The sequence below is a fragment of the Primorskyibacter aestuariivivens genome, assembly GCF_028023675.1.
Classification (GTDB): Bacteria; Pseudomonadota; Alphaproteobacteria; order Rhodobacterales; family Rhodobacteraceae; genus Marinovum; species Marinovum aestuariivivens.
Genome location: NZ_JAQIOZ010000020.1, coordinates 1 through 57138, shown reverse-complemented (window position 1 = coordinate 57138; position 57138 = coordinate 1). Strand labels below are relative to the sequence as shown.

At 62.2% G+C, this 57138-nt stretch carries 52 protein-coding genes and 3 pseudogenes (1 of these 55 only partly in view); 29 read left to right on the top strand and 26 right to left on the bottom strand.

The window, feature by feature from the left end; genetic code table 11:
- A protein-coding gene (locus PGB28_RS17905; protein ID WP_271422902.1) for a lytic transglycosylase domain-containing protein crosses the window boundary here: on the bottom strand, window positions 1–580 show its 5' portion. 371 nt of this gene lie to the left of the window's left edge; 580 of the gene's 951 nt are visible here — the first part of the coding sequence; its start codon is at window positions 578–580; the stop codon falls past the left edge of the window.
- Window positions 581–670: 90 nt separating this feature from the next.
- Between PGB28_RS17905 and ftsY the strand changes: the two genes are divergently transcribed.
- From ftsY to PGB28_RS17890, 3 genes are all read left to right on the top strand, one after another.
- Entirely contained in the window at window positions 671–1945 is a 1275-nt protein-coding gene (gene ftsY, locus PGB28_RS17900) for a signal recognition particle-docking protein FtsY (RefSeq protein WP_271422901.1), read from the top strand.
- A gap of 97 nt (window positions 1946–2042) precedes the next feature.
- Window positions 2043–2945, top strand: coding sequence for an EamA family transporter (locus PGB28_RS17895; protein WP_271422900.1), 903 nt, complete (start codon window positions 2043–2045; stop codon window positions 2943–2945).
- A 13-nt stretch (window positions 2946–2958) separates the two neighbouring features.
- Window positions 2959–3567, top strand: a complete 609-nt coding sequence (locus PGB28_RS17890) for an inner membrane-spanning protein YciB (RefSeq protein ID WP_271422899.1) — start codon at window positions 2959–2961, stop codon at window positions 3565–3567.
- Between the two features lie 53 nt (window positions 3568–3620).
- Here PGB28_RS17890 and PGB28_RS17885 read toward each other — a convergent pair whose 3' ends face one another.
- From PGB28_RS17885 to dctP, 3 genes and pseudogenes are all read right to left on the bottom strand, one after another.
- Window positions 3621–5018: a TRAP transporter large permease gene (locus PGB28_RS17885; RefSeq protein ID WP_271422898.1), complete on the bottom strand. Its 1398-nt coding sequence runs from the start codon at window positions 5016–5018 to the stop codon at window positions 3621–3623.
- Between the two features lie 5 nt (window positions 5019–5023).
- Entirely contained in the window at window positions 5024–5653 is a 630-nt protein-coding gene (locus PGB28_RS17880; RefSeq protein ID WP_271422897.1) for a TRAP transporter small permease subunit, read from the bottom strand.
- Between the two features lie 65 nt (window positions 5654–5718).
- Window positions 5719–6736 (bottom strand): annotated as a pseudogene (gene dctP / locus PGB28_RS17875) (TRAP transporter substrate-binding protein DctP).
- A 226-nt stretch (window positions 6737–6962) separates the two neighbouring features.
- Between dctP and PGB28_RS17870 the strand changes: the two are divergent.
- The 4 genes from PGB28_RS17870 to PGB28_RS17855 all read left to right on the top strand — a co-directional run bounded on the left by PGB28_RS17870 (window position 6963) and on the right by PGB28_RS17855 (window position 12321).
- A complete protein-coding gene (locus PGB28_RS17870; protein WP_271422896.1) occupies window positions 6963–7946 on the top strand; it encodes a type I glyceraldehyde-3-phosphate dehydrogenase in 984 nt (327 codons plus the stop codon).
- A gap of 191 nt (window positions 7947–8137) precedes the next feature.
- The gene (locus tag PGB28_RS17865) at window positions 8138–8836 is read left to right on the top strand and encodes a response regulator (RefSeq protein ID WP_271422895.1); all 699 of its coding nucleotides are present in this window, start codon (window positions 8138–8140) and stop codon (window positions 8834–8836) included.
- A gap of 91 nt (window positions 8837–8927) precedes the next feature.
- The gene (locus PGB28_RS17860; protein ID WP_408636277.1) at window positions 8928–10133 is read left to right on the top strand and encodes an FIST N-terminal domain-containing protein; all 1206 of its coding nucleotides are present in this window, start codon (window positions 8928–8930) and stop codon (window positions 10131–10133) included.
- Window positions 10120–12321: a hybrid sensor histidine kinase/response regulator gene (locus PGB28_RS17855; protein ID WP_271422893.1), complete on the top strand. Its 2202-nt coding sequence runs from the start codon at window positions 10120–10122 to the stop codon at window positions 12319–12321. Before PGB28_RS17860 ends, PGB28_RS17855 begins: the two co-directional genes overlap by 14 nt.
- 62 nt (window positions 12322–12383) lie before the next feature.
- On the opposite strand, the gene prfB is transcribed toward PGB28_RS17855, so the two are convergent.
- From prfB to PGB28_RS17820, 7 genes are all read right to left on the bottom strand, one after another.
- Window positions 12384–13511 (bottom strand): peptide chain release factor 2, encoded by a 1128-nt coding sequence (prfB, locus tag PGB28_RS17850; RefSeq protein ID WP_271422892.1) that lies wholly within the window; start codon window positions 13509–13511, stop codon window positions 12384–12386.
- Window positions 13512–13691: 180 nt separating this feature from the next.
- Window positions 13692–16208, bottom strand: coding sequence for a penicillin-binding protein 1A (locus tag PGB28_RS17845; RefSeq protein ID WP_271422891.1), 2517 nt, complete (start codon window positions 16206–16208; stop codon window positions 13692–13694).
- A 110-nt stretch (window positions 16209–16318) separates the two neighbouring features.
- Window positions 16319–17545 carry an N-acetylmuramoyl-L-alanine amidase gene (locus tag PGB28_RS17840; RefSeq protein ID WP_271422890.1) on the bottom strand — a complete coding sequence of 409 codons (1227 nt, stop codon included), beginning with the start codon at window positions 17543–17545 and terminating at the stop codon, window positions 16319–16321.
- Window positions 17546–17639: 94 nt separating this feature from the next.
- Entirely contained in the window at window positions 17640–18053 is a 414-nt protein-coding gene (locus PGB28_RS17835; protein ID WP_271422889.1) for a lysozyme inhibitor LprI family protein, read from the bottom strand.
- A 110-nt stretch (window positions 18054–18163) separates the two neighbouring features.
- Window positions 18164–18592, bottom strand: a complete 429-nt coding sequence (locus PGB28_RS17830; RefSeq protein WP_271422888.1) for a hypothetical protein — start codon at window positions 18590–18592, stop codon at window positions 18164–18166.
- Window positions 18593–18695: 103 nt separating this feature from the next.
- Entirely contained in the window at window positions 18696–20540 is a 1845-nt protein-coding gene (locus tag PGB28_RS17825) for an ABCB family ABC transporter ATP-binding protein/permease (RefSeq protein WP_271422887.1), read from the bottom strand.
- Window positions 20541–20679: 139 nt separating this feature from the next.
- A complete protein-coding gene (locus tag PGB28_RS17820) occupies window positions 20680–21969 on the bottom strand; it encodes a DEAD/DEAH box helicase (protein ID WP_271422886.1) in 1290 nt (429 codons plus the stop codon).
- A 338-nt stretch (window positions 21970–22307) separates the two neighbouring features.
- Here PGB28_RS17820 and PGB28_RS17815 point away from each other — a divergent pair, with 338 nt between their 5' ends.
- The 4 genes from PGB28_RS17815 to PGB28_RS17800 all read left to right on the top strand — a co-directional run bounded on the left by PGB28_RS17815 (window position 22308) and on the right by PGB28_RS17800 (window position 25693).
- Window positions 22308–22718 carry a Fur family transcriptional regulator gene (locus PGB28_RS17815; protein WP_271422885.1) on the top strand — a complete coding sequence of 137 codons (411 nt, stop codon included), beginning with the start codon at window positions 22308–22310 and terminating at the stop codon, window positions 22716–22718.
- Between the two features lie 104 nt (window positions 22719–22822).
- A complete protein-coding gene (locus PGB28_RS17810; RefSeq protein WP_271422884.1) occupies window positions 22823–23701 on the top strand; it encodes a DMT family transporter in 879 nt (292 codons plus the stop codon).
- A gap of 114 nt (window positions 23702–23815) precedes the next feature.
- Window positions 23816–25090 carry a phosphopyruvate hydratase gene (gene eno, locus PGB28_RS17805; RefSeq protein WP_271422883.1) on the top strand — a complete coding sequence of 425 codons (1275 nt, stop codon included), beginning with the start codon at window positions 23816–23818 and terminating at the stop codon, window positions 25088–25090.
- A 90-nt stretch (window positions 25091–25180) separates the two neighbouring features.
- Window positions 25181–25693 carry a GNAT family N-acetyltransferase gene (locus PGB28_RS17800; RefSeq protein WP_271422882.1) on the top strand — a complete coding sequence of 171 codons (513 nt, stop codon included), beginning with the start codon at window positions 25181–25183 and terminating at the stop codon, window positions 25691–25693.
- Here PGB28_RS17800 and PGB28_RS17795 read toward each other — a convergent pair.
- The gene (locus tag PGB28_RS17795; protein WP_271422881.1) at window positions 25690–25965 is read right to left on the bottom strand and encodes a glycine zipper 2TM domain-containing protein; all 276 of its coding nucleotides are present in this window, start codon (window positions 25963–25965) and stop codon (window positions 25690–25692) included. The genes PGB28_RS17800 and PGB28_RS17795 overlap by 4 nt on opposite strands.
- 209 nt (window positions 25966–26174) lie before the next feature.
- On the opposite strand from PGB28_RS17795, the gene PGB28_RS17790 reads away from it, so the two are divergent.
- A complete protein-coding gene (locus tag PGB28_RS17790) occupies window positions 26175–26591 on the top strand; it encodes a cupin domain-containing protein (protein ID WP_271422880.1) in 417 nt (138 codons plus the stop codon).
- A gap of 118 nt (window positions 26592–26709) precedes the next feature.
- Window positions 26710–27111 carry a DoxX family protein gene (locus PGB28_RS17785; RefSeq protein WP_271422879.1) on the top strand — a complete coding sequence of 134 codons (402 nt, stop codon included), beginning with the start codon at window positions 26710–26712 and terminating at the stop codon, window positions 27109–27111.
- Between the two features lie 54 nt (window positions 27112–27165).
- On the opposite strand, the gene pgi is transcribed toward PGB28_RS17785, so the two are convergent.
- The 3 genes from pgi to zwf are packed head-to-tail and all read right to left on the bottom strand — an operon-like array spanning window position 27166 to window position 30917.
- Complete coding sequence (pgi, locus tag PGB28_RS17780; RefSeq protein ID WP_271422878.1) at window positions 27166–28782, bottom strand: glucose-6-phosphate isomerase; 1617 nt, start codon at window positions 28780–28782, stop codon at window positions 27166–27168.
- 12 nt (window positions 28783–28794) lie between these two features.
- Complete coding sequence (gene pgl / locus PGB28_RS17775; protein WP_271422877.1) at window positions 28795–29466, bottom strand: 6-phosphogluconolactonase; 672 nt, start codon at window positions 29464–29466, stop codon at window positions 28795–28797.
- On the bottom strand, window positions 29466–30917 hold the full coding sequence (zwf, locus tag PGB28_RS17770) for a glucose-6-phosphate dehydrogenase (protein ID WP_271422876.1): 1452 nt from the start codon (window positions 30915–30917) through the stop codon (window positions 29466–29468). The genes pgl and zwf overlap by 1 nt, the downstream gene beginning before the upstream one ends.
- 249 nt (window positions 30918–31166) lie before the next feature.
- On the opposite strand from zwf, the gene PGB28_RS17765 reads away from it, so the two are divergent.
- Entirely contained in the window at window positions 31167–32120 is a 954-nt protein-coding gene (locus PGB28_RS17765) for a radical SAM protein (RefSeq protein WP_271422875.1), read from the top strand.
- Window positions 32121–32294: 174 nt separating this feature from the next.
- Here PGB28_RS17765 and PGB28_RS17760 read toward each other — a convergent pair whose 3' ends face one another.
- The 4 genes from PGB28_RS17760 to PGB28_RS17745 form a co-directional block, all read right to left on the bottom strand.
- Window positions 32295–33266 carry a DUF3179 domain-containing protein gene (locus PGB28_RS17760; protein ID WP_271422874.1) on the bottom strand — a complete coding sequence of 324 codons (972 nt, stop codon included), beginning with the start codon at window positions 33264–33266 and terminating at the stop codon, window positions 32295–32297.
- Window positions 33267–33490: 224 nt separating this feature from the next.
- On the bottom strand, window positions 33491–34144 hold the full coding sequence (locus PGB28_RS17755; RefSeq protein WP_271422873.1) for a pyridoxamine 5'-phosphate oxidase family protein: 654 nt from the start codon (window positions 34142–34144) through the stop codon (window positions 33491–33493).
- Between the two features lie 248 nt (window positions 34145–34392).
- Complete coding sequence (locus tag PGB28_RS17750) at window positions 34393–34947, bottom strand: peptidylprolyl isomerase (protein ID WP_271422872.1); 555 nt, start codon at window positions 34945–34947, stop codon at window positions 34393–34395.
- Window positions 34940–35446 carry a peptidylprolyl isomerase gene (locus PGB28_RS17745; protein WP_271422871.1) on the bottom strand — a complete coding sequence of 169 codons (507 nt, stop codon included), beginning with the start codon at window positions 35444–35446 and terminating at the stop codon, window positions 34940–34942. The genes PGB28_RS17750 and PGB28_RS17745 overlap by 8 nt, the downstream gene beginning before the upstream one ends.
- A gap of 131 nt (window positions 35447–35577) precedes the next feature.
- On the opposite strand from PGB28_RS17745, the gene PGB28_RS17740 reads away from it, so the two are divergent.
- The gene (locus PGB28_RS17740; protein ID WP_271422870.1) at window positions 35578–36753 is read left to right on the top strand and encodes a phosphoglycerate kinase; all 1176 of its coding nucleotides are present in this window, start codon (window positions 35578–35580) and stop codon (window positions 36751–36753) included.
- Window positions 36754–37170: 417 nt separating this feature from the next.
- Window positions 37171–38064 carry a fructose bisphosphate aldolase gene (locus PGB28_RS17735; RefSeq protein WP_271422869.1) on the top strand — a complete coding sequence of 298 codons (894 nt, stop codon included), beginning with the start codon at window positions 37171–37173 and terminating at the stop codon, window positions 38062–38064.
- 107 nt (window positions 38065–38171) lie between these two features.
- On the opposite strand, the gene PGB28_RS17730 is transcribed toward PGB28_RS17735, so the two are convergent.
- Window positions 38172–39116, bottom strand: a complete 945-nt coding sequence (locus tag PGB28_RS17730; RefSeq protein WP_271422868.1) for a hydrogen peroxide-inducible genes activator — start codon at window positions 39114–39116, stop codon at window positions 38172–38174.
- 107 nt (window positions 39117–39223) lie between these two features.
- Between PGB28_RS17730 and PGB28_RS17725 the strand changes: the two genes are divergently transcribed.
- Window positions 39224–39469: a YdcH family protein gene (locus tag PGB28_RS17725; RefSeq protein WP_271422867.1), complete on the top strand. Its 246-nt coding sequence runs from the start codon at window positions 39224–39226 to the stop codon at window positions 39467–39469.
- A 1-nt stretch (window position 39470) separates the two neighbouring features.
- Window positions 39471–39740 (top strand): hypothetical protein, encoded by a 270-nt coding sequence (locus PGB28_RS17720; protein ID WP_271422866.1) that lies wholly within the window; start codon window positions 39471–39473, stop codon window positions 39738–39740.
- A 105-nt stretch (window positions 39741–39845) separates the two neighbouring features.
- Here PGB28_RS17720 and PGB28_RS17715 read toward each other — a convergent pair whose 3' ends face one another.
- Window positions 39846–40715 carry a class I SAM-dependent methyltransferase gene (locus PGB28_RS17715; protein WP_271422865.1) on the bottom strand — a complete coding sequence of 290 codons (870 nt, stop codon included), beginning with the start codon at window positions 40713–40715 and terminating at the stop codon, window positions 39846–39848.
- 121 nt (window positions 40716–40836) lie between these two features.
- Window positions 40837–41832 carry an alpha/beta hydrolase gene (locus tag PGB28_RS17710; protein WP_271422864.1) on the bottom strand — a complete coding sequence of 332 codons (996 nt, stop codon included), beginning with the start codon at window positions 41830–41832 and terminating at the stop codon, window positions 40837–40839.
- Between the two features lie 194 nt (window positions 41833–42026).
- Here PGB28_RS17710 and PGB28_RS17705 point away from each other — a divergent pair, with 194 nt between their 5' ends.
- Complete coding sequence (locus tag PGB28_RS17705) at window positions 42027–42329, top strand: FtsB family cell division protein (RefSeq protein WP_271422863.1); 303 nt, start codon at window positions 42027–42029, stop codon at window positions 42327–42329.
- Here PGB28_RS17705 and PGB28_RS17700 read toward each other — a convergent pair.
- On the bottom strand, window positions 42326–43801 hold the full coding sequence (locus PGB28_RS17700) for a pyridoxal phosphate-dependent decarboxylase family protein (RefSeq protein WP_271422862.1): 1476 nt from the start codon (window positions 43799–43801) through the stop codon (window positions 42326–42328). The genes PGB28_RS17705 and PGB28_RS17700 overlap by 4 nt on opposite strands.
- 173 nt (window positions 43802–43974) lie before the next feature.
- On the opposite strand from PGB28_RS17700, the gene pdhA reads away from it, so the two are divergent.
- From pdhA to PGB28_RS17670, 6 genes are all read left to right on the top strand, one after another.
- Window positions 43975–44970, top strand: coding sequence for a pyruvate dehydrogenase (acetyl-transferring) E1 component subunit alpha (gene pdhA, locus PGB28_RS17695; protein ID WP_271422861.1), 996 nt, complete (start codon window positions 43975–43977; stop codon window positions 44968–44970).
- 31 nt (window positions 44971–45001) lie between these two features.
- Entirely contained in the window at window positions 45002–45466 is a 465-nt protein-coding gene (locus PGB28_RS17690) for a hypothetical protein (RefSeq protein WP_271422860.1), read from the top strand.
- An 18-nt stretch (window positions 45467–45484) separates the two neighbouring features.
- Window positions 45485–46867, top strand: a complete 1383-nt coding sequence (locus PGB28_RS17685; protein ID WP_271422859.1) for a pyruvate dehydrogenase complex E1 component subunit beta — start codon at window positions 45485–45487, stop codon at window positions 46865–46867.
- Window positions 46867–47118, top strand: coding sequence for a hypothetical protein (locus tag PGB28_RS17680; protein ID WP_271422858.1), 252 nt, complete (start codon window positions 46867–46869; stop codon window positions 47116–47118). The genes PGB28_RS17685 and PGB28_RS17680 overlap by 1 nt, the downstream gene beginning before the upstream one ends.
- Window positions 47119–47194: 76 nt before the next feature.
- A complete protein-coding gene (locus PGB28_RS17675; RefSeq protein ID WP_271422857.1) occupies window positions 47195–48508 on the top strand; it encodes a pyruvate dehydrogenase complex dihydrolipoamide acetyltransferase in 1314 nt (437 codons plus the stop codon).
- Window positions 48509–48787: 279 nt separating this feature from the next.
- Window positions 48788–50707, top strand: a complete 1920-nt coding sequence (locus tag PGB28_RS17670) for a GSCFA domain-containing protein (protein WP_271422856.1) — start codon at window positions 48788–48790, stop codon at window positions 50705–50707.
- Window positions 50708–50901: 194 nt separating this feature from the next.
- Here the strand turns inward: PGB28_RS17670 and PGB28_RS17665 are convergent, their stop codons facing one another.
- Window positions 50902–52311, bottom strand: a complete 1410-nt coding sequence (locus tag PGB28_RS17665) for a multicopper oxidase family protein (RefSeq protein ID WP_271422855.1) — start codon at window positions 52309–52311, stop codon at window positions 50902–50904.
- Window positions 52312–52462: 151 nt separating this feature from the next.
- The gene (locus tag PGB28_RS17660) at window positions 52463–52801 is read right to left on the bottom strand and encodes an SHOCT domain-containing protein (RefSeq protein WP_271422854.1); all 339 of its coding nucleotides are present in this window, start codon (window positions 52799–52801) and stop codon (window positions 52463–52465) included.
- Between the two features lie 276 nt (window positions 52802–53077).
- On the opposite strand from PGB28_RS17660, the gene PGB28_RS17655 reads away from it, so the two are divergent.
- The 4 genes and pseudogenes from PGB28_RS17655 (at window position 53078) to PGB28_RS17640 (ending at window position 56748) form a co-directional block, all read left to right on the top strand.
- On the top strand, window positions 53078–53449 hold the full coding sequence (locus PGB28_RS17655; protein ID WP_271422853.1) for a DUF302 domain-containing protein: 372 nt from the start codon (window positions 53078–53080) through the stop codon (window positions 53447–53449).
- Window positions 53446–54128, top strand: a pseudogene (locus PGB28_RS17650) (TVP38/TMEM64 family protein). The gene PGB28_RS17655 and the pseudogene PGB28_RS17650 overlap by 4 nt, the downstream one beginning before the upstream one ends.
- A 67-nt stretch (window positions 54129–54195) precedes the next feature.
- Window positions 54196–56529, top strand: coding sequence for a heavy metal translocating P-type ATPase (locus tag PGB28_RS17645; RefSeq protein ID WP_271422852.1), 2334 nt, complete (start codon window positions 54196–54198; stop codon window positions 56527–56529).
- Between the two features lie 21 nt (window positions 56530–56550).
- The gene (locus tag PGB28_RS17640) at window positions 56551–56748 is read left to right on the top strand and encodes a heavy-metal-associated domain-containing protein (RefSeq protein ID WP_271422851.1); all 198 of its coding nucleotides are present in this window, start codon (window positions 56551–56553) and stop codon (window positions 56746–56748) included.
- Between the two features lie 45 nt (window positions 56749–56793).
- Here PGB28_RS17640 and PGB28_RS17635 read toward each other — a convergent pair.
- Window positions 56794–57006 (bottom strand): annotated as a pseudogene (locus tag PGB28_RS17635) (DUF411 domain-containing protein); the annotation flags it as partial.
- Window positions 57007–57138 lie beyond the last annotated feature (132 nt).

Sequence of the window (57138 nt, the reverse complement as noted above, 5' to 3'; positions counted from 1 at the left end):
CGCGGAACGGCAGCACAGGATCGAGCCGGTAATCGCGAATCCCGGGCGGGTCGTCGCGCCAGTCCTCGGCGCGCAACCCGGTGATGATGATCACGTAATCCACCGTTTCCTGCGCCAGCCCCCTGCCCTTGAGGAACAAGTCGGCGCGCTCTTCGCCCCCGTTATAGGCCAGCGCGGCAAGCCCGGGATTGCCGTAGCGCCGGGTCAGCTCACCCAGATATTGTGCCGAATGTTCAATGGCCTGCGCCGGGTTGAACGGGTCCCGGAGCCCGCGTTTCTCCGCCGTTGCGGCGATGAACTGGGCAATCCCCATGGCATAGGCATGGCTCAGCGCATTCTGGTCAAACCGGCTTTCCTGCCACAAAAGCCGCGCAAAAAACGCCGGGTCCAGCCCGTGGCGCAGCGCCTGAACCTCGATGGACTGGCAGACATCATGCACGAAATGCGCGGCGCGGATACATTCCACCGGTCCGAACGCACCGCGCGAACAGAGCTTACCCGGCGCATCCTCACTCGGGCGCGCAAAAACAGGGCCGGACAAAAGGCCCAGAACCAGACAACAGGCCACCCAGATTTTCATGGCTTTACTGTGAAGAGCGCAGACCTCAAGTCAACCGGGCCTTTTCCTTGTGACAGGAAAGTTATACGTCACGGACAAAGGAGACCGCCCATGTCGTTTTTCGGGAAACTCAAGGACCGTTTGTTCAAGTCCTCGTCCAAGCTGGATCAGGGGCTGGAAGCGATTGTCGAGGATGGGGGCGAGGTAAGCGCCGCCGATCCCGAGGTCACGCCAGATCCTGCCCCGGCTCCCGAACCCGATCCTGCGCCAACGCCGGTCCCCGACCCCGCGCCGGAACCGGAACCGGAACCGCAACCAGAGCCGGAACCGACGCCTGTCCCGGTCCCTCAGCCTGAACCGGACCCGGCCCCTGAGGCTCCGGTGGAGATTCCAGCCCCCGCCGAGGTGCCGGAGGAGGCACCGCAACCGCCGCGGGAAACGCCCGCCCCGACCCCGATCGAAATTCCCGACACGACCCCGGCAGAGACGCCCGCGCCCAAACCCGGCCTTCTGGGCCGTCTTCTGGGGCGTGGCGCGCAGAAAGAAGTGCTGCGCCGCGAGCTGGACGACGACATGCTCGAACAGCTCGAAGAACTGCTCATCGCCTCGGATATGGGCGTGGACACCGCGCTGCGCGTCACCGGCAACATGGCCGAGGGGCGCTATGGCAAGAAACTCTCGGTGGATGAAATCAAGGGCGCATTGGCGCAGGAAATCACCCGCGTGATGGAGCCGGTGGCCAAACCCCTGCCGCTTTATGCGAAGAAGCCGCAGGTCGTACTGGTGGTCGGTGTGAACGGTTCGGGCAAGACCACAACCATCGGCAAACTGGCCAGCCAGTTCCGCGCCGCGGGCAAGAATGTGGTGATCGCCGCGGGCGACACGTTCCGCGCCGCCGCGGTGGAACAACTGCAGGTCTGGGGCGAACGCGCCGGCGTGCCAGTGCTGACCGCGCCCGAGGGCTCGGACCCCGCGAGCCTTGCCTTTGACGCCATGGAACAGGCCGCGCGCGACGGTGCGGACCTTTTGATGATCGACACGGCGGGGCGGCTGCAGAACCGCAAGGACCTGATGGAGGAACTGGCCAAGATCGTGCGCGTCATTCGCAAGAAAGACCCCGATGCGCCGCATAACACCCTGCTCGTTCTGGACGCCACGACAGGGCAAAACGCGCTGTCACAGGTCAAGACATTCCAGGAACTGGCCGATGTCTCGGGCCTCGTCATGACCAAGCTCGACGGCACCGCCAAGGGCGGCGTGCTGGTGGCGCTGGCCGACAAATTCGGCCTGCCGATCCATGCCATCGGCGTGGGCGAACAGATCGACGATCTGGCACCTTTTGATCCCGAAGAATTCGCCGCCGCGCTCACCGGGCTCGACCGCTGAGCATGATGCGGCACCTCCCTGCTTCTTCTGTTTCAAAATACCTCGGGGGAGTCGCGCGACCGCGCGACGGGGGCAGCGCCCCCAAATGCAATATACCATGAGCGCCTGGCTGATCTCTTTGGAAGGCACCGCAGACGGCCACCAACTGGCCCTGATCCTCGCGGTGTCCGCCGCCTTCCTGCACGCGGTCTTCGGCGCGCTGCAAAAGGGCCGTCACGACCCTTGGCTGTCGCGCGGCGCGATTGATGCCTCTTACGGGCTTATGGCCGCGCCCTTCGCGCTCTTTGTCGTGCCATGGCCCGAGCCGCATATGTGGGTGATCTTTGCAGGCGCTTTCGTGATCCACACCGCCTATAAACTCCTGCAGGCGCAGGCCTATACCAAGGGCGCTTATACGGTCGTCTACCCGGTGGTCCGTGGCACCGGGCCGCTCTTTGCGGTGATCGGTGCCTACCTGATCTTTGGCGAGACCTTTACCCCCATCCAATGGCTGGGCGTCGCGGTCCTGCTCGCGGGCATTTTCGGCCTCGCCGTCTATAACCTGATTTTCCTCGAAACCGCGCGTGACACGCTGCCCGCGGCGCTGATGCTGGCGCTGGCCACCGGGCTTTTCGTGGCGCTCTACACGACCTATGACGCCTATGGCATCCGCGCCACCGCCGATCCTTTCACCTTTCTGGCCTGGTTTTTCATGATCGACGGGATCGCCATGCCGGTCCTCGCGGCTTTGCGCTGGCGCAACATGACCCATCGCCCGGAATTGCCGCCGCTGCTCCTGCGCGGCGGGATCGGCGGGCTGATCGCCTTTGCCAGCTTTGGCTCGATCATGCTGGCCACGCGATTGGACAAGGTGGGAGAGGCGGCGGTGCTGCGCGAGACCTCCACCGTCTTTGCCGCGCTCATCGGCTGGCTGGTGCTGCGCGAAACCGTGGGGCCACGCAGGATCGCGCTTATGGCGTTGATTGCAGCGGGGGCTGTGATAGTTGAGATGGGCGGATAAACCGAGGATCCAGATGGCCGAGAAACAACAGATCAACCCGTTCCTGAAACAGGTGCTCGAACTGGGCCCGCCGCTGGCGTTTTTCGGCCTTTATCTGCTGTGGAAGGACAAGGTCTTCACCTTTGGCGGCACGGAATATTCCGGGTTTATCGTCGCCACGGTGGTCTTTGTGCCGATCATGCTGGCCGCCATGGGTGTGCTCTGGGCGCTGACCCGGGAACTCAGCCGCATGCAGGTCTTCACCGCGATCATGGTGATCTTTTTCGGCGCGCTCACCGCCTGGTTCAATGACGAGCGGTTCTTCAAGATGAAGACCACGCTGGTTTACGGCTTCTTCGCGCTGCTGCTCGGCATCGGGCTGGTGCGCGGCAAGAGCTACCTGGCCTATGTGCTCTCGGACGCGGTGCCCATGTCGGATGAGGGATGGATGATCCTGACCCGACGACTGGCCTTGATGTTCCTTGTGCTGGCCATCGGCAACGAGATCGTTTGGCGCACGCTCAGCACGGACCTTTGGGTCAAGATCGAAACCTTCGGCTTTCCCATCGCCATGTTCCTGTTCATCTGGGCGCAGTTCGCCGCCCTGCACAAGCATATGGAGTTTGAGGACGACGAAGCATAAATCACCGAAATCTTTAAAAGATTTCGGACCGATTTCTTCCAAAGAAATCGTTTTTACGCCAGTGACTGCAGCCACAGCACAATCGCCGGAAACGCCACCAGCAACGCGATGGTGATCCCGTCCGCGATAAAGAACGGCGTGACGCCTTTGAACACGTCCTGCACGCTCAGATCGTCGCGCACCCCCGCCACCACGAAGCAATTGAGCCCGATGGGCGGCGTGATCAGGCAGAACTCGGCCATTTTCACCACCAGAATCCCGAACCAGATCGCGCACATCGGCCCCGACATGCCAAAGGCGCTGTCCGCGGCGGACACATATTCACCGCCATTCAATGCCATGACCGCCGGGTAAACCACCGGCAGGGTCAAGAGCAGCATGCCGATCGCATCCATGAACATGCCCAGCACCGCATAGGCCAGAAGGATGCAGATCAGGATCAGCATCGGCGACACGGTGAGCGAGGTGATCCAGTCGGAAAACGCCCCCGGCAGGTCGGCAAAGCCCAGAAAGCGCACATAGATCAGCACGCCCCAGATGATGGTAAAGATCATCACGGTGAGCTTGGCGGTCTCCAGAAGCGCCGATTTCAGCTCTTTCCAGCGCATGCCCTTCCACAGCGCCATGCAGAACACGATGAACGCGCCCACTGCGCCGCCCTCGGTCGGCGTGCCCCAGGCGTCGCCAAAGGGGTTGTAAACAAAGAAAATGATGATCACGACGACCATCACGATGGGCAGCGCTTCGGGCAGGCTCGCGAAACGTTCGCGCCATGTGAAACCGCCCACTGGCGGGCCGACATTCGTGAAGATCACCGCAATCCCCACGATCAACATCGCATAAATGATGGCCGAAAACGCACCGGGGATGAATCCCGCAAGCAAGAGCTTGCCCACGTCCTGTTCGACGATGATAGCGTAGATCACGAGGATGGCAGAGGGTGGGATAAGCGAGGCCAACGTACCGCCCGCCGCCACCACACCGGCGGCGAATTGCTTGTTATACCCGATCTTGAGCATCTCGGGGATGGCGATGCGGGCGAACACCGCCGCCGTGGCCACCGACGCGCCCGACACGGCGGCAAATCCCGCCGTGGCAAACACGGTGGAGACCGCGAGCCCGCCCGGCAGCCATGCGATCCAGCGTTTCGCCGCCTCAAAGAGCGCCCGGGTCAGCCCGGCGTAATAGGCCAGATACCCGATCAGGATGAAGGTCGGGATCAGCGACAGCGCTTGTGACGCGACCTTGGAATGCGGCACCTGTCCGGCGGTTTTGACTGCGACAGTGATCGCCCAGCCGATCCGCTCGGGGTCAAAGTCGCGTTTGGCCCAGAACACAAGGAACAGCCCCACCAGCCCGGCCAATGCGGCGGCAAAGGCCACCCGCATGCCCAGCACCACCATGAGCAGCATGCCGCCCGTGACCCAGAGGCCAATCTCGATCGGATCCATGCGCCCTACTCCCGCTCGGCCAGTTGTTCGGCTTCGGCCCGTGCCTGCGCCGCCGCATCCATCACCAGCGGCACCGCCACCGGGGCCTCCAGCCCCTTGACCAGCGCGCGGCCATAGCCCCAGACCTGCAATGCCAGCCGCAGGCACAGCACGCTGAACGCCACTGGTGCCAAAAGCTTGGCGGGCCGGATCGGCAATCCGATGTCGATGGAGCTGTCGCGGCTCCAGAGCGGTGCGCCGAAATCAAAACTGCGCTGGAAATGCGCCCAGCTGCCCCAGACCAGCGCGATCATCAAGAGCAGCACCAGCACCATCGAGATCAGCTCAAACAGCCACAGCGCCCGCCCCCGGAGCTGGCTGACAAGGATGTCCATGCGGATATGGGTGCCGTCGCGCTGCACATAAGAGATGCCCATGAAGGCAATCAGAGGCATCGCCGCCTCGATCCAGTCCACGTAACCAGACAGGGGCGCATTGAAGAATGCCCACCCGCCCACAGACCGCACGGCCAGCACCATCAGCATGAAGATTGCAATGCCCGAGAGAAGCGCAAAGAACCGCTCCAGCACCAACAGACGTCTGTCCAGACGGCTGATCAGGCTGTCGTCTTCCAAGACCGGTGATGATCCTGCCATGCCTGCCCCTCCCTGTTCTGAAAACGGGCCACCCATTCGGGCAGCCCGTCATTCGGCAACTGTGATCAGTTGCTCATCTTGGCTTTTTCAAGCGTCGAGGTCACAAGGTCATAAAGCTCCTGCGCGGGCAGCCCCTGTGCGCTCATGTCCGCGATCCAGGCCTCGCGCGCCGGATCGGCGGCCTTGGCGCGGAACTCGGACAGCACCTCATCCGAGATCGTGACCTTCTGCACACCCTTTTCCTCCAGCACCGCATCCCAGCGGCCCAGAAGCTCGGCGTAGTTTGCGAGGTAATGATCAATCGCCTCGGGGATCGAGCTGTCCAGCGCCTCGCGCTCGGCGTCCGAGACGCGCCTCGTAAGCGTCGATATTCACCACCACGGGGCAATTCACCGTGCCGGGGTTGAGGTTTGCAGTCCACCAATCGGCCTGATTGATCGTGCCAAAGTACAGATGCGCGTGCTGGGCAAAGGCTACGGTGTCCACGACACCGGATTCCATCGCCTGATTCGCCTCGGTCGCGGTCACAGAGGTTGGCACCGCGCCCACGGCCTTGAACGCCTCGCCCAGACCAGCGGTGGCGCGCACCCGCATGCCTTCCATGGCGGCCAGCGTGTCGCGCGGCTCGCCGGTGCCGACAAGGTTATATTGCGGCATGGGCGAGGTCATGATGATCTCGGCATTCCATTGCGCCATCTCTTCCTTGACCGCCGGATGCTCATAGACCGCGTGGCTCACCGCCACTTCCTGATCAAGGTTCTCAACGCCGAGGAAGGGCAGTTCCAGCACGGTGATCGCGCGGTTCTTGTCCCGGTGATAGCCGGCACAGAACTGCGCCATTTCAAACGCGCCGATGGAGATGCCATCGAGGTTTTCGCGGTTCTTGGACAGCCCGCCATAGCTCACATTCATGGTAAACTCGCCACCGGTTTTCTCGGAGACCAGTTCGGCAAGCTTTTCAATATGTTCGGTAAACGCGCGCCGCTTGCCCCAGACCGAGACATTCCATTCCGTGGCCGCAGCTTCGGCACCGATCGACGCAATAATGGCGGTAGCGGCCAGTTTGGCCGTGACATGTTTCATGAATTTTCCTCCCTTGGGTGGCGGTTTGCCCGCCGTTGTATGCGTGATCGCATCACCCATGCCCGGTCTGGCAAGTGTTGTGCCCGCCCTATTGACGTAGGGTCAAAACCGAGCGACGCCCCGCGTGTAAATTTGATCAAATTTCATTTCAGAGGCAGATCAGGGGCTGGCGATGCCCCGTGACCTTCGGTTAAGTCACAGGTGCTGACCTGACCGGAGACACATCATGGCCCTGCGCATCTTTATCAACGGTTTTGGCCGGATCGGACGCACGATCACCCGCATGGTGTTGAACGGCGAGACCGATATCGAGATCACCGGCATCAATGATATCGCCCCGCTTGAGACCTGTGCCTACCTGTTCGGTTATGACAGCGTCTTCGGCCCCTTTCCCGGCGGCGTTGAGGGGCGTGACGGTCAGTTGCAGGCCGCGGGCCGTTCCATCCCGGTGTATCACGCCGCCGATCTGAGCGATCTGGATCTGTCAGGGGTGGATATCGTGATGGAATGCACCGGCAAGGCCAATACGCGCGCGGTGGCCGAGCGGGGCCTGCGCGCGGGCGCGGGCCGGGTGCTGATCTCGGGCCCCTCGCCCGCCGCCGATGACACGATCGTGCTGGGGGCCAATCAGGAATTGTTGCGCGATCAGCCGGTCATCTCCAACGCCTCCTGCACCACCAACGCGCTGGCGCCTCTTTTGCGACTGCTGGATGAGGCGGCGGGGGTTTTGTCCGGCCATATGACGACGGTGCATTGCTATACCGGGTCCCAGCCCACGGTGGATGCGCCGCGCGGATCGCTGTCGCGCTCGCGCGCGGCGGCCATGTCCATGGTGCCCACCACCACAAGCGCAGGACAGTTGATCGGCGTGGTGCTGCCGCATCTCAAAAACCGCATCGAGGCACGCGCCATCCGCGTGCCCACCGCAAGCGTCTCGGCCATCGACCTGACCGTGCAGACCCGCGATCCGGTCACCGTGGAGGCGCTCAATGCGCTGGTGCGATCCGCTGATCCTAGCCTGTTTGGATATACCGAGATGCCGCTTGTTTCGACCGACCTGCGCGCCCGGCCGGAGAGCCTGATCGTGTCGGGCCGCGAGACATCGGTTTCGCTGGGCGGCGTGCTGCGCATCTTTGGATGGTATGACAATGAATGGGGCTTTTCAGCGCGCATGCTGGATATGGCGCGACGCATGGGCGCGATGCGCTGATGAACGGTCCGACGGAGAAAATTCCGAAAATTTCACCGGAGAACAAAGGCCTGCGCCCCATTTCCCAGAAAAGGCAAGGTCACGCGATGTGACCGCAAAGCCCTTATTTCCCACAATTTATGCGACCTTTGGCCAAATGACCTTTGGATTTTCCCATCCTAGACTAAACTACGCAGAGGGAGAGAGGTAACATGGACAAGGAAACGCTGAGCGCCTCCGCTTGTCCGTCACAGGCGCTGGTCGTGGATGACCATCCGTTGTTTTGCGATGCATTGGTTCTGACGCTTCGGTCCCTGTGCGACAAGACCGATGTGCGCACCGCCGCCAGCCTGGGACAAGCAATCGAACAAATCGAAGCCGGCTTTCGGCCGAAACTGGTCCTGCTGGACCTGAACCTGCCTGACGTGAACGGGCTGGACGGGTTGATCCGGCTGAAAAGCGCGCTGGGGCAATGCCCCGTGGTGGTTGTTTCCTCCATGGCCGACAACAAGATGATCGCACAGGCCCTGTCCGCCGGAGCGTCGGGTTTCGTGCCGAAACACAGCCAGCGCCAGGAATTCCACCGCGCGCTGACCGCGATCAGCAATGGCGAAACCTTTACCCCTGACAGTTTTGTGCCCGGCAGTGCCGAGCAAGGCGGGCAGAATGACGCCTTTGACCGGCTGGCCTCGCTGACCAATCAGCAATCGCGCATCCTGCAACTGATCTGCGAGGGCAAGCTGAACAAGCAGATCGCCTTTGACCTGTCGATTGCCGAAACCACGGTCAAGGCCCATGTGACCGCGATCATGCGCAAGCTTGGCGTGCAAAGCCGGACACAGGCCGTACTGGTCGCCCAGGAAGCCCGGTTTTCCGAAATCCTGCCCACCGCCGAGGCGCGCCACGCCTGACGGGCGGGCCTCGCCTGACGGCAAAGCAGTGCATTGTCTTGTGCGCATCGGCGCATTAAGCTTTGGCAACTGATCCCAGAGGTCGGATGAATTGGACGGTCACACAAAACCAACGACCGCCAAGGGAGGAGACAAGGCCGACCTGTGCCGCACGCAGGTTGGGATAGATGTCGCGGACCCCGTTGGCGCACTTCGCTCAGGGCTCGGCCCCGGGCCCTTTGAACTTGTGTTGCTGTTCATCAACAACCGGGCGGATTTCCCTGCCCTTGCACGTGAGGCGAGTGCGCAATTGCGCGCCAAACACGTGGTGGCCTGCACCACCGCCGGTGAGATCGGCGAAACGGGATATGAAGAGGACCAGATCGTCGCGCTGGCCTTTGGCACGTCGCAGTTCAGGACCTGCTGCTATGCCATTGACCTGGGCAATTGGGACAACCCGCAATCCGAAACCGACCGGTTGATCCGGACCCGCGTTGCGCTGGAAGAAGAGGCGCCGGATTTCGCGTCTGAATTCGCCTTTGTCGTGGTGGATGGCCTGTCGCTGCGCGAGGACGAACTGACCGGGGCATTGGCACCGGGACTTGGCAGCATGCAGCTTTTTGGCGGCTCTGCCGGTGATGGGACGGAGTTCCGGCACACCTATATCGCGCTGGACGGCGAAGTGATGGAAAACGCGGCCATCATGTCGGTGGTGCGCAGCGCCTGCCCGATCAAGGTCTTCAGCCTCAATCACCTGTCGCCCACGGATGTGAAAATGGTGGTGACCGATGCCGACCCGCGCCACCGGATCGTGCGCGAGATCAACGCCGAACCTGCGGCGCGAGAATATGCCCGCATCGTCGGCAAGATGCCCGAGCAGCTTGACCAGTTCACCTTTGCCGCGCATCCGGTGGTCGTACAGGTCGGCGCGCGCCACCATGTCCGGGCCATTCAACGGGTCAACGAAGCCGGCGAGTTGGTGTTCTTTTCCGCCATCGATGACGGCATGGTGCTGACGCTGGCGGAGTCCGAGGATATGGCGAGCCATCTGGACCGGGAACTGTCGCGGCTGTCCGAGGATCAGGAACCGCAGGCCATTCTGGGCTGTGACTGCATCCTGAGACGGCTGGAAGCGGGCCAGCGCCAGCAATTGCACAAGGTCTCAGAGGTGCTCAGGGCGCATAATGTACGCGGCTTCAGCACCTATGGCGAGCAATCGGGTGGTTTGCACGTCAATCATACGATGACCGGCGTTGCCATCTATCCCCCGGCCCCGGATGATCCGGAACAGACGGACCACCCCGATGACCCTGATTAACAACAACGACAGCCTCGAGCGCCAGAACGAAAAGCTGATGCGCATCGCGCAGTCACTCATGCGGCGCGTGGAGCGGCAAAAGGACCCGTCCGGCCTTGCCTATGCGCAGTTCGAACGCGCGGCGCTTTTGGAAGACCAGGTACGCAGCCGCACCCGCGATCTGGAACAGGCGCTCAACCTTTTGCAGGAAAGCAACCTGCGGCTGGAACAGGCAAACGCCGAGACCGAGGCCGCGCGCGCCTATCTGACCGAGGCGATCGAGTCGGTGAACGAAGGCTTTGCGCTGTTCGACAACACCGACACGTTGGTGCTGTGCAACTCGCGCTTTTGCCAGGACATGCGCGATATCGCGGGCAAGCTGGTCCCCGGCATCGCCTTTGACCGCTATGTGGAACTTGTCAGCCAGAGCGCCTATCTCGCCCTGCCGGACGGGGAAACCTCTGCTGGCTGGGCCGCGATGCGCAAGAGCCGCCATCGCAACCGCAACGCCATGTTCAATGTCCGGCTGAAACAGGACATGTGGTTACAAGTGTCCGAGCGGCGCACGGAATCGCAGGGCACCGTCGTGCTGCAAACCGACGTGACCGACCTCATTCGGCTGGAGCGCGAGGAACGCGCGCGGTTGCAGGACAAACAGGCCCGGCTGATCGCAGCGACGCTGGAGCACCTGCATCAGGGAGTCTGCATCTTTGACGAAGAGGCGCAGCTTCTGGGCTGGAATGCGCGGGTGGCGGAACTGCTCAAGATCCCGATGAACCGCATCCAGCTGGGCGCGCGGTTTGCCACGCTGGTGGGGCATCTGCCGCAGGATTTCACCCTGTCTCAGGGCATGTCGCGCAAGCGCCTGCTGGACTGGGCCACGCGCCGGATAAATCGCGGCGCGCTGCGCTTTGAGGTCGCACAGGCCAATGCGCTGGTGCTCGACGCCTTTGCCCAAGGCCTGCCGGATGGCGGCTTTGTGATCAGCTTTACCGACGTCACCGCCGAACGCAACGCGGCGCGCGTGTTGCAGGAAATGAACGAGCGGCTGGAGGCGCGGGTGGCCGAGCGCACCACCGAGCTTGCCGCCGCACTGAGCGCTGCCGAGCGTGCCAATGCCTCCAAAAGCCGTTTTGTCGCCGCCGCCAGTCACGACCTGCTGCAACCGCTCTCGGCCGCTAAACTGTTCCTGGGATCGCTGGAGGGGACGCAAAGCAACGTCGCGAACGAAGTGACGCTGGACAAGGTGATGTCGGCGCTGGGCTCGGTCGAGAACATCATCGAAGCACTGCTCGACATCTCCAAGCTCGAAAGCGGACAAGCCGCGTTCGAGGTGCGTCCCGTTGCGTTGCAGACCCTGTTCGACGGGTTGCGTCACCAACTGGAACCGCTGGCGGCGCAAAAGGGGCTTGGCCTGCGCATTGTGGACACCCGAGCCACGGTCATGTCCGATGCCAGCTATCTGCGCCGCATCCTGCAGAACCTTTTGGGCAATGCGGTGCGCTATACCCAGACCGGCAAGATCCTGATGGGCGCGCGGCGCGACGGCGACGCGTTGCGCATCGAGGTCCGGGACACCGGCCCCGGCATTCCCGAAGAGTTCCAGGACGAGGTGTTCCGGGAATTCGCGCGGCTGGATGCACCGGCCTCTGCCTCCGAGGGGCTGGGGCTGGGGCTGGCCATCGTGGAGCGCGCCTGCGCCGGGCTGGGCCACCAGATTTCGCTAACTTCGCAACCCGGGCGCGGCACCTGTTTTGCCGTGACGGTGCCGATGGTCGGCACTGTCCTGGGCACCGTGTTCAAGCCACCGCAGCGCGCCGTGCGCAGCCCGGCCACGGTCAAGGGGCGGGTGGTGTTTCTTGTCGAGAATGATGAAAACCTGCGCCGCGCGCTGAGCATGACATTGGAAAACAGCGGTGCAGACGTGATCGAAGCGCCCAACGCCGAAACCGCACTGGAACTTCTTGAAGAGCTGGAAATCACGCCTGACGCACTGCTGTTCGATGAGCAGTTGGGCGGCAGGATGACCGGCACCGTACTGTTCCGCGAAATCACCGAACGCTACGGACGCTTGCCGGTGCGCATCATTTCAGCCCTGCGCTGCGAGGTGTTGCAGGAGACCTGCAGACGGATGGACGTGACCCTGCTGAACAAACCGATCAACATGGCCGATCTTGACCTGTTTCTCGAAGAGGTCGCCAACAGTTAGAACGCGGGCCTAGAGCATGTCCGAGGAGCGCAAAACCGGTTCCCACTTTTGCGCGACATGCTCTACTCCTCGCCCTGCGCCTCGGCGCGGCTCTTGCCCGAGACATCCATCGCCAGCGTGGCAGCCATGAACGCGTCCAGATCGCCATCGAGCACGCCCTTGGTATCCGAGGTCTCGTGCCCGGTGCGCAAGTCCTTGACCATCTGGTAGGGCTGCAACACGTAAGACCGGATCTGGTTGCCCCAGCCCGCATCGCCCTTGGCCTCATGCGCGGCATTGATATCGGCATTGCGCCGGTCCAGTTCCAACTGATAGAGCCGCGATTTCAGCGCCTTCATGGCAATGTCGCGGTTCTGGTGCTGGGATTTCTCGGAACTGGTCACCACGATGCCCGTCGGGTGGTGGGTGATCCGCACGGCCGAGTCGGTGGTGTTCACGTGCTGGCCGCCAGCGCCGGAGGACCGGTAGGTGTCGATGCGGATATCGGCCGGGTTCACCTCGATCTCGATATTGTCGTCCACCACCGGGTAGACCCAGACCGAACAGAAGGACGTATGCCGTTTGGCCGCCGAATCGTAGGGCGAGATGCGCACCAGCCGGTGCACGCCCGATTCCGATTTCAGCCAGCCATAGGCATTATGGCCCGAGATTTTGTAGGCGGCGGATTTGATCCCCGCCTCGTCACCCGATTGCTCGGATTGCAGCTCGACCTTGTAGCCCTTGGATTCGGCCCAGCGCACATACATCCGCGCCAGCATGGAGGCCCAGTCACAGGACTCAGTACCGCCGGCGCCCGCGTTGATCTCAAGAAAGGTATCGTTGCTGTCCGCCTCGCCATCGAGCAGCGCCTCAAGCTCTTTCGCGGCGGCGGTGACGGCCAGCGCCGAGATCGCCGCCTCGGCATCGGCGATGACCTCTTTGTCCTCTTCCATCTCGCCCAGTTCAATGAGCTCGATATTGTCGCTGAGATCCTGCTTGATCGTCTCGTAGGTCGACACCTTGTCCATCAGCGCCTGCCGGTCGCGCATGAGTTTCTGCGCCTTGTCCGGATCGTTCCACAGATCCGGATTCTCGGTCATGGCGTTGAATTCCTCAAGCCGATGCGGGGCGGTTTCGTAGTCCATCCGTTGGGCGAGCAGCTCAAGCGATTTTTCGATCTCGGCGACTTTGTTTTCGATTTCCGCGCGCATGGTGTATTCGGCTCCAAAGAGTAAGGATTGCCTGATATCAAGCCTGCCGGGTGGGAACAAGACGCGAGCATGGGGCGAAGCCCCCCATCTGCGTAACGCCGGGCGCGGCCCTGTGTTCTTCGCTTCAGTGTCGGCTCCATCCCTTAAAGCCGCCATACCCCTGCGCCCCGCTGGCCTGTCTCAGTACAGCCCGCCCGAGCTAAGCGTGCCAAAGCTGGCTTTGGGGCCAACGATGGCCTTTTTGCCGGTCGAGGTGGTGACCTGTTTGGGCCCCTGCCCGTCCGGCACGATCAGGTCAAAGTTGGACCCCATCGCAAAACCACCGTCGAACATGATGCCGAACACCGGCTCTTCGCCCTCGCGGAAACATTCGGTGACCACGTTGTCGCCACTTGCATCCGGAGACAGGCGCGCGCCCGAGAAACGGTCGATCTTGATGAATTCGCAATTCTCCGGCACGCGGAATTTGCCGCCGCCATAGCTCTTGATCGCCTCACTCATGAAGCGCTGGAACACCGGGCCACAGAACCCGCCACCCGACGCGCCGCGCCCCAAGGAGCGCGGGCGGTCATAGCCGATATAGCAGCCCGCGACGATATTCGAGGTGAAGCCCACGAACCACACATCCTTGGCGTCGTTGGTGGTGCCGGTCTTGCCAGCCGTAGGCACCGGAAGGTTCACATGGCGCGAAGCGGTGCCGCGGTCCACCACCCCTCTCATCATCGAGGTGAGCTGATAGGCGGTCACCGCATCCATCACCCGTTCGCGGTCGGACACGATACGGGGGCTGCGGGTCTCGGCAATGGTGGGATCGTCGCAATCGGTGCAGTCGCGCGGGTCATGACGGTAGACCGTCTTGCCGTAGCGGTCCTGCACACGGTCAACAAGCGTGGGTTCCACACGTTCGCCGCCATTGGCAAACATCGCATAGGCCGCAACCATCTTGAAAAGCGTGGTTTCCTGAGAACCCAGCGAATTGGCCAGCACAGGGTTGAGGTAATCATAGACCCCAAAGCGTTCCGCGTAGGAGCCGACCACCTCCATGCTGACCTCTTGTGCCAGACGCACGGTCATGAGGTTCCGCGACCGTTCAATCCCGGTGCGCAGCGGTGTCGGGCCATAGAACTGGTTCGACGCGTTCTTGGGCCGCCAGACGCCCTGGGGTGTGTCGATCTCAATGGGTGCGTCGATCACGATGGTCGCGGGGGTATAGCCGCTGTCCAACGCCGAGGCATAGACAAAGGGTTTGAAGGACGAGCCGGGCTGACGCTGGGCCTGTGTCGCGCGGTTGAAGACTGAGTTCTGATAGGAGAACCCGCCCTGCATCGCGATCACACGGCCGGTATTGACGTCCATCGCCATGAACCCGCCCTGCACCTCGGGCACCTGACGCAGGGTCCAGCGGATGAACGCGCCCTCGCCATTGTCGCCCTCGGTCATTTTGCGCACATGCACAACGTCGCCGGGTTCGAAATTGTCAAAGAAATCGCCCTTGATCCAGGCAATGTCCTTGCGCGGCACCACATGCGGGGCGTTCTCGTTGGGGTCCACATCTTCGATGCCCAGCCGCAGTGACTGATCCTGCACCTCCAGCACCACGGCGGGATACCACTGGCTATCCAGCGTGATGTCGCGGGCGACTTTCACATTGGCCAGCTCCTCTTGCCAGTTGTCCAGCTTGCCCGCATCGATCTTCTTGCCGGTGCCGCGCCATGCGCCCAGCCCCCGGTCATAATCCTCAAGCTGTTTTTGCAGCGCATGGGCCGCGATCACCTGCATCTCGGGGTCGATGGTGGCACGCACTGTCAGACCGCCGGAAAAGAACTCACCCTCGCCAAAATCCTCGGACAGCTGGCGGCGGATTTCATCGGTGAAATAGTCGCGCGGCGGCAGCGCGGTCTTGAAGCTCTCAAAATCGCCATTCTGCACCGAGCGCAGCGGCTGGGCCACTTCCTGTGCATAGACGGCGTTGGAGATATAGCCGTTCTCCATCATCTCCTTGAGAACGAAGTTGCGGCGCTGCAAGAGCCGCTCCTTGCGCCGCACCGGGTGATAATCGGACGGAGCTTTGGGCAGCGAGGCAAGGAACGCCGCTTCATGCGGTTCGAGCTGACCCAAAGTCTTGTTGAAATAGGTCTGGGCCGCAGCGGCCACGCCATAGGAGTTCTGACCGAGGAAAATCTCGTTCAGGTACAGCTCCAGAATGCGGTCCTTTGGCAGGCTCTCCTCAAGCCGCGTGGCGAGGATGATCTCCTTGATCTTGCGCTCGACCCGCCGGTCGCCGGAGAGCAAGAAGTTCTTCATGACCTGCTGCGTGATGGTCGAGGCGCCGCGCACATTGCGCCCGCGCGACTGCACGGCCTCCACTGCGGCGGCGATGATGCCGCGCGCGTCATACCCCGCATGGGAATAGAAATTCTTGTCCTCGGCCGAAATAAAGGCGTGCTTGACCAGATCGGGGATCTCATCGGCCGGGGTGAAAAGGCGCCGTTCCTTGGCAAATTCGTCGATGATGCGCCCTTCGGTGGAATAGATTCGGCTGATCGTCGGCGGTTTGTATTGCGACAGGGATTCGTGACTGGGCAGGTCCTGGCCATAGATCCAGAACACGGCCCCAATGGACAGCGCCACGACGCCAAGCCCCATGGTCACAAGCGTGAAGATACCGCCGAAGAAAGAAAGGATGAACCGTAGCACGCAGGGCTCCTCTGGTTAGGCGCTCTATATAAGACCGGGGGTCGCCCGCGTCAAAACACAAGACCTGTCATCTTGGGCTGTTTTCAGCCCATGGCGTCGCAGCTTGCCCATCATTTCCGCCTCAGCGGCGCGACGGCTGCATCAGCCAAGCTCCAGGCCAGGATGCCGTCGCGAATGCCACGTGCCATGGAGGCGCGCCAACCGGGGTCCTGAAGGTTCTTCAGGTCCTCATCGGTAGACAGGAACCCGGCCTCGACCAGCACGGACGGGATATCGGGCGCTTTCAGCACCGAAAATCCGGCGGAGCGCAGCGGGCGTTTGTGGACATGGCCGACCTCGGTCTCGATCCCGCCGATCAGCGCCTTGGCCAGCATGGTCGAGCGCGGCGCGTTGTCCTGCCGCGCCAGATCCATCAGCACCTGCGCCACCACATCGTCCGACCCGCTCAGGTCAATGCCCGCCAGCAGGTCGCTGCGCTCATGACGTTCGGCCAGCGCAGCGGTCGCTTCGTCGGTGGCGGTCTCGGACAGAGTGTAGACGCTGGCCCCATGCGCCACGCCCTCCTGAAGCGCATCGGCGTGCAGCGAGATGAACAGATGCGCGCCACTGTCGCGCGCCATGGCCACGCGGCCCTCAAGCGAGACAAAGACATCATCACGCCGGGTCATGACCACGTCGATCCCCCCCGCGCGCAGCAGCGCCTCTTCGATATCAAAGGCCAGTTGCAGGATCAGGTCGGCCTCGGACTGGCCGTGGCGGATGGCACCGGGATCAATACCGCCGTGACCCGGATCAAGCATGACAACCAGCCGGTCGCGCCCGGCTTGCGGCGCGGCGCGCATCCCCGGTTCGGGCAGGACCCAGCGCGCATCGGGCGCGGCCCCGGTCCGGGCGTTGAACGTCGCGCGGTCAAGCTCTTCCAAACGGATCTCAAGCCGCGCGGCAGCAGTTTCGGGGGACACGAAGAGCGCCGCGGTCTCCACGCCCAGCGGGCCGGACAGCTCGGCCACAAAGCGCGACCAGCCGGGGCGCAACACGCCAAACTGCACCGCTGCGATGGTCTCGGACGAGAAGTTGTCAGGTGAGAGGCCGGTCCAGTCAACCTCTTGAAAATCCAGCACAAGCCTGTCCGGATTGGCCAGCGTATAAGCGCGCCATGGCACCCCCTGGCTCAGCCCAAAGCTCAGCTCAACCGCGCCGCCGCGCCGGTCGCGCACCGATGTCTCATCGGGGATCACACGGGCCAGCGCGCCAAACTCCTGGGTCTGCGCCCGGGCCACCGGTGCCAGCAGAATGCAAAGCAAGAGCGCAAACGCTCTGAGGAAGGAACTGCTCATGTGCCTCTTTTCGGCTTATGGATTCTGCCGCCAGTATAGCAGCGCCAGCTTGGCTCTGCATCCGCTTTGGCGATCAAATCGCGGTCACCCGCGGTCACCCTTTGGGCGGCAACAACATATGCCTCCCGGTCAACCGCCCCGCCCCGCCACAGCCAAAGCCCGGCGGCAGCCGGTCGCGTGGCACGAGGTCGAGAATACGCTGTTCATAACGCCGCGCCAGACAGCCGACCCCGGCCCCACAGGTATCGCGCCAGCGCAGCCAGAGCTTCTGATCGCTTTGCAGCGCCTTGCGCGCGCGGTGACCGGACAGATCGCGTTTGATATAATAATGACGCGCCATGGTGCGATCCAGTTCGGACAGATAGGCATCATGGCAGATCGCGTGTTCGGACGGGGTCAGCCGCCCGCCACAGGGAAAGCTTGGCCCGTCGACATAGCGGTCGGTCGCCTGTGCCGCGGCGGCGGAGATGCCCAGAGCAATGAGCGCGATGGGAAAGAATTTCAACATGACAATCCTCGAATTGGCAGGCCCCTGCCAGGTCCGAGGATAACACATGGGCCGCGGGTCGGCGCAAGTGGGCCTCGCGCGGACGTGAGCCGCGCAAGGCGTTTGTCATGTCAGCGCAGCACCGCGCGCCCGGCTTTCTTGAGCAACCCGGTCACGGCCTCGGGGTCGAATTTCTCGGAATAATCCATCTTGACCGACACCGATCCCATGATCTCGGCATTGAATTTGCCGCCATTGTCGATGGCCATTTCGATGCCACCGGCCTGATCCTTGACCAGCGCCTTGAGCAGCCCGCCCTGCGCCCGGTCGCCGGTGGCCCCGCTGCGGGCGAGAACGCCCAGCATCTCGCACAGATGCGGGCAACCACAATCGAGGATCGGAATACGTTCGTTGAGATCGACGACGATGCGCTCCATCTCTTCGAGCATCACGTCATTGACGCTGTCTTCGATGCTGCCGAAATCGTCGATCATGTCGGCATGGGCTACGGACCCAATGGAAAACGCCGCCGCGCAGATGGCGAGGGAAAATCTGTTCATGGTAATCTCCTGTCAAAAAAACGGGCAAAAAATATCAGGTGCCCGCGCGCAGGATACCACGATTCGCGCTAAAATTGTTTAATGACGCGCATTACACGCGGAATTACGCCGCTTCCTCGGCCTGCTGCCGCCGCCACAGGCTGGCATAGCGTCCGTCGCGGGCCAGCAGGTCGGAATGCGTGCCGCGCTCGACAATCTCGCCGTCCTGCAACACCACGATCAGGTCCGCATCCGCCACGGTAGACAGCCGGTGCGCGATCATCAGCACCGTGCGCCCCTCGGCCGCGCGGGCCAGCGCGCCCTGAATTTCCTGTTCGGTTTCGGTGTCGAGCGCCGATGTCGCCTCGTCCAGAAGCAGGATCGGCGGGTTCTTGAGCAGGGTCCGCGCGATGCCCACGCGCTGTTTTTCACCGCCAGAGAGTTTCAGCCCGCGCTCGCCCACCATCGTGTCATAACCTTCGGGCAGCGAGGTGATGAAGTCATGGATCTGCGCCGATTTGGAGGCCTCAATGATCTCTTCCTCGCTCGCGCCTTCGCGACCATATTCGATATTGTAGCGGATCGTATCGTTGAACAGCACCGTGTCCTGCGGCACCACGCCCACCGCCTTGTGCAGGCTGTCCTGGGTGATGTCACGCACATCCTGCCCGTCAATGCTCAGCGACCCACCCGACACATCGTAGAACCGGAACAAGAGCCGCCCGATGGTGCTTTTGCCCGAACCCGAGGGGCCGACAATGGCCACGTTCTGCCCCGCACCTGCGGTCAGGCTGACGCCCTTGAGGATGGGCCGCGCCGGATCATAGCCAAAGGCCACATTGTCCAGCCGGACCTCGCCGCCGCGAATGTCGATGTCTTTTGCACCGGGCTTGTCCGTGACTTCTGCGGGTTGTTCCAAAAGGTCGAACATCTCGCCCATATCCACCAGCGCCTGGCGGATCTCGCGATAGACGGTGCCAAGGAAATTCAGCGGCATGGTGATCTGGATCATGTAGGCGTTGACCATGACGAAATCGCCCACGGTCAGTTCCCCGCGCTGCACGCCCATCGCCGCCATGACCATCACCGCGACCAGCCCGCCATTGATCAGAAGCGCCTGCCCGAAATTCAGGAAGGCCAAGGAATAAGAGGTCTTGAGCGCGGCTTGCTCATATCCCGCCATGGAGATGTCATAGCGCCGCGCCTCGCGCGCCTCGGCCCCGAAATACTTGACCGTTTCGAAATTGAGCAGGCTGTCGATGGCCTTTTGATTGGCATCGGTGTCCTGCTTGTTCATCTCGCGGCGCAGCTTCACCCGCCATTCGGTGACCTTGAAGGTGAACTGCACATAGGCCGCGATGGTCAGCACGATGACCGCCAGATACCAGACATCGAACCACAAAAAGAGCACCAGCGACGTCAGCATGAGTTCCAGCGCCAAAGGCCCCACCGAAAACAGCAGGAAGCGCAGAAGGAATTCCACGCCCTTGACGCCCCGTTCAATGATCCGGGACAGCCCGCCGGTCTTGCGCGTGATGTGGTAGCGCAGCGACAGGCGGTGAATATGGGTAAAGGTCTCGAGCGCCAGACGGCGCAGCGCCTGTTGCGCCACGGCGGCAAAAAGCGCGTCGCGCAACTGGTTGAAGCCGTTCATGAAAAGCCGCGCCATGCCATAGGCGACGGTCAGCCCGACCGCGCCCAAAAGCAGGTCGGACGCCTCGCCCGAGAGCGTGTCCACCGCGTATTTATACAGAAACGGCGTGAGCATCGTCACGACCTTGGCCAGCACCAGCGTCAGCATGGCCAGCACCACGCGCACACGCAGGTCGCGGCGCGTTTCGGGCCAGAGATAGGGGGCCACCCGACGAATGGTGCGCCATCCCGACCGGCGTTCTTCAGCCGCGATCTGCGCCGCATCGGGGGCCTGATTTGTTTGAGACGGATCGGGATTGGTCTGGGAACTGGTCATCTGACGGGCCTTGCTATGCGAGGCTCACATCTAGGCGCTTGGACCCGGAATGACCAGAGTGGCCGGGTCAGCCAGTTTGGCGCGCCGCGCAGCCAGTTTTATGTCTGGCTGCGCGGCGATTTCGGCCACTCGGTTCGGATCAGGCCGCTTGCGGTTTGCCGCGCCCTTGACCGGGTTTGCGGCGACGATTGGCAGGTTTGCCGCTACCGCCGGGTTTGCCAGCGAAACCGCCGCCCGGACGGCCGCGACCACGACCACGACCCTTGGGCTTGTTGCCGCCTTCGGGCGGGGTGATGTCCTCCCACGGGCGACCGGAGGCCACCGGGATGGAAAGCTTCATCACTTTCTGGATGGCTTTCAGCTCGCCCATTTCCTCGGGCGCGCAGAACGCAATCGCCGCGCCGTCACGGCCCGCGCGGGCGGTCCGACCAATGCGGTGCACGTAGTTGTCGGCCACATTGGGCAGGTCGAAATTGTAGACATGACGCACATCAGGGATGTCGATGCCACGCGCGGCCACATCGGTGGCCACCAGCACGCGCATGTCGCCCGCGCGGAACGCCGCCAGAGCACGGTCGCGCTGGCCCTGGCTTTTGTTGCCGTGGATCGAAGTTGCGGCAAAGCCCTGTCCCGCGAGCCCCTTCATCAGCTTTTCCGCGCCGTGTTTCGTGCGGCAGAACACCAGCGCCAGTTCATCGCGGTGCCCGTCGAGCAGTTCCGCCAGAAGCGTTGCCTTGTGCGATTTGGGGACGAAATGCACGGCCTGCGTGATCTTGTCGGCCACTTTGCCCGGAGGCGTGACCTCGATCCGCTGGGGATTGCGCAGGTAGGATTGCGCGATCTCGTTCATCTGTTTCGGCATGGTGGCCGAGAACAGCATGGTCTGGCGATCCGCCGGTACCATTTCCGAGATGCGGCGCAGCGCGTGGATAAAGCCAAGGTCCAGCATCTGGTCGGCCTCGTCCAGCACCAGAAAGGCGGTCTCCTCAAGCGTCAGCGCGCGGCGGTCCATCAGGTCGATGAGACGGCCGGGCGTGGCCACCAAAAGGTCGGTGCCGCGCGACAGGCGGTTGATCTGGGCGTTGATGGATTGGCCGCCGACGACCATGCCGGTCTTGATCGCTGTGCCTTCGGCCAGTGCGCGCATGGTCTCGGTGATCTGCTTGGCCAGCTCCCGTGTAGGGGCCAGAACAAGCGCGCGGATGGTCTTGGGCTCGGGCTTCTTGCCGTATTGCAGAAGCTGCGCCATGAGCGGCAGGCCAAAGGCCGCGGTCTTGCCGGTGCCGGTCTGGGCCAGGCCCATCACGTCGCGCCCGTCAAGCGCAACCGGGATGGCGCGGCTCTGGATCGGAGTGGGTTCAGTCAGGCCCATGGCGGCCAGGCGGGTCTGCAGATGTTTGGGCAGGCCCATCATGTCGAATTGAGTCAAAATATGTCCTTTCGCGCCGGGGCATTGGCCCAGACGCAGGTCGCCCCGTTTCTCGCGGAGCATCGTGGTGGGCCGCCGACCTTTCACGGAACCGAATGTCCCGCAATCGTCAGAAACCTTGGCCCCACGCGTGATTTTGGGAACAGTCGCGGTCCATATTGCGGGTGCGTCTGTGGCACCCTCTGCTCACGCGGCAGTGGACTTCGCTGTGGGGCATGTGCGCGCTTTGCGACATAAAGTCAAGTCCCGCTCCCCAGCTTGGTCTTTTCGTGGCCCGGCAAATCGCCTAGACCCGGAGCCGGAACGACCGGGGTCATGAAACGGGGCGAGTGGCGATCATGGGGCAGACCATTCTGGAGAGATGCGAGGCCAAGGGCCTGCGCATGACCGGCCAGCGCAAGGTGATTGCCGCCGTGATCGAGGACAGCGACGATCACCCGGATGTGGAAGAGCTTTATACCCGCGCCTCGGCGCGTGATGCGGATATTTCCATCGCCACGGTCTATCGCACGGTGAAGCTTTTTGAGGAGGCGGGCATTCTCGACAAGCTGGAGTTCGGCGACGGGCGCGCACGATACGAAGATGCCGAGCGCGACCATCACGACCACCTCATCGACATGCATTCCGGCGAGGTGATCGAATTCGTCGATCCTGAAATCGAAGCGTTACAGGAAAAGATCGCCGAAAAGCTGGGATACAAGCTTATCGGACATCGGCTGGAGCTTTACGGCGTGCCGATCCGCAAGTAAGGCCGCAAGGGAAGTTGGGGGCTCCGCCCCCGTCCCTTCGGGACTCCCCCGAGGTATTTTCAAACAGAAGAAGCACGGGATCCGTGCTGTGATCCGAGGTCGCGATGGAAAATCTGCGCGGTGCGCTTTTGATGGTGCTGGCCATGGCCGGGTTTGCGATCGAGGACATGTGCATCAAGTTGATGGCCGGGGCTCTGCCGGTGGGGCAGATCCTGATCCTTCTGGGGGCGGGTGGCGCGCTTGCCTTTGGCGGGGTCTGCATCGCGCAGCGGCGGCGGCTGTTTCCGCGCGCCATGCTGCGCGCGCCGCTTTTGCTGCGCAACGGGGCCGAGGTGATCGGCACGTTGGGATTTGTCACCGCCATCACCACCATCGATCTCTCGGTGGCCTCGGCCATCCTTCAGGCCACGCCGCTGGTGGTGACGCTGGGCGCGGCGCTGTTTCTGGGCGAGGTGGTGGGCTGGCGGCGCTGGTCGGCGATCCTTGTTGGATTTGCGGGCGTGCTTGTGATTATCCGGCCCGGGCTGGAGGGGTTTGTGCCTGCCTCGCTCTTTGCCGTGATCGGCATGCTGGGGCTGGCCCTGCGCGATCTGGCGACGCGCCGGGTCACCGCCGATATCACCTCGATGCAGGTGAGTTTTCAGGCTTTCCTGATGCTCATCCCGACGGGCGCCATCCTCATGGCGCTGGCAGGCGATGCCCCTGCCCCGGTGGATCTGCGGATCGGGATGATCCTTCTGGCCGCGATTTCGGTCGGGCTGGTGGCCTATTTCATGATCGTCACCGCGATGCGCATTGGCGAGGTGTCTTTTGTCACACCATTTCGCTATTCGCGGATGATCTTTGCGCTGGCCATTGGCATGGCAGTGTTTGGCGAGCGGCCCGACGCGGCAACATGGGCCGGGATGGGCATCATCATGGCCTCGGGGCTTTACACGCTTTGGCGTGAGCGCCACGTCCGACAGCGGCCATCCGCCGCATGAGTGTTTGCGCAACCATGTGGGCGGATAAACGTTAGCGCTAACAAAGACGGTTCCCTCCGTCAAAGCACTCTGCTATAGCGCGGCCAAATTCATCGTCTTGAGGGACAATACTCCATGACCACCATTATCGACATTTTCGCGCGCGAGATCCTCGACAGCCGTGGCAACCCGACCGTTGAGGTCGATGTGACGCTCGAAGACGGCACCGTGGGCCGCGCCGCCGTGCCTTCGGGAGCCTCGACCGGGGCCTATGAGGCCGTTGAACGCCGCGACGGCGACAAGAGCCGCTACATGGGCAAGGGCGTGCTGGAAGCCGTGGCCGCCGTGAATGGCGAGATTGCCGACGAGATCGTGGGCATGGACGCCACCGAACAGGTCGCCATCGACATGGCAATGTGTGAACTGGACGGCACCGACAACAAGGGCCGTCTGGGTGCAAACGCCATTCTTGGCGTGTCGCTGGCCGTGGCCAAGGCCGCCGCGGACGCCACCCAGCAGCCGCTGTTCCGCTATGTGGGCGGCACCTCGGCGCGCATCCTGCCGGTACCGATGATGAATATCATCAATGGTGGCGAACATGCCGACAACCCAATCGACATTCAGGAATTCATGATCATGCCGGTCAGCGCCACGAATATCCGTGAGGCGGTGCGCATGGGCGCGGAAGTGTTCCACACGCTGAAGAAAGAACTGTCGGCGGCGGGCCTGTCCACCGGAATCGGCGATGAGGGTGGCTTTGCGCCGAACATCGCCTCGACTCGGGAAGCGCTTGATTTCATTCTGAAATCCATCGAGAAGGCGGGTTACAAACCGGGTGAGGACATCTACCTGGCGCTCGATTGCGCGGCGACCGAGTACTACAAGGACGGCAAATATGAGCTGAAGGGCGAAGGCAAATCGCTGTCGTCGGAAGAAAACGCCGATTACCTTGCCGCGCTCTGTGACGATTACCCGATCATCTCGATCGAAGACGGCATGAGCGAGGATGACTGGGACGGCTGGGCGATCCTGACCGAGAAGCTGGGCGATAAGGTCCAGCTTGTCGGCGACGACCTGTTCGTGACCAACCCGGCGCGTCTGGCCGACGGGATTGCCAAGGGCGTGGCGAACTCCATGCTGGTAAAAGTCAACCAGATCGGCAGCTTGACGGAAACTCTTAAAGCGGTCGATATGGCCCATCGCGCGCGTTACACCAACGTCATGAGCCACCGCTCGGGCGAGACCGAGGATGCCACCATTGCCGATCTGGCCGTGGCCACCAATTGCGGACAGATCAAGACCGGGTCGCTGGCGCGTTCGGACCGGTTGGCCAAATACAACCAGCTGATCCGAATCGAAGAAATGCTGGGCGAGACGGCAGAATATGCCGGGCGCTCGATTCTGAAATAAGCGGTCGTGATCAAAGGGGGCACGAAACATAATTCGTGCCGCCCGGAAAAATCGATAAAGTCCTCCTGAACCGTTCAGGGGGACTTTTTCATGGGCGATCTGCGCATCATCACACCCGACACCGAGGCCGATATCGCGGCCGTGCGCACGCTGTGCTGGGAGTATCACGGCTTCCTCCGGGCGCTCTCGCCCTTTGATGCGGAGATCGTGGACATGTTTTACCCTGCGAAAAAATACGCCGCCCTCATGGAGCGGCTGGCCGAGGAACATGCGCCCCCCGACGGGTTCATGAGTCTCGCGCTCCGTGATGGGGAGCCTGTGGGCTGCGGTATGGTGCATCGCCTGTCCCCGGAAGATGCCGAGATCAAGCGGGTCTATGTCAATGAGGACGCGCGCGGCACCGGTGCAGGTTTTGCGCTCATGTCCGCGCTGATCGAGGGCTGCCGGGATCTGGGTTTTGCCCGCATCCTGATGGACACGTCCAAACCGCTGACCGCTGCGCAGCGGCTTTATACCACCATGGGATTTCGCCCGCGCGGCCCCTATCAGGAAGTGCCCCCCATTGCAGAGGGGCACTTGTTGTTCTTTGAGATGCGGCTTTAGCGGCAGGGTGCGGTGTAATAGGTGCCGTCACCATTGGAATAGGCGCAACGCCCGGTGGCCGTGTTCTGGGCCACGACCGTGCCTGCGGCGGCCCCGGCCAGAGCCGCGATGATGCGCCAGTTGTTGTCGGCTTTCAGTACCGAGGCTGCGATCAGACCGGCGGCGGCCCCGCCCGCCACACCGGCCACGGTGCGCTGTTCCGTGGTCAGCGTATCGCAGGCCGACAGCGTAAAACCGGCAAGCACGGCCGGGATCAAAAATCGAAATGTCATGTCTTCCTCCTGTGGTCGCATACGCGCCCAATGTGGGGCACTCGTTTCAACAGATAGGCACGGATCAGGGCGCAACATCCCCTTTGAGCAGGACGCCGGGATTCCAGCGCCTTCTTGCCGGGTCCCGGCGAAGTCTTGCTTATATACCAAAGAAATTGGCGCGCACCTATGGTCTTTCACGGGTTTGTGACCGGGGTTAAGGTGCCCCCATGACCGCAGACGAGATCATCGCCCACCTGAACCTCGCCCCGCATCCCGAGGGCGGGTATTTCCGCCAGACCTGGGTGGCGGATGGCAATGGGCGGCCTTGCGGCACCTGTATTTATTTCCTTCTGCCCGCGGGCGAGCGCAGCCATTGGCACCGGGTGGACGCCACGGAGATCTGGCATTTCTATGCCGGTGCGCCGTTGATCCTGTCCATGGCGGACACCGATGCCGGGCCGAAAACCGATCATATGCTGGGGCCGGACCTTGCCGCCGGCCAGTTGCCACAACGGATCGTGCCCGCGCATCACTGGCAAAGCGCGGTGAGCACCGGAGACTGGACTTTGGTGGGCTGCACGGTCAGCCCGGGGTTTCAATTCGAAGGGTTCGAACTGGCTTCGCCGGGGTTTGATATTCCCTGATCCCACACCCAACCATTCAGTGCAAAATTGCACAAGGCCTGTTTCAAATATTGGAATTACCGACACCACCGCACATCGGCATAAGCGGGTCAATGATCAAACTACAAGGATACGCATCATGACCCAAACGATTGCACCGCTCGTGGCCCGCGTTCTGCTGGCCGTTCTGTTCATCATGGCCGGGATCGGCAAGCTTGGAAATGTCGAAGGCTTTGCCGGTTTCATGGAATCGGGCGGCGTGCCCGGCTTTCTGGCCTGGCCGGTAATCGCGTTTGAAATCCTGGGCGGCGTCGCGCTGCTTGTGGGCTTTCAGACCCGGCTTGTGGCGCTGGCGCTTGGCGCGTTCTGTCTGGCCTCGGGCGTGCTCTATCACTTCGTGCCGGCCGACCAGATGCAAATGACCATGTTCATGAAGAACCTTGCGCTGACAGGGGGTTACATCGCCCTTGCCCTGACTGGCGCAGGCGCATGGTCGGTGGATGCCTGGACCGGATCGTCGGCCCGCGCAGCCACCGCATGAAAACAGCCCGCCGAGCGTTTCGGCGGGCCAACACGTCTCTGGGAAACCGGGGCCTCAGCCCCGGTTTTTCAATACATACTCCACAAGCATTTGGGTCGAGCCGTCCTTGCCTTCGGCGCTTTCCTCACCGGCGACAATCGGACCCAGCGCGGTGGCCAGTTCCTTGCCTAGTTCCACGCCCCATTGGTCATAGGAGTTGATGCCTAGGATCACGCCTTCGACAAAGACGCGATGCTCATAGAGCGCCACGATCTGGCCCAGAACCTCGGGCGTCAGTTTCGGGTAGATCAACGTGGTCGACGGACGATTGCCGGGGAAGACACGGTGGCGGGCCTGACGCTCCAGCTCCTCGCCTTCGAACTGGCCGCGCACTTTTTCACGCGCCTCGTCCGGCGTGCGGCCGCGCATCAGCGCCTCGGATTGGGCAAGGCAATTGGCGACCAGAAGTTCGTGATGATGTGCCAGGTCCGGTTCATGACCCTCGGCAGCCACGAGAAACTCGCAAGGGATCACGCGGGTGCCCTGATGGATCAACTGGTAGAACGCGTGCTGGCCATTGGTGCCCGGCTCGCCCCAGACCACGGGACCCGAATCATACGGCAAGTCCGCGCCGTGCATGGAGACGGATTTGCCGTTACTCTCCATCTCAAGCTGTTGCAGATAGGCAGGCAACCGGATCAGCCGGTTGTCATAAGGCAGCACCGCGCGCGTGGCATGGCCCAGCACCTGATTGTGCCAGATGCCGACCAGCGCCAACAGCACCGGCATGTTTTCGTGGAACTCCGCCGAACGGAAATGGCGGTCCATGGCTTGCGCGCCGCGCAGGAAGGCGCGGAACGCATCCGCACCGATGGCAATCATGATGGATAGCCCAATCGGCCCCCACATTGAGTAGCGCCCGCCAACCCAATCCTCGAAGCCGAAAACGCGGGAGGGATCGATACCAAACGCAGCGGTTTTCTCATCCGACGTGCTGAGCGCGGCAAACTGTGCCGCCGGGTCGCTGACGCGCTCGGACATCCAGGCCTTGGCCGTGCGCGCATTGGTCATGGTCTCGATCGTGGTGAACGTCTTGGAGGCGACAATCACCAGCGTCGTTTCCGGGTTCAGCCCGCGCAACGTGTCGGCAATATCCGCGCCGTCCACGTTCGAGACGAAATGCGTGCGTGGCCCGTCGGCATAGGGCGACAACGCGGCGCAGGCCATCACGGGGCCAAGATCGGAGCCGCCGATGCCGATATTGACCACATCGGTGATGGCACCGCCCTGCCCCGTGAACCGCCCGCTGCGCACATCCCCGGCAAACGCCTCCATCCGCGCCAGCGTGTCCATAACACCGGGCATGACATCCTCGCCATCGACCATCACAGGGCCGCCATCGAGGTTGCGCAGGGCGGTATGCAGCACGGCGCGGGTTTCGGTCTCGTTGATCTTGTCGCCCGCGAACATGGCGTCGCGGCGGGCGGCGACATTGCGCTCTCTGGCCAGCTTCAGGAGCATGTCGCGCGCAGTGTCATCAATGTTTGTTTTGGAGTAATCGAACAATAATTGATCGAATTCTGTGGAAAATTCCGCAGCGCGCGCGGGTTTTTCGAACAACTCTGTGATTTTCCGGTCGGTCACGCCCTTGGCATGTTCCTGCAAATCAGCCCACATTGGTGAACTCCTCAATTCTGAATAGTATCACGGTGCCCAATGCACCCGGGTCTCGGCCAGGACCGCCGAGACCGGCGCATCAATCGGCTTGAGTGTGCGGGCCTGTTCCAGCGCCGCTTTCTTGTCTTCGCCAAAGATGACGATGTGCTTGGACAGCGCCCCATCAAGCACCCGCGCGGTCAGGGTAATGCGCGGCTCTGGCGCGCCGGGGGCCCGCATGGGCATCAACACCGGCGCGTCCGCATCCAGCGCCTCGGCGAGCTTGTCCGCGCCCGGAAACAGCGACGCGGTGTGCATATCCGCACCCATGCCCAGCAGCAGGACCGAGATCGGCAGGCGCGGCACGATATTTGTTTCCAGATCGGCCAGGCGCTCCTCGGGTGTCTCACCGGGCATGTAAAGCGGGATATAGCGGGCCGCCGCCGCGCGATCCACCAGCAAGCGTTCGCGGATCAGCCGTGTGTTCGAGCGCGCGTGATCCTCCGGGACCCAACGCTCATCTGTCAGCATCACATCCACCCGCGACCAGTCGAGATCCGCAGCACAAAGATCGTCAAAGATCGGGCCCGGCGTGGTGCCGCCCGGCACGGCCATCAGCACGCGGTCTTCATGCTCCAGCGCTGCGGTCAGCTCGCCTGCGATCTGGTTGGCCAGGTCGATGGCCAACATCTCCTGATCGGCATATGTCACGAAATCCATCACTTGATCTCCCGCCACTTGCGCCCGTCCCGATGCATCAGCATCAGCGCATCCTCCGGGCCGCTCGACCCGCTGTCGTAGAGTTTAGGCACTTCCTTGCGCGCTTCCCAGCCCTCGATGATCGGATCGGTCCAGGCCCAGGCGGCCTCGACCTCGTCACCGCGCATGAACAGGGTCTGGTTGCCACGGATCACATCCATGATCAGCCGCTCATAGGCGTCCGGCACATCCTCGACATCGGGGCCCAAAGCCTCCTGAAAGGTCATGTCCAGCGGCACATCAATAAGGCGCATACCCCCCGGCCCCGGTTCCTTGATCGTGACACCAAGCTCCATGCCCTCTTTCGGTTGCAGGTGAATGACCAGCGTGTTGCGGTGCCGCCCCGCATCCTCGTCAAAGATCGAATGCGGTGTGTCCTTGAACACGATGGCGATCTCGCTCGCGCGGGCGCGCAGGCGCTTGCCGGTGCGCATGTAAAACGGCGTGCCTGCCCAGCGCCAATTGGAGATATGGCACTTCATGGCAATGTAGCTTTCGGTATGAGAGCGGGGGTTTTCGGCATGCTCACGATAGCCCGGCTGGGTATCGGTCTTGTCATATTGACCCCGGACGATGTGGTGGTAATCCACCGGTTCCAGCGCCCGGATCACCTTGAGTTTCTCGTCACGCACCGAATCCGGTTCGAACCGCGAGGGAGGCTCCATCGCGATCAGGCACAAAAGCTGCATCAGGTGGTTCTGCACCATATCCCGCATGGCACCCGATTTGTCATAATAGGCGCCGCGGCCACCGACGCCGACGGTCTCGGCCACGGTGATCTGGATATGGTCGATATACTGGCTGTTCCACAGCGGCTCGAACAGCATGTTGCCGAACCGCACGGCCATCAGGTTCTGAACCGTTTCCTTGCCCAGGTAGTGATCGATTCGGTAGATCTGGTCTTCGTGGAAATGCAGCGCCAGCGTTTCGTTGAGCGCGCGGGCCGAGGCCAGATCGCGGCCAAAGGGTTTCTCCACCACGATCCGGCTGTCGCGCAGGGCAAGCCCACGGGTGTGCAACCGTTCGGCGATATCCCCGAAAAGCGACGGTGCCACGGACAGGTAGAATGCTCGCACCGTACCCTCGCGCATCAGCGCCGACAGCTCGTTCCAGCCGCCATCGCCCTTGGCGTCCACCGCGACATAGGCCAGGCACTCAAGGAAACCGTTCAGCTCCGGGCAATCATCGGGCCGCTTGCTGTCGAACTCGTGGATGGCGTCGCGGACCAGCTCGCGAAACCCGGCATCGTCCATCTCGGAGCGCGCCGCGCCGATGATGCGGGCCTCCTTGGGCATCTGCCCCGAGCAGAAACGGCGAAACAGGCCGGGCAAGATCTTGCGGCGCGCCAGATCCCCGGTGCCGCCGAATATGACAAGGTCGAATGTCTCGACGGGAATGACACGCGATACCATAAGAAGCCCTCTTCAGGTTGTGTCGGCATGTGCACCGACTTGGCGTTGCCTCAGCGCATATACCTGTGCGCGCGCATATTCAAGTTAGCGCTAACAATTTTCATCCATACGGCGCGGATTACATCACCCGGGCAAATCTTAACACGCCAAAGCCGCTTCACAATGGCGTCAGCCATGTTGCCCGCCCATTGGCAAGCGCGGCACAGGTCTTTAACTCCGGAACTATATGTGCGGGGTAGCGACAAGTTCATGAAAGATCAGACTGTTACAGATGCCAATGCGGGCAGGTTCCGCGATCCGCTGAAAACCGCCAAGGGGGAGGACCGCGCGCGTGTGGCGCTGAGCAACCCGCAGACCTTGTGGTTCAACACCGGAACGCTGTGCAATATCGAATGCGCCAATTGTTACATCGAAAGCTCCCCCACGAATGACGCGCTGGTCTACCTGACCGAGGCAGAGGTGGTGTCCTATCTCGACCAGCTGGACGCCCGGAACTGGAATGTGCGCGAGATCGGGTTTACCGGCGGCGAGCCATTCATGAACCCCGAGATGATCGCAATGGCGCGCGCTGCGCTGGCACGGGGCTACGAGGTTCTGATCCTCACCAATGCCATGCGCCCGATGATGCGCAAGCGCGTGCGCGCCGGGCTGCAGGACTTGCAGGCCGAGTTTGGTGACAAGCTGACCCTGCGGATTTCGGTCGATCACTGGTCCCCCGAGATTCACGACGCCGAACGCGGCAAGGACGCCTTTGAACGCACGCTTGAGGGCATGCGCTGGCTGCGCGATGCCGGTATTCGCATGGCAGTGGCGGGGCGCATCGTCTGGGCCGAAAGCGAGGCGGCGGCGCGGGCTGGCTATGCTGAGCTTTTTGCCCGCGAAGGCTTTGACACTGACGCGCAGGACCCTGGCATGACGGTCCTGTTCCCCGAGATGGACATGTCCGTCGAAGTGCCGGAAATCACCACCGCCTGCTGGGGTATCCTTGGCAAATCGCCCCAGGATGTCATGTGCGCCTCTTCACGCATGGTGGTGAAACGCAAAAGGGCCGACAGCCCCACGGTCGTGGCCTGTACCCTGCTGCCCTATGAGCCCGAGTTCGATATGGGCGCGACGCTGAAAGAAGCCGAGCGCGACGTGGCGTTGAATCATCCCCACTGTGCGAAATTCTGCGTGTTGGGCGGGGCGAGTTGTTCAGCCTAGACAAGGGCTCCGCCCGTCTGATCCTCAAACCCTCCCCCGGAGGCTTTGCCGCCTTTGGCGGACCGGATCAAACTCCCCACTGTGCGAAATTCTGCGTGTTGGGCGGGGCGAGTTGTTCAGCGTGACCAAATGCCTTCCAAGGCATTTGCAAATCTGTTGGAACAGATTTGTCCGCTAGCGCCCCACCATCCACGTCCCATCCGGCCAGAAGGCGTGAAAGGCAAAGGCGAACATCACGTCATGGGGCACATCCCGCCCCTGCCCGTCCCGAACCCGGATCGTGCCCACCTCGCGCCCATCACCGATCCTGGCCGAATCCAGTGCCGAGGCCTGCCCCTTTTCCCATGTGAGGGTCACGCCCGCCTCGGAAATCTCCTGCGCCGCATCGAACCGGGACAGGGGCCAGGCCCGGTCCCCCACCCGCACCACGCGCATCAACGCCGGAATGCCATGGGGCGGCATTTCCCCGGAATAAAGGAACGGCCGGTGCGAGCTGTCATAGTTGCGATAGGGATTCTGCCCGTAACTGCGTGGCCAGTCCGGTTCCTCCATGACCAGCCCGTCTGGATTGCGCGCGGTGAACTGCGCCCAGCTTTCCATCCATGTGGGCAATTGTTTCAACTCGGTCCCAAGCAGATCACCCACGATGGCCTCGCCCATGGCCTGTTGCCACCAGCTTTCGGTCTCGCGGTCATACATGACCATGTCGGAATTGCGCAGCTTGCCCGAGACACCAAAGCTCAGCACACCATGCTCCGTGCGCCGGTCAAAGGTGAGGCCGGAATTGCACAGCGGGCAAAAGGTCACCGCAACGGGCACGCCGCCCACCTCATCATTCACGATCTCATGCCAGGTGAGGTAGCGGATCGGATAGGCGCGCGGGGTGGCCCCCTCAATGTCGACCGTGATCACTGGTTCGCGGTCATCGATGCGGGTTTCCTCCGCCACCGGTTTGAACGCGGGGTCATCCAGCGCCGGGATGCCATCCTTGGGCGGGCCCCCGGACAGGATCTCGACCCAATTCTCCACGCTGGTTTTCCCGAAATTCGTGTTCGGCCATTCCCGCGCCCAGAATTCCGGGCTGGCGCTGGCAAGACTCCCGGAACATGTCACGGCAAAGGCGAAAATGATCGGTCTGAGAAACATGGGCGCTCACTCCTTGGGGTGATCCAAGCCTGCGCGATCCGCCGCCCTCTGCATAGTCCACCCCACGCGGGTTTGATCGCCCGTGCCCCGATAAATTATCCAAGTCTGTCCTACCGAAGCTTCGGCCAACTTCAAAACAAGACAGGCTAAGGCTGAAAAGAATGAAAAATCCCCCCGCGCCTTGCATCTGCATCACCTGTGCTGACAGGGCCGGTGCCGTTTGATCACAGCCCCTTCCAAAAGTTCTTGCGGTATTCCGACTCGGTCACCACCTCGCCGGATTGCCGGGCAATTTCCCGATCCCGCGCAGGAAGGTTTTCCTGCAGGTAATCTACGCGTTTCCATTCGGGAACGGGAGGCTCCTTGCCTTCCACCGGGACGAATTCGGAACTTTCAACGCGTCGGTATTTGTGAATATAGCGGGGACAGTTTGTAAAGATGCTCTCAAGCTCGATCCGCACGATCATCAAGGCGCCGGCACAATCCGCCTTCAGCGGATCGTCCGCCGACAGGACCGCCCGGCCATGGAGCCTCAACCGGCGCGGGCGTTCGAAATCGATAAAAAGCATTCCGACTTTCGGCATATTCTCGATGTTCCCCATGGAATAGAACATCCCGTTCCCATCATAGACGGGAAAGGCGATCGTCTTGTCGTCGAGTATCGACACGAACCCCGGATGTCCGCCCTTGTAGGACACCGTTGGAAAGCCATTGTGGTCGACGGTTGACAGGAAAAAGAAATCGCTGGCGGTAATGAAGCGCTTGTCCATCTTGGCCAGTTCGGATCGCATGACGTTGTCATGCAGCGCGTCGGCCAGCCGTCGCGTGTCAAACCGGTCCTGTAACGATCTGTGCGCATCGGAGTAAAATTCTGCCATCCGTCATCTCCTGAGTCGCCCGGACAAGGATAACAGAGGTGCCAGCCACCACCAAACACGCCGAACCGGGAGGCACGCAGCTCCGCGCCAAACTCAGCGGTCCAAGCATTCGGCAAAGCAGAGTCTGCCAAGTCATCATCTTATGTATCTACGCTCCGACAGCGGGCCGAAAGAACAGCGGAAAGTCTGCCAAAGGATACGCAAGCGGTCTCCGCGCCCCGGAAAGCTCCAGGGACGCGGCAACAGCTTTAGTCCGTCACGGTAACCGACACCATGCGGTCCGGCTCGCCCAGAACAGCGCCGTTGCGCCCGGCCCCGCGCTTGATCGCGTCAACCACCTCCATGCCCTCGGTCACGCGGCCCACAACGGTATATTGCCCGTTCAGATGTGGCGCAGGGGCGAACATGATGAAGAACTGCGAATTGCCGGAGTTCGGGCTCTGGCTGCGCGCCATGCCCACGACGCCGCGGTCAAAGCTCTCCGAGGAAAACTCCGCCGCAAGATCATCGCGCTCGGATCCGCCGAGACCCGCCCGCTCCATCGAGAATGCCTCATCCGTCATGTCGCCGAACTGCACATCACCGGTCTGCGCCATGAAGCCGTCGATCACGCGGTGGAACACCACGTTGTCATAGGCCCCCTCGCCCGCCAGCGCGGTGATCTGTTCCACATGGCCCGGGGCCACATCTTCGAGCAGGTCGATGGTGATGGTCCCATTGGCCTCGCCCGCCACCTCGATCTGAAGGCCGGTCGCGAATGCGGGACCGGCCAACAGGGTCAATGCCAGCGCCAGCTTACGCATCGGCGGCCACCTTGACGGAAATCATGCGATCAGGGTTCGCAGGCGGCTCGCCCCGGGTGATGGCGTCCACATGTTCCATACCGGAAATCACACGGCCATAGACGGTGTATTGCCCGTTCAGGAAATGATTGTCCTTGAAGTTGATGAAGAACTGCGAATTGGCCGAATTGGGCGCCTGCGAGCGCGCCGCGCCCAGCGTGCCGCGGTCATGGGGCAGCTTGGAGAACTCCGCAGGCAGGTTCGGCAGGGACGAACCGCCGGTGCCTGCCATGCGGATGTTGAACCCGTCTTCCATATCGCCATGCTGCACATCGCCGGTCTGGGCCATGAAGCCGTCGATCACCCGGTGAAAAGCCACGTTGTCATATTCACCGGCGCGGGCCAGTTCCTTCATGCGCTTGGTGTGCTCGGGGGCCACGTCGGGCAGCAACTCAATGGTGACGGTGCCGTCCTTGAGTTCCATCAGGATGGTGTTTTCGGGGTCTTTGATCTCGGCCATTTGGCGCTCCTGTCGGTTTGATTGCCCAGATACCTAATGGGCCGGACAGGCGCGGGCAAGGCCAGTTGACCAATGCGTGCTTTGGGGTCAAACACGGGGCCAAATCCGATTACAATCACAGGAGCCGCGACATGGGCTGGAATTCTCTCGACGATATGGACCTTTCGGGCAAGATCGTGCTGACCCGCGTGGACATCAACGTTCCGGTCAAGGATGGCGTCGTCACCGATGATACCCGCATCCAGCGTATCCTGCCCACCATTCGCGATATCCTGTCCGCCGGGGGCAAGCCGGTGCTGCTGGCGCATTTCGGACGTCCCAAGGGCCAGGTCGTGCCGGAGATGTCGCTGCGCCAGGTGCTGCCCGCGCTGGAGGCGGCGCTGGGCCGCGAGGTGACCTTTGTCGAGACCCCGTCGCGCGATGCGCTTGATGCCCTGCCCGCCGACGCGGTTGTACTGGTGGAAAACACCCGCTTCACCGCGATGGAAGAGGCCAATGACCCGCAAATGGCCGGGTTCCTCGCCTCGCTGGGCGATATCTATTGCAATGACGCGTTTTCCGCCGCGCATCGCGCGCATGCCTCGACCGAAGGCGTGGCGAAACTGCTGCCCAATTGCGCGGGCCGGTTGATGCAGGCGGAGCTTTCGGCACTTGAGGCCGCTCTGGGCAATCCCGAACGCCCCGTGGTGGCCGTAGTGGGCGGTGCGAAAGTGTCGACCAAGCTGGACCTCCTGGGCAATCTGGTGAGCAAGGTCGATCATCTGGTGATTGGCGGCGGCATGGCCAACACGTTTCTGGCGGCGCAGGGCATCGACGTGGGCAAATCGCTGGCCGAACATGACATGACCGGCACCGCGCTGGAGATCATGGAGAAGGCCAAAGTGGCGGGCTGCGAGATCATCCTGCCGGTGGATGTGGTTGTCGCGCGGGAATTCAAGGCAGGCGCCGAGAATGAGGTCGTGGCCGCCGATGCCTGCCCGGCGGATGCGATGATCCTAGATGCGGGACCGGAGACCGTGGCCAAGGTGGCCAGTGTGCTGGAAACCGCCAAAACGCTGATCTGGAACGGACCGATGGGCGCGTTTGAAATCGAGCCGTTTGATGCGGCCACCAATGCGGCGGCGAAACAGGCGGCAGAGCTGTCCAAGGCGGGCAAGCTGATCTCTGTGGCGGGCGGCGGCGACACGGTGGCCGCGCTGAACAAGGCCGGTGCGGCGGAGGATTTCACCTATATCTCCACCGCGGGCGGGGCGTTCCTTGAATGGATGGAAGGCAAGACGCTGCCGGGCGTGGCGGCGCTGGGGTGAGGTGCGGGGCAAAGGGTGTTTGATTTGCGGGACAAGCTACCTTTCGCAACGTCAGCCCCTGGGGTGGCGATCCAACGGGCGATTCAAAGCACTTTATGCCTGCCAAATACTGCATCAGAATAAGGCTCGCGCGATCATCAACCAAATCGCCAGCCCTTGGGAGGGGCTGGCCCACTCTCGGCAGAATTGGCCATGCCAATTCGCCTGCCGGGCAATGGATGGCCGGGCCGCTTCGCGGCTGTTAACCGGCCCGGCGCTCCGAACGAGCGTCGCGAATGGTCCCAAATTTGCCATTCGCCTCGCGCTCGGCACACACAACACCAAGCCAATCCCGCACGGTTAGCGCCACCAGAATTGCGCCGCTGCCGACACTGGCCTAAACACCTGCCAACGATACTCTTTCAAACAGGATTCCCCATGACCAACCCGGAAATGGCCAAACAGGCCGCTGAAAAAGACGGCTTCATCGCGGCGCTGGACCAATCGGGCGGCTCCACCCCCAAGGCGCTCAAGCTGTATGGCATCGAGGAAGACGCCTATTCGAATGACGAAGAGATGTTCGGCCTGATCCACGAGATGCGCGCGCGGATCATCAAATCGCCCGCCTTTACCGGTGACAAGGTGATGGGCGCGATCCTGTTCGAGCGGACAATGGATGGCGAGATCGACGGCACACCCACCGCTGAATACCTCTGGAACGAACGCCGCGTGGTGCCGTTCCTCAAGGTCGACAAGGGGTTGGCAGAGCCAACCGATGGCGTGAAACTGATGAAACCAATGCCCGATCTCGACGCGCTTTGCGCCCGCGCCGTGTCCAAGGGCGTGTTCGGCACCAAGATGCGCTCGGTCATCGACGCGGCCAACCCGGCGGGCATCGCCGCCAATGTGGCGCAGCAGTTCGAGGTCGGTCGCCAGATCCTGTCCCACGGGCTGATGCCGATCATCGAACCGGAAGTCACCATCACGATTGAGGACAAGGCCGAGGCCGAGGACATCCTTCTGGAGGAAATCACCAAGCAGCTCGACACCCTGCCCGAGGGTCAGCAGATCATGCTGAAACTGTCGCTGCCCAGCAAGGCGAACCAGTATAAATCACTGGTCGATCACCCCAAGGTGATGCGCGTTGTGGCGCTTTCGGGCGGCTATTCGCGCGACGAGGCCAACGCCAAGCTGGCCGAAAACACCGGCATGATCGCCAGCTTCTCGCGCGCGACCACCGAAGGGCTGTCGGCGCAGCAAAGCGACGAGGAGTTCAACGCCACGCTCGCCGCCACGATCGACAGCATCTACGAGGCGTCGAAAGCGGGCTGAACATCTTTGCCGACATAGTTTGAGGGCGGTCTCACGGGATCGCCCTTTTTTGTTTTCGAGGCGGGCCTTACCCGCGCCAACCCACTGGGAGGGGGGCCTTTGGCTCCTCAGCCGTCCTCGGTCACCAGCTCGCCCGCAAAGGCGGTGCGCAGGCTTGCCGCGCATGCCGCGTGGAAATGTTCGAACGCGGCCTGCCGCCCTGCCCCTTCGCGCCAGGCCAACCCGACCGAGCGCCACGGGCCACGGCTCCTGAACGGCAGAAGACGCACATCCGCATCCGCACCGCGCACCTCGGACCGGGTGTAAAGACGCGGCAAGAGCGCCGCGCCCATGTTCATCGCCGCCATCTGGCGCAGCGCGTCGAGACTGGTGCCTTCGTAGTCGCGGCGCAGCACCGCGCCGGTTTCCTCGCAGAGCCGCGCGGTCTGAGCGTGCAGGGCATAATCAGGGCTGAGCGACAGGATGTCGTGGCCCTTGAGGTCCGCAGCGGTGATCTCGGCCTTTGCTGCCAGCGGGTGATCACGCGATACCGCCAGCAGCAGCGGTTCGCGAAACAACCGCCGCACGCGCACCAGGTCGCCGCCCGCGGGCAGTTGCGTGAGCACCAGATCAAAAGTCCCGTCCTGCAGGCCCGCAAACAGCGCCGCTGGCGGCGCGTCGCGCAGCACCAGCCGCAGATCGGGGAAATCACGATGCAGGTCGCGCAGCACCGAGGGCAGGAAATAGGGCCCGATGGTCGGGGTCGACCCCAGCCGCAGCGTCCCGCTGAGCCCGCGCTGCAACTCGGCAGACAGATCGCCAAGCGCCGCGACCTCGTCAAGGATCCGGCGCGCGCGCAGCGCCACCTCGCGGCCCGGCGGCGTCAGGAGCACGCCGCCCCGCCCCCGCTCGAACAGCCGCAGCCCCAGGACGTCTTCCAGCGTCGCGATCTGTTGACTGAGAGACGGCTGGGCAATGCCCAAAGCCGCCGCCGCACGCCGGTATTGTCCTGTCTCGGCCAAAGTCACGAGATAGCGCAACTGGCGCAAAGTGGGTTCGGGATGAGCAGACATGAATAGGTTTTTCCTATCGAAACTTCAGTTTGCTTTGTCTTTTATCTGCGCCCACCGCCGCCATTTTCAATGCTGTAAACATCAAACCCAAGACAGGAGACCGCTTCATGCCCAAGACACCGTCCTCGACCGCGTCGCTCGCCGCCCGGATCACAGCGCTGCGTCAACGTCATTCGGAGCTGGACACGCGGATTGGCAAGGAATTGTCCCGCCCCGCGCCGGACAGCGCCACGCTGGGCCGTCTCAAGCGGCACAAGCTGATGATCAAGGACGAGATGGCGCGCTATGAGGGAATCTTGCGCGCGCTGGGACAACGGCTTTCGGGCCACCGCTCGCATGGGGAGACCGCATAACATGTATGGATTATTCATCCTTGAGGGCAGCAAGCCCTTTGTCAGCCGCGACTTTTCCGAACTTCACGAGGCACTCACCGAAGACGTGGACCCCGTCTTTGCCGAATTTGAGGGCAAACTGAAACGCGAGGTGCCGGTGATGACGCTGGCACATATGCCCCTTGAAGAGGGTCAGAGCGGAGACCGGTGTCACAAAGAAAAAATGGGCCCGTACTGTGCAACGGACCACATGTTGCGAAATCGTGACATACCACGAGACGGCCCCGTATGAGCTCCGTATGAGTCGTCCACGACCAGCGGCGGCCCGTGAGCAACCGGCAAACACCGGCTCCATGGCAGACGCCGAGGAACGCTGCAGCAACGCGGCGCTTTAAGCTTATCCGGGGTTGCGCGCCGTGATCACCCAGGATGATGTCGGCACCCATATCCCGACATCATCGCGTTCCTGGCTTTCGAAAAAGGCTTTCATATCGGCAACGATCCCGGGACGCTTTTCCTCGGCCAGATCACCAGCCTCGCGATAGACTTCGCCTGCCGGTCCAATCGCCAGCGCAAACTCGATACATTCGTCCGGCGTGGTGCCAACCATGATCTTCTCATCCACGCGCGTGAACGTCGTATCCTCGTAGCCTGCGCTTTTCATCATGGAGCCCACGATCTCGGGATTGCCCATGGAAAACGGGCCAGGACCGCAGGTATCAGCATCCGCCCCCGGCTCCGGCAGGTGCCTGAGCGCAATATCCTTGGCCGCCTGCCATGCTGGGTTATCCTCGCGACGGCGCCAGACGATATGGGTCATCTGACCGCCCGGTTTCAACGCAAGGCGCATGCGCCGCAGCGCGGCCACGGGGTTTGCAAAAAACATGGTCCCGAAACGGGACACGACATAATCAAATGCATTTTCGGGCAAGGCAATCTCGGCATCGCCCCGCTCAAACGTGACATTCGTCAGACCTGCAGCGTGTGCATCCTTGCGGGCCTCCTCAAGGAAAGCATCTACACAATCCATGCCCAGCACACGGCCATCGGGGCCGACAATCTCGGCCACCTGTATCGACAAATCGCCCCAGCCACATCCGACATCGAGAACCGACATCCCCGTTTCAAGCGGAAGTTCCGGGATCACTGCCGCCGAATGGCGCGACAGCCCGCCCTGCAGGATATGGCGATATTTGGTAAATTTCGGTCCAAGTACCTCGTTCCAGAAACGCACGAACTCTGTATCGGTCGACTCGTCCAGTGACATAGCTATCCCTCCGATAAAATTCGGAGAATAGCACATCTGCGGCCCCGATCCCAAATCGCGCGCATTCCAAGCCTTGTGACGGCCACCGTCAACCTTGCCTGTTCAGCGCCCCGCCGCCGTGTCAGCGCGACAGCCCACGCAGCAGCGCAATCGCCTTGGGGGCTGTAAAGGCCGCGTCATGTCCCCCGGCGCGCAACCCGGTAAACGGAGTCAGATCGACAATCTGCACCGGCAGCCCCTCAAGCCCGTCGCTCGAGGTGATTGCACCCAGACGGCGGGGTTTTCCCGCCAGCCACGCGGATAGCCCCAGAACACGGTCGCGTGCTGACACGGCCAGCACAAAGGGCTGCGGAAACGGTTTGATCCGCTGCGCCTGTCGCATGAAAACCTCCGGATCGATATCCGGCGAAATCAGCGCCACCCCCGACAGATGACGAAACACCGCGCCGCGCCCGCCAATGGACATTTGCCGCAGGGTCTCCACCACCAACTGCGAGCCCATGGAATGGGCGACCAGCAGTACCTTGCGACCGCTGCCCGTCAACTCCAGCAGCAGGGTTTCCAACGCGTCGCGGGAATAGATCACGCTGTCGCGGTCATAGACGTACCCCCCCGCCGAGCCCTCTGACGGCCATGAGAAGGAGATAACCGGCACGGTTGCCTCGTAATCGTGGGCAATCTGGGCCAACCGATAGGCCGCTTCGGCATGGTTCACATTGTAGCCATGCACAAACAGGATGACCTCGTCCCGCCCGCCGGGCGCCGCGGACAATGCGTTGTCAAATGTCTTTGTGTTTCCGTAGCTTACGGCGGATTTCAGCACGAAATGCTGTTCTGGACTCGCGGCCTGTCCCTCGGGCCATTCGATGCGGCCCGACTCGTGCAGCGGCGGGATCGAAATATCAAGCCGGGAAAAATGCGTCCTGTCGGAGCGCAGCGGCCCGAACTGCACCCCGTTTTCAACCAGCGCCATGCGGTTCGACGCGACAAACACGGGCTGCACGACGGCCTCGGCCGCGGGGACCGCAACCGGTTCGGGCACGCGCTGCAGAAAGCCGCGCGGCGCACAGCCCGCAACAGCCGCGACACACAAAAGAACACATATCAAATGTTTCATGTCCCACGTGTAGCGCGGGGCATGACCAACCAAAAGCGGGATCGCATCTGCCCCGGCATAAGAGCGCAACGGCGCCCAGGGGATGGCCAAAAGATCACATATTTTCCGCCGTCACGCAAAACGGGTTTCACAGGACAAATTGCATGTGACATAGTCTGCGAACAGCATCCGAGAGAGATGCGAAGAGGCAGCAGATGACCCAGCGTCGTACCCACCGAAATCTTGTCCCGCTCGGCGTTTTTGCCGTGGCCTTTACCTTGGGTGCCTATTTCACCTTTGCCGCTGTGCAAGGGGATTACGGCCTGTTCCGACGTGCCGAGATCCTCGACGAGGCGGCGCGCCTCACCGCAGAACGCGATCAGTTGCGCGCCGAGGTGACCCGAATGGAAAACCTCACCCACCGCCTGTCGGACGCCTATCTTGATCTGGACCTGCTGGATCAGCAGGCCCGCGATGTGCTGGGGCTGATCCGCACCGACGAGATCGTCATTCGCTAACGCGTTTCTGCCCGCAGCTCTGCCCCGATCCGGCAGATCTCGCGCACGACAAGCTCCAGATCCGTCCGCGTCGTGCGGTGGTTGCAGATTGCCACGCGCAGGCAATGGCGCCCCTTGACCCGCGTGTCGGAAAAGGCGGCAATCCCCTCTTCCTGAAGGCGCAGCATGATTTCGGTATTCAGATCACAAAGCGCCTCATCGCTCATCCTCGGCTCCGGCTCATAGCGGAAACAGACAATGTCCACGGCCACGTCGCTCACCCGTTTGAGCAGCGGCTCCGCATCGATCAGCGCCGCCAGCGCATGGGTCTGATCGATATTCTGGTCGATCAGACGACCCAGTTTGTCGACGCCATGCTCCTTGAGCGTCATCCAGACCTTGAGCGCACGGAACCCGCGCGAGGTCTGCGCGCCGTAATCCTGAAGATATTCCGCCGAAGCGATGCCGCGCGGCTTGTCTTCGAGATATTCGGGATGCACGGCAAAGGTCCCGCGGTGCCGGTCGGCGTCGCGCACCAGCGCGCAGCCCGCCTCGAACGGCACATGCAGGAGCTTGTGCGGATCAAGCGCCATGGAATCCGCGCGCTCCAGCCCGGCCATCAGGTGCCGATACCGCGGCGCAATGGCAATCAGCGCCCCGATGCAGCCATCCACGTGAAACCACATGTCCTCGCCCGCGCAGAGATCTGCGATCTCTGTCAGAGGGTCGATCGCGCCGGTATTCACCGTCCCGGCAGTGGCGATGACACAGGCCGGGCGATAGCCCGCAGCGCGATCCTCGGCGATAGCATCGCGCAGGGCCGCCATATCCATGCGCAGATCCGCCCCCGAGGGGATTCGCCGCAGCGTCTTGTTCCCCAGCCCGAGCAGTTCCATTCCCTTCTGGTGGCAGGAATGCACCTGATCCGAGGCGTAGTAGCGCAGCGGTTGGGGCATGGCGGCGACGCCTTCCTCGCGGATATCCACCCCGGCCTTGGCGTTGCGCGCCACCGTGAGACCGATGATATTGGCCATCGACCCGCCGCTGGTCAGTGTGCCCGAGGCGCTTTCGGGGAACCCCATCATCTGCTTGAGCCATGCGATGACCTGATTGTCCATCAAGGCCGCCGCGTTATTGCCGCCGCCCAGGTTGGAGCCGTCAATCGCCGCCAGAAAATCCGCCAGCGCGCCGCCAAAGGTGCCCGCGCCCATGTACCACATCCAGTAGCGCGGATGGATATTGCCCAGCGGATAGGGCAACAGCGTCTCGGTCAGTTCACCATAGACCGTCTCAAGTGCGGTGCCGGACCGCGGCAGCGGCGCGGCAAAACCCGCGCGTATCTCTTCGGTCGGATTGCGCCAGATCGGACGGTCCCGGACGTCGCGAACATGGGCCACCGCCTCGCGCATGATCTGCAGCCCGAGCCGTTCGACCGCGTCCCAATCCTGCGGGTCCAGTGTTTCTTCATGCGCGTTCTGTATTGGCTGGTTCATGGCGTCCCCCTGTTGCGTTTCGGCGCGCGTCGCGGTTCAAAACATCCTGAACAAGTGTAGCACAGCCCGGCTCGCACCCGAACCTGACGGCAAAATTACCCTCTTCCCCCATCCCCCCTCCTTGGGCTAGGCTATTGTTTAACGCTAAACAAAACGTCATGGGGAGGTGCCGTATGGCCGCGCGCAAAGCGACGAAAAAACCCAACGTCTCCAGTGAAGATCTGACGCAGTATTATCGGGATATGCTGCTGATCCGCCGCTTCGAGGAGAAAGCCGGACAACTCTATGGCATGGGGCTGATCGGTGGTTTCTGTCACCTCTATATCGGTCAGGAAGCGGTTGTGGTGGGGCTGGAAGCCGCCGCCGAGGAGGGCGACAAGCGTGTCACCTCGTACCGCGACCACGGTCATATGCTGGCCTGCGGCATGGACCCCAATGGCGTGATGGCCGAGCTCACGGGCCGCGAGGGCGGCTATTCCAAGGGCAAGGGCGGCTCCATGCACATGTTCTCGAAAGAGAAACATTTCTATGGTGGTCACGGCATCGTCGGCGCGCAGGTGCCGATTGGTGCGGGTCTGGCCTTTGCCGACAAGTACCGCGAAAATGGTCGTGTGACCTTTACCTATTTCGGCGATGGTGCCGCCAACCAGGGCCAGGTCTACGAGACATTCAACATGGCCGCACTCTGGTCCCTGCCGGTGATTTTCGTCATTGAAAACAACCAGTACGCCATGGGAACCGCCCAGAAACGCTCCACCTCCACCCCCGATCTCTACATCCGAGGCGAGGCCTTTGGCATCCCCGGCGAGGTGGTGGACGGGATGGATGTGCTGGCCGTGCGTGATGCAGGTCTCAAGGCCGTCAAACACTGTCGTGACGGCAAGGGTCCCTATATCCTTGAGATCAAGACCTACCGCTACCGCGGCCACTCGATGTCGGACCCGGCGAAATACCGCACCCGCGAAGAGGTGCAGAAAATGCGCGAAGAGCGCGACCCCATCGAACATGTGCGCGAGATGCTCTTGCAGGGCAAACATGCCTCCGAGGAGGATATCAAGGCCATCGACAAAGAGATCAAGCAGGTGGTCAATGCCAGTGCCGATTTCGCCCGCGAAAGCCCCGAACCCGACCTGAGCGAGCTCTGGACGGATATCTACGCAGAAGCATGATCTGCTGTGCTGAACCCGGGGTTTCATTTCCATGACGGCACAAGAGCTAGACCAGTTGCTGGCCTCGCCGCTTCTGGCTTTCATGGCCATCGGCGCGGTCATTTCTTCGCTGATCCCGTCGCTGGTGCTGAAATGGCTGATGTCGGCGATCTACAATATCAAGGTATCTTTCTGGATCCTGCTCTTCGTCCATGTGTTGCACGCGCTTATCATGATCGTGGGCATGGCCTATCTGGGCTTTCTCGACCCGGTGGTTGTCGAAACCCTGCCGATGGTTCCCTTGCTGTTGCTGTCCGTGGGGTCTACGGCGCTCAAGCTGATCTTGCTGACGCTGTTTGTCGCCAACGAAGACGGCGACATGATCGCCATGTGGCGCTGGCTCATGGTCGAGATCGTCGAATTCTTGATCTACATTCTGATCTCGCTGGTGTTCCTGCTGGTAAAGATGTTGATCTTGGGCGGCATCCCGCCGCAACTATCGCAAGTCTTAAACTGAACAAATACGGTGTGACCCATGGCTACTGAAATCCTCATGCCCGCCCTGTCGCCCACGATGGAAGAAGGCACGCTCGCCAAATGGCTGGTCAAGGAGGGCGACACCGTCTCTTCCGGTGACATCATCGCCGAGATCGAAACCGACAAAGCCACGATGGAGTTTGAGGCGGTGGACGAAGGCATTATCGGCAAATTGCTGATTTCCGAAGGCACCGAAGCCGTCAAGGTCAACACCCCCATCGCCGTTCTGGTCGAAGAGGGGGAGGAGGTGGAGGATCAATCGTCCAGCTCCGCTGAAAGCGGTGACAACGGTGACGCGTCAGATGATGACACGCCCTCCCGCGCACCCGACGAACCCGTCGCAGCCGCCCCCGCCGCCCCGGCCCCTGACCGCGAACAGGACTGGCCCGAGGGCACCGAACTGACCCAGCAAACCGTGCGCGAGGCGCTGCGCGATGCCATGGCCGAGGAAATGCGCGCCGATGACAGCGTCTACCTGATGGGCGAGGAGGTGGCCGAATACCAGGGTGCCTACAAGATCAGCCAGGGGCTGCTGGACGAGTTCGGCGGCAAACGGGTGATCGACACGCCGATCACCGAACATGGCTTTACCGGCATTGCTGTCGGCGCCGCCTTTGGCGGGTTGCGGCCGATCGTCGAGTTCATGACGTTTAACTTCGCCATGCAAGCCATTGACCAGATTATCAATTCGGCGGCCAAGACGCTCTACATGTCGGGCGGCCAGATGGGTGCGCCCATGGTGTTCCGCGGCCCCAATGGCGCGGCGGCCCGGGTTGGTGCCCAGCACAGCCAGGATTACGCCGCCTGGTACGCGCATATCCCCGGGCTCAAGGTGGTGATGCCCTATTCGGCCTCTGACGCCAAAGGCCTTTTGAAATCCGCCATCCGCGACCCGAACCCGGTGATCTTCCTCGAAAACGAGATCCTCTACGGCAAGAGCTTCGACGTGCCGAAACTGGACGATTACACCGTCCCCTTCGGCAAGGCACGTATCTGGCGCGAAGGCGAGGATGTGACCATCGTCAGCTTTGGCATCGGCATGACTTACGCGCTGGAAGCCGCGGAAAAGCTTGCCGAAGAGGGCATCTCCGCCGAAGTGATCGACTTGCGCACCCTGCGCCCGATGGACACCGACGCCATCATCTCTTCGGTGCAGAAAACCAACCGCTGCGTCACCGTCGAAGAGGGTTTCCCGGTCGGCTCGATTGGCAACCACATCTCGGCAGTGCTGATGGAACAGGCGTTTGATTATCTCGATGCGCCCGTCATCAACTGCACGGGCAAGGACGTGCCCATGCCCTACGCCGCCAATCTTGAGAAACTTGCCCTCACCTCCACCGCCGAGGTGATCGAGGCGGTGAAAAAGGTCACCTATCGCTGATGGAGATCATGGGCCGCGATATCTACACCGAGAGCTATCGCATCGCGATTGATGTGGCGGGCGCGCCGGTGCGCGCGCTTGTGCCCGAACGGCTGTTTTCCGAGCGCGGCACCCGCCCGTCACACCAGCAGGCCTATGAAGGCATCGCCCAGCAGAAACGCAAAATCGAGACCGCCATTACCCAACTGGCCAGCGGCCAGACGCCGAAACCGCCCTATGATACGATCACCCTGATCCCTTCTTCTGTTTGAAAATACCTCGGGGAGCGCGAGGGGCTGGCCCCTCGCCCCCGTCCCCGCCACACGCGCCGCACTTGGAGACAAGACCATGCCCACCGAAATCCTGATGCCCGCCCTTTCCCCCACCATGGAAGAAGGCACGCTTGCCAAATGGCTGGTCAAGGAAGGCGACAGCGTGGCCTCCGGCGACCTTCTGGCCGAGATTGAGACGGACAAGGCCACGATGGAATTCGAAGCCGTGGACGAAGGCGTGATCGGCAAATTGCTGGTCTCCGAGGGCACCGAGGCGGTGAAGGTGAACACGCCCATCGCAGTGCTTCTGGAGGAGGGTGAAAGTGCCGATGACATTGGCGAGGCATCCGCACCAGCGCCCGAGGCGGCGCAGCCCGCCGAGGCGGCTGACGAGGCGGCCCCCGCAGGGGGCTCCGAGACAGCCGCACCCCCTGCCCCCGCCTCCGCCGACGGCGGCCGCATCTTCGCCTCGCCTCTGGCCCGCCGGATCGCCGCCGACAAGGGGCTGGATCTGAGCCGGATCAAAGGCTCCGGCCCGCGCGGTCGCATCGTCAAGGCGGATGTGGAGGGGGCCAGCCCCAGCGCCGCACCCAAAGCCGAGGCCCCGGCCCACGCCGCATCGGACGCGGCCCCGCAAGCCGCGGCCCCCGCGCCCAAACCCGCCTCTGCCAGCCAGATCGCCGCCATGTATGAGGGCCGTGAGTATGAGGAAATGCCGCTTGACGGCATGCGCAAGACCATCGCCGCACGGCTTACCGAGGCCAAGCAGCAGATCCCGCATTTCTACCTGCGCCGCGACATTCAGTTGGACGCGCTGCTCAAGTTCCGCAGCCAGATCAACAAGCAGCTCGAGTCCCGCGGCGTGAAACTGTCGGTCAATGATTTCATCATCAAGGCCTGCGCCGCCGCGCTTCAACAAGTGCCCGACGCCAACGCAGTCTGGGCCGGTGACCGGATCCTGAAACTGACCCCCTCGGACGTCGCCGTCGCCGTCGCCATCGAAGGCGGGCTGTTCACTCCGGTCCTGAAAGACGCACATCAGAAATCGCTCTCCGCGCTCTCGGCGGAAATGAAAGACCTCGCCACCCGCGCCCGCGACCGCAAGCTTGCCCCGCATGAATATCAGGGCGGCAGCTTTGCCATCTCCAATCTCGGCATGTTCGGCATCGACAATTTCGACGCCGTGATCAACCCGCCTCATGGCGCGATCCTTGCTGTCGGGGCTGGTGTCAAGAAACCGGTGGTGGGCGAAGATGGCGAACTGGCCGTCGCCACGGTCATGTCCGTGACGCTCAGCGTTGATCACCGGGTCATTGATGGCGCGCTTGGGGCGGAACTGCTGGCCGCAATCAAGGACGGGCTGGAAAATCCGATGGCATTGCTGGCCTGATCCGGGCCGCGTGTTTTGTGACCTGTCCAACATATCCTGCATGGTGGGGCGACCGGGACCTTTCCGTCTCCAGCCGCTCTGTGCCGGACGGCGCAAACGCGCCCCGATGATGCAACCGGATTGGCGCTGCGCATGGCCGCCAATAAAGTAATCAAGGCAGGCGTCTTTCTGTCGCGACCACTCCTGGCGCAAGGCTTGATCTGGAGGTTTCGGGTGCCACGGCTATAATGGGACTGAAATTTCTGGCCGGTGCTGCCGCGTGAATTCAAAGGAACCATTGTGAAAATACTGCAATTCGGAAATTGTCAGCTGCTTTCCGCTGCCGAACTTCTCGAAATGGCCGGGCATGAGGTCAGCACGCATCTGTTTGGTAAAATCGATCCCGAACATCTGGAACAGGATTACATTCGCGGCTTTGACATGGTCATCGCGCATGAAACCTATAAAAAGCGGGCGGAACTCAAGACCGCCTTGAAAGATCACCCCAAACTGGTCCTTATGCCCGTCTTGTTCTTCGACGGCTTTACCCCCGATGACGAGATCAACATTGCCTATCAAGACGGTCGCCAAATGGCACCGATGTCGCGGATTGCGGTTGGCGCGTTCCGCAATGGCTTGACCCGAAAAGAGGCAAAGGCACTTTACACACCCGAATTCTGCGATCTGATGGGCTACAAACAGGCCCTGCATCGCGCGCGGAAAAACATGGCACGCCGCGTGTCACCCTACATTGCCGACATAGATCAGCTCATCTCCAAATGGTACGCGGAGGGTGTTTTCTTTCATACCGGAAATCACCCCAAACTCACCGTTGTCGAGGATGTCCTGCGCGAAATCCTGCGGCGCGACGCCGGTCTGGACCTGCCCGCAGGACTGGCCGCGTTTTGCACGGATCCGCTGCAAAAATTCGCCATTTCTCCGCAAGCCAACCATCCTGCGGCGCAAAACCTGATTTCCGATCCGAACCATGTGCGCAAACTGGGGGCGCATCTGGGGGGCAAGCTGATCAGTTGCAGGGACTTCGTGGATTTCTGCTACGATATTCTTCAGGCGAACAAGGGCCAACTGACGTTCAATGACGCCTCCAACGCGCAGTTCGACAAGGCGCTCCGGCTCTGGAAGGGGAAAAACGCGCCCGAGGCGGCGCGCAATCCCTATCGCAGCCAACCCAACCATGCGTTCTGGACGCGCGCCGTGGCGCGCCCCGCCACACAGGACGTATGCCCGATCGGCCACACGCAGCCCGTGATTGCCCCGGACACCAAGGTGGCAACGGCGGGCAGCTGCTTTGCCCAACATGTCGCGCGCGCCATGGTTGCCGACGGCCTGACCTACTATGTGGCCGAAACCGCGCCCGAGGACATGCCCGCCGAGGTGGCGGACGCGCGGGGCTACGGGCTGTTTTCGGCGCGCTACGGCAACATCTATTGCGCACGCCAGCTGCTTCAGCTCATCCGCCGCGCCTATGGGCGTTTTCAACCGGTTGAAACCGCCTGGGAGGTCGAAGGCGGTTTCGTCGATCCGTTCAGGCCGAATATCGGCGAGGTCTTTGAAAGCCCCGAGGCCGTGGATGCGGCGCGCACAGAGCATCTGGCGTCCGTGCGCGAGATGTTCGAAAGCCTCGATGTCTTTGTCTTTACCATGGGCCTGACCGAAGGCTGGGTGGATCGTCGCGACGGGGCCAATTTCCCGGTCGCGCCAGCCGCGATCACGTCTAGGATCAATCCGGATCATTATGAATTCGTGAATGCGAACTTTGGGGCCGTGACATCAGAGATGTCGGCGTTTCTGGTCGAACTCGCCCGCATCAATCCGACGGCAAAGGTGATCCTCACTGTGTCCCCCGTCCCGCTGATCGCGACTTATACCGATACGGACGCGCTGAGCGCGACGACCTACTCGAAATCGGTCCTGCGGGCGGTTGCAGGCGATCTGGCACAGGGTTTCGACAATGTGCTGTATTTTCCGTCCTACGAAATCATCACCGGAGGCTTCAATCGCGGTGCCTATTTCGAGGATGATTTGCGATCCGTCAAACCCAAAGGCGTGGCACATGTGATGCGGGTCTTCCGCGAGCGTCTGGTTGTCGGCGCAGGTTCGGACATCGTCGCTGAACCGTCTCGCACCGACGAGACACCGGACGAAGAGTACATCCGTCAATTGGAAGTGGTCTGCGACGAGGAACTCCTGGTCCGCTGACATCCCGGCCAAATGACAGGACTTCGATTTTCTATGCTTCGCAAAAGGTGGACGTGGCGGAGGGGATGGGTTTGGCGTCGAACCTTCTCCACCCTAACCTATTGAATTTTATTATATAAAAAATAGCCCTCTGAACGAAGCCCCTGCAGAAGCCCCTGCATCGGTCGACCACGACTGCTGATGCGGAGCAGGCGTCAGGTGACAGTGAACTGCCCCATCATGCCCGCATCCTCGTGTTCGAGGATGTGGCAGTGAAACATGAACGGTGTCTCGCGGCTGGCGGGCTGGTCGAACCGAGCGAGTATCTCGGCCTCGCCGGGCACCAGCACTGTGTCTTTCCAGCCGGTGTTCTCGGGGCGCGGGGGCCCACCGTTCTCAGTGACCGCCCGGAAGCGTACGCCGTGGACGTGGAAAGGATGCGCCACCATGGTGCTGCGGATCTGCCAGCGTTCTACCGATCCGAGGGCGACCTCGAAATCGATCCGGCGCATGTCGAAAGGGCGACCGTTGATGGCAAAGCCACCGCCGCCCATCATCATGCCGCCCATGCCCATGTCGAGCGTGAACTGCCTCGTAGCGACCTCGGCGCCTGACAAATCCGCGGGCGCGCCATCCAACTGATCAGGCAGGCGGGTGATCCGAGCGGACAGCGCCGAGTCGGTGGCGAACTGCAGGACGCCATAGGCTTGGCCCGGATCGCTCATCAGCACCGGCGTTCCGCCCGACGAGAAATCCACAAGCACCTCGGCCCGTTCACCAGGTGCCAGGCGCAGCACATCCAGCGCGACGGGTGCAGGCAAGAAGCCGCCATCCGTTGCCACCAGGTGCATGGGCCGCGTATCGTCGAGGTACAGCGTATAGATGCGCGCGTTCGAGCCGTTGAGCAGGCGCAGCCGCACGATCCCCTGCGGCACGACCGCAGTCGCGCCCACCTGACCATTGACCAGCATCCGGTTCCCGGCAAACCCGTGCATAATGTCCATCATCGACGGGTCATAAACCATACGCCCGGAGGCATCGAACCGGCGATCCTGCAAAACCAGTGTCAGATCGTCGAGGCCATATGTAGACGGCAGCCCGCGCGCGTCGTCCTGCCCGTCCGTCACGTGGATGACCCCGGCCAGTCCGAAATAGACCTGCTCCGCAGTTCGCTCGTGGATATGCGAGTGATACCAGATGGTTGCCGGGTCCTGCCCAATGGACATCTCCGGTTGCCATGTGGCGCCGGGCGCAATTGCGAGATGCGGACCGCCGTCATGTTCACCCGGCACCAGAAGGCCGTGCCAGTGCGTGCTGATGGGTTCACCAAGAGTATTCTTCACTTCGGCGGCCAGTTCACCGTTCTGCATCAGGATGGTCGGGCCCAGATACGCCTGATTGAAGCCGGCGGTCGGCATGCCGGGACCACCGGCAAAGGCGGTGCTCCCCGACGTCGCCGTCAGCGCCAAACGCCCCGTGTCCCGCGTATCGAGAAGCGGCGGCATGGCGAGCCGCGTTTGCGGCGTTTGTCCCTGCGCACAGGCTTGTCGGACTGACGTTTGCGAAAGGACGCCAGCGGACAGGATCGCTGCGGAGGTCGAAGTCAGGAACTGGCGTCTCTTCATTCTGATCTTTCAAGGTTTGGCTGGAAGCGTCGCCATGGCAAACCCTTCTTTGGCAGTGGGGTATGACGGAACACGAGACTGAAACCATCGCAGCTGCCTGTAGGCGCGACCAGAGCCTCGCGTGTCCTCAAAGGACACGATGCGCCGGGGATCAGTCTGCCAGCAGCTTTTTGCGTTCGGAGAACTCGGTCGAGTCGATCTCGCCCTTGGCATAGCGCTCTTTCAGAAGCGCCAAAGCTCTGTCGTGCGCGGCATGACTGCTGGCGGCGGGTCCGGCCACGCCGAACAGGCGCAGGAGATATATGATCCCGGCAACGATCCCGACGACGATCAGAATCATGAAGATCGGCCCAAGGACCATCCCGAAGCCTCCCCACTGGCTGCTGCCCCACATCATGTCATGGCCATGATAATAAAGGCCGTTTCGATCCGGGATTTCCCCGACCTGTGCCATCGCCGAACTCGCGGCGAGGCAGAGTGCGCCCGCCATGCTCGGGACAATCGCCCTGTTCCTGAATTCCATCCTTTGACTCCCTCGGCATGGCATCGACTGCGGCCACCCACTAAGTACTTAATCATATGGGAAAAAGGGCGCCTAAGCCCTGATCTGCATCAAGACGGCAGCGGCAAAATACTATAGCATGCTGCGCAGATACGCAGGCGTGGATTGTAGTACGACATCTCTGATTTGGCCGCGCAAGGCCGATTTCAGCGCCGCCGCATGTAGTCAGCGTCTCGCAAGCCCCAAACCAAGGATTCCTTTTCAGTGAGCTATACGATCAACGGCATGTTCAAGGACGCCACACTTGAAGACATCGATGCCCGCATCCGAGCCGCCCTCTCTGATAACGGATTCGGCGTGCTGACCGAGATCGACGTCAAGGCGACGATGAAAAAGAAGCTCGACGTCGAGATGTCGGCCTATCGTATTCTCGGCGCCTGCAACCCCAAGATGGCGCATCAGGCGATCGGGATCGAGCCGCGGGTGGGAGCGATGCTGCCCTGCAACGTCATCCTGCGCGAGGTAGATGGCGGCGTTGAGGTCAGCGCCATCGACCCGGTGGCGTCGATGCAGGCGATCAAAAACGCTGAACTAACGTCCGTCGCGGGCGAAGGCCGTCGAGGCGATCTGAGATGAGCCTGCGCGGCGCCATCTTCGCGGCGCTTGCGATCCTCGGGATCGCCCTTCTCGGCGTATGGCAGTTCGCGCCATCGGCGTTCGCAGCGGCGCGCGGGCTGATGGACGGTGAGCGCCTCGATATGCTGGTGGCGCGCGCAGGCCTCTGGGGCCGGTTGTGATCGTCACGCTGATGACCCTCGCGGTCGTGGCCAGCCCGATCCCGAGCGCGCCCATCGCGCTGGCCGCCGGGGCTGCCTACGGGCATCTCTGGGGGACCGTCCAGGTCGTGATCGGCGCAGAGCTCGGGGCGTTGATCGCGTTCGGCCTCGCGCGAGTTCTGGGTCATGACGTCTTGCGACGTGTGTTCGGTGACCGGGTCGATGCCGGTCTGCTCGGCTCGCAGACCGCGTTGACGGCAACGGTCTTTGCCAGCCGCCTGATGCCCTTCGTGGCCTTCGACATGATCAGCTACGCGGCGGGGCTCAGCCGACTGCAAGCTTGGCGCTTCGCGCTTGCGACACTGGCGGGTATCGTTCCAGCGAGCGTCTTGCTCGCGCATTTCGGTGGCGAGGCTGTTAGCGGGGACCCCGGGCGGGCGACATGGGCGGTGCTTGGCCTCGGCCTGGTCACCGGATTGCCGCTGCTTTGGGTGGCGATGCTGAGAAGGCCTGAAGAAGGCGCTCACGATCACGATTGAAAAGCGCTTGAGCTTCCAACGGCTGGAGGCCGCAAGCTGAAACGAAATACCGAAAGGCTGGCACCTCATGGAGCACGATCATAATCACGCAGCGCCCGACATTCCGGCGGGAGCAGAGACGGCCAAGGATCCGGTCTGCGGGATGACGGTCGCGGTCCAATCCGACACGCGCCACGCAGAGTTCCAAGGCGAGACTTTCCACTTCTGCTCTGGAAAATGTCAGACGAAGTTCAAGGCCGATCCGTGGTTTTACGCCTCGGGCCGCGCCGCTGGACGCCCGAAAGCGGCCCCTGCGAACGTCCAGTACACCTGTCCGATGCACCCCGAGATTGTCCGCGACGCCCCCGGCGCTTGCCCGATCTGCGGCATGGCGCTTGAGCCGATGGTGCCATCCGATGAACCCAGCCACGAACTGACCGACTTCACGCGGAGGATGTGGATCTCGGCCGCGGCCGCTGTGCCGCTGATCATCCTGACCATGGGCGGGCTGGTCGGCCTGCCGGTGCGCGACTGGATCGGACACCAGACGGCCAGCTACCTGGAGTTCGTGCTGGCGACGCCCGTCGTGCTCTGGGCGGCGCTGCCGTTCTTCAAGCGCGGCTGGGACTCGCTCGTGAACCGCTCGCCCAACATGTGGACGCTGATCAGCCTCGGCGTCGGGGCGGCCTATCTCTATTCGATCTTCGCGACGTTCCTGCCGGGCCTTTTCCCCGAACAGTATCGCATGGGCGCTGGCGTCGGCACATACTTTGAAGCGTCGGTCGTCATCGTGGCGCTGGTCTTTTTCGGCCAAGTGCTGGAACTGCGCGCGCGCGAACGCACCGGCGATGCGATCCGAGCGCTTCTTGACCTCGCGCCAAAGACCGCGCGGCGGATCGAGGCAGATGGCTCCGAAAGCGACGTTCCGTTGGACTCCATCGTGGAGGGCGATCGCCTGCGTGTGCGACCCGGCGATGCGGTCCCGGTCGATGGCGTGGTGATCGAGGGGCGGTCCTCTATAGATGCAAGCATGCTGACGGGCGAGTCGATGCCGGTGGAAAAAGGTCCGGGCGATGCGGTGACCGGCGCCACGATCAACAAGAACGGCAGCCTCGTGATCGAAGCGAGCAAGGTCGGTGCCGATACAGTGCTGGCGCAGATCGTGGCGATGGTGTCGAACGCGAAGCAGTCGCGCGCCCCGATCCAGGGGTTGGCGGACCGGGTCTCGGCAGTCTTTGTGCCGACCGTGGTCGGGGTGGCGATCCTCGCCTTTGCCGTCTGGATGATCTTCGGCCCGGAACCCGTGCTCGTCTTTGCCATGGCGGCCGCCGTTTCGGTGCTGATCGTCGCCTGCCCCTGCGCGCTTGGGCTGGCGACCCCGATCTCGATCACCACGGCAGCGGGGCGCGGAGCGCAGGCGGGCGTGCTGATCAAGGATGCCGAGGCGCTGGAACGCATGGCGGGCGTCGACACACTGATCGTCGACAAGACCGGCACGCTGACCATGGGCAAGCCGAAGCTGACCGACACGGTGGCGCTGGAGGATGTGGCCGAGGCTGACCTTCTGTCGTTGGCCGCAGCGCTGGAACGCGGGTCCGAGCATCCTCTTGCTGAAGCGATCGTGGAAGGGACTGAAGCGGCGGGTGCCACGCGGCAAGAAGCCACCGACTTCGAGGCGGTCACCGGCAAGGGTGTGCGGGGACAGATCGGCGGACGCGCCGTGGCGCTCGGCAACACGGCGATGATGCAGGAGATGGGGCTCGATACGGCCGAGGCCGAGACACAGGCCGATGCCCTGCGCGCCGAGGGCAAGACAGCGATGTTCATCGCGGTTGATGAGGCGCTGGCGGGCATCGTGGCGGTGGCCGACCCGATCAAGGACAGCACCGCGCAGGCCATCAAGGAACTCCATGCGCAAGGGCTGCGGGCGATCATGGCGACGGGCGACAACGAACGCACGGCGCAGGCCGTGGCGGGCAAGCTCAGCATCGGTGAGGTGCGCGCCGGCATCCTGCCCGAAGCCAAGAAGGACCTGATCGACCAGTTGCGCCGTGACGGCCACAAGATCGCGATGGCGGGCGACGGCGTGAACGACGCGCCCGCGCTGGCCGCCGCCGACGTCGGTATCGCCATGGGCACCGGTGCCGACGTGGCGATGGAAAGCGCCGGCATCACGCTGCTGGGCGGCGACCTGATGGGCATCGTGCGGGCGCGCAAACTGGCGCGGGCGACCCTGCGCAACATCAAGCAGAATCTGTTTTTCGCCTTCGCCTACAATTCCCTTGGCGTGCCGATTGCTGCCGGGTTGCTTTATCCCGTGACCGGGCTTCTCCTGTCGCCGATGATCGCGGCCGCGGCGATGAGCCTCTCGTCCGTCTCGGTTATCTCGAATGCGTTGCGTCTTAGACGTGTTGACCTGTAACTGGGTAGAAAGGAGAAACGCATGACGACATTCCACATCCCCGACATGAGTTGCGGCCACTGCAAGGCGACGGTTGAAAAGGCTATCATAGTCCTCGACCCCGAAGCCCATATCAATTTCGACATGGAAGCTAGACGGATCGCGCTGGATAGCGTCATGGAAGTTGCAAAAGTGCAGGCTGCTCTTGCCGAGGCCGGTTACCCCGCCACCCCAGTTTGAGGTTTTGGCCTAGTCCAGATCTGCAGTGACCTGATCCGATTTAATCTAGGTATGGCTCGTAAACACCACCGTGTTGCCATCGCGCAGAACAAGCAGCGTGTCAAAAGCATCGCGTTGATCGCCCATTTCCATACCCGGCGATCCAATCGGCATTCCGGGCACGGTCAGGCCAATCGCGTCGGGTCGCTCTGCCAGAAGCCTCTGAATATCCGATGCCGGAACATGGCCTTCAATGACATAGCCTTCAATGATTGAAGTGGTCCCGGAAAACTGGACAGTCAGCTAAGGTGTATCCCAAACCTTTGAAGGGATACGAGAATGGCGAAGCGCCGGAATTTTACGGATCAGTTTAAAGCCAAGGTGGCGTTGGAAGCGTTGCGTGGCGACAAG

Coding starts and splice junctions, on each gene's coding strand:
- PGB28_RS17880 (WP_271422897.1), bottom strand. CDS start 5,653: ATGGCAGGATCATCACCGGTCTTGGAAGACGACAGCCTGATCAGCCGT.
- PGB28_RS17760 (WP_271422874.1), bottom strand. CDS start 33,266: ATGTTTCTCAGACCGATCATTTTCGCCTTTGCCGTGACATGTTCCGGG.
- PGB28_RS17840 (WP_271422890.1), bottom strand. CDS start 17,545: ATGAGCAGTTCCTTCCTCAGAGCGTTTGCGCTCTTGCTTTGCATTCTG.
- PGB28_RS17745 (WP_271422871.1), bottom strand. CDS start 35,446: ATGGCCGAGATCAAAGACCCCGAAAACACCATCCTGATGGAACTCAAG.
- pgl (WP_271422877.1), bottom strand. CDS start 29,466: ATGGATTTCGTGACATATGCCGATCAGGAGATGTTGGCCATCGACCTG.
- PGB28_RS17885 (WP_271422898.1), bottom strand. CDS start 5,018: ATGGATCCGATCGAGATTGGCCTCTGGGTCACGGGCGGCATGCTGCTC.
- PGB28_RS17810 (WP_271422884.1), top strand. CDS start 22,823: ATGGAAAATCTGCGCGGTGCGCTTTTGATGGTGCTGGCCATGGCCGGG.
- PGB28_RS17700 (WP_271422862.1), bottom strand. CDS start 43,801: ATGAACCAGCCAATACAGAACGCGCATGAAGAAACACTGGACCCGCAG.
- PGB28_RS17890 (WP_271422899.1), top strand. CDS start 2,959: ATGGCCGAGAAACAACAGATCAACCCGTTCCTGAAACAGGTGCTCGAA.
- PGB28_RS17825 (WP_271422887.1), bottom strand. CDS start 20,540: ATGACCAGTTCCCAGACCAATCCCGATCCGTCTCAAACAAATCAGGCC.
- PGB28_RS17765 (WP_271422875.1), top strand. CDS start 31,167: ATGAAAGATCAGACTGTTACAGATGCCAATGCGGGCAGGTTCCGCGAT.
- PGB28_RS17640 (WP_271422851.1), top strand. CDS start 56,551: ATGACGACATTCCACATCCCCGACATGAGTTGCGGCCACTGCAAGGCG.
- PGB28_RS17870 (WP_271422896.1), top strand. CDS start 6,963: ATGGCCCTGCGCATCTTTATCAACGGTTTTGGCCGGATCGGACGCACG.
- PGB28_RS17675 (WP_271422857.1), top strand. CDS start 47,195: ATGCCCACCGAAATCCTGATGCCCGCCCTTTCCCCCACCATGGAAGAA.
- PGB28_RS17895 (WP_271422900.1), top strand. CDS start 2,043: ATGAGCGCCTGGCTGATCTCTTTGGAAGGCACCGCAGACGGCCACCAA.
- PGB28_RS17800 (WP_271422882.1), top strand. CDS start 25,181: ATGGGCGATCTGCGCATCATCACACCCGACACCGAGGCCGATATCGCG.
- PGB28_RS17790 (WP_271422880.1), top strand. CDS start 26,175: ATGACCGCAGACGAGATCATCGCCCACCTGAACCTCGCCCCGCATCCC.
- PGB28_RS17725 (WP_271422867.1), top strand. CDS start 39,224: ATGCCCAAGACACCGTCCTCGACCGCGTCGCTCGCCGCCCGGATCACA.
- PGB28_RS17755 (WP_271422873.1), bottom strand. CDS start 34,144: ATGGCAGAATTTTACTCCGATGCGCACAGATCGTTACAGGACCGGTTT.
- PGB28_RS17685 (WP_271422859.1), top strand. CDS start 45,485: ATGGCTACTGAAATCCTCATGCCCGCCCTGTCGCCCACGATGGAAGAA.
- PGB28_RS17830 (WP_271422888.1), bottom strand. CDS start 18,592: ATGAACAGATTTTCCCTCGCCATCTGCGCGGCGGCGTTTTCCATTGGG.
- pdhA (WP_271422861.1), top strand. CDS start 43,975: ATGGCCGCGCGCAAAGCGACGAAAAAACCCAACGTCTCCAGTGAAGAT.
- PGB28_RS17785 (WP_271422879.1), top strand. CDS start 26,710: ATGACCCAAACGATTGCACCGCTCGTGGCCCGCGTTCTGCTGGCCGTT.
- ftsY (WP_271422901.1), top strand. CDS start 671: ATGTCGTTTTTCGGGAAACTCAAGGACCGTTTGTTCAAGTCCTCGTCC.
- PGB28_RS17690 (WP_271422860.1), top strand. CDS start 45,002: ATGACGGCACAAGAGCTAGACCAGTTGCTGGCCTCGCCGCTTCTGGCT.
- PGB28_RS17795 (WP_271422881.1), bottom strand. CDS start 25,965: ATGACATTTCGATTTTTGATCCCGGCCGTGCTTGCCGGTTTTACGCTG.
- zwf (WP_271422876.1), bottom strand. CDS start 30,917: ATGGTATCGCGTGTCATTCCCGTCGAGACATTCGACCTTGTCATATTC.
- PGB28_RS17705 (WP_271422863.1), top strand. CDS start 42,027: ATGACCCAGCGTCGTACCCACCGAAATCTTGTCCCGCTCGGCGTTTTT.
- PGB28_RS17660 (WP_271422854.1), bottom strand. CDS start 52,801: ATGGCGGGCGCACTCTGCCTCGCCGCGAGTTCGGCGATGGCACAGGTC.
- PGB28_RS17645 (WP_271422852.1), top strand. CDS start 54,196: ATGGAGCACGATCATAATCACGCAGCGCCCGACATTCCGGCGGGAGCA.
- PGB28_RS17740 (WP_271422870.1), top strand. CDS start 35,578: ATGGGCTGGAATTCTCTCGACGATATGGACCTTTCGGGCAAGATCGTG.
- PGB28_RS17665 (WP_271422855.1), bottom strand. CDS start 52,311: ATGAAGAGACGCCAGTTCCTGACTTCGACCTCCGCAGCGATCCTGTCC.
- PGB28_RS17720 (WP_271422866.1), top strand. CDS start 39,471: ATGTATGGATTATTCATCCTTGAGGGCAGCAAGCCCTTTGTCAGCCGC.
- eno (WP_271422883.1), top strand. CDS start 23,816: ATGACCACCATTATCGACATTTTCGCGCGCGAGATCCTCGACAGCCGT.
- PGB28_RS17680 (WP_271422858.1), top strand. CDS start 46,867: ATGGAGATCATGGGCCGCGATATCTACACCGAGAGCTATCGCATCGCG.
- PGB28_RS17730 (WP_271422868.1), bottom strand. CDS start 39,116: ATGTCTGCTCATCCCGAACCCACTTTGCGCCAGTTGCGCTATCTCGTG.
- PGB28_RS17835 (WP_271422889.1), bottom strand. CDS start 18,053: ATGTTGAAATTCTTTCCCATCGCGCTCATTGCTCTGGGCATCTCCGCC.
- PGB28_RS17865 (WP_271422895.1), top strand. CDS start 8,138: ATGGACAAGGAAACGCTGAGCGCCTCCGCTTGTCCGTCACAGGCGCTG.
- PGB28_RS17710 (WP_271422864.1), bottom strand. CDS start 41,832: ATGAAACATTTGATATGTGTTCTTTTGTGTGTCGCGGCTGTTGCGGGC.
- PGB28_RS17735 (WP_271422869.1), top strand. CDS start 37,171: ATGACCAACCCGGAAATGGCCAAACAGGCCGCTGAAAAAGACGGCTTC.
- prfB (WP_271422892.1), bottom strand. CDS start 13,511: ATGCGCGCGGAAATCGAAAACAAAGTCGCCGAGATCGAAAAATCGCTT.
- PGB28_RS17815 (WP_271422885.1), top strand. CDS start 22,308: ATGGGGCAGACCATTCTGGAGAGATGCGAGGCCAAGGGCCTGCGCATG.
- PGB28_RS17715 (WP_271422865.1), bottom strand. CDS start 40,715: ATGTCACTGGACGAGTCGACCGATACAGAGTTCGTGCGTTTCTGGAAC.
- PGB28_RS17855 (WP_271422893.1), top strand. CDS start 10,120: ATGACCCTGATTAACAACAACGACAGCCTCGAGCGCCAGAACGAAAAG.
- PGB28_RS17750 (WP_271422872.1), bottom strand. CDS start 34,947: ATGCGTAAGCTGGCGCTGGCATTGACCCTGTTGGCCGGTCCCGCATTC.